At 70.4% G+C, this 55,246-nt stretch carries 57 protein-coding genes, 3 tRNA genes and 1 pseudogene (1 of these 61 cut by a window edge); 41 read left to right on the top strand and 20 right to left on the bottom strand.

The window, feature by feature from the left end:
* The 3 genes from FHR82_RS12525 to FHR82_RS12515 form a co-directional block, all read right to left on the bottom strand.
* Positions 1–975, bottom strand: partial view of a cytochrome P450 gene (locus tag FHR82_RS12525; protein WP_225944009.1) — the 5' portion only. It extends 159 nt beyond the left edge of the window; only the first 975 of its 1,134 coding nucleotides appear in the window; its start codon is at positions 973–975; its stop codon lies off the left edge, out of view.
* Positions 976–1,062: 87 nt separating this feature from the next.
* A complete protein-coding gene (locus FHR82_RS12520) occupies positions 1,063–2,202 on the bottom strand; it encodes a trans-sulfuration enzyme family protein (RefSeq protein WP_184810561.1) in 1,140 nt (379 codons plus the stop codon).
* 234 nt (positions 2,203–2,436) lie between these two features.
* The gene (locus FHR82_RS12515; RefSeq protein ID WP_184810560.1) at positions 2,437–3,021 is read right to left on the bottom strand and encodes a phosphoribosylanthranilate isomerase; all 585 of its coding nucleotides are present in this window, start codon (positions 3,019–3,021) and stop codon (positions 2,437–2,439) included.
* A 141-nt stretch (positions 3,022–3,162) separates the two neighbouring features.
* Between FHR82_RS12515 and FHR82_RS12510 the strand changes: the two genes are divergently transcribed.
* Positions 3,163–4,056, top strand: coding sequence for an erythromycin esterase family protein (locus FHR82_RS12510; protein ID WP_311771037.1), 894 nt, complete (start codon positions 3,163–3,165; stop codon positions 4,054–4,056).
* A gap of 69 nt (positions 4,057–4,125) precedes the next feature.
* Here FHR82_RS12510 and FHR82_RS12505 read toward each other — a convergent pair whose 3' ends face one another.
* The 3 genes from FHR82_RS12505 to FHR82_RS12495 are packed head-to-tail and all read right to left on the bottom strand — an operon-like array spanning position 4,126 to position 7,942.
* Positions 4,126–6,693 carry an ABC transporter permease gene (locus tag FHR82_RS12505; RefSeq protein ID WP_184810558.1) on the bottom strand — a complete coding sequence of 856 codons (2,568 nt, stop codon included), beginning with the start codon at positions 6,691–6,693 and terminating at the stop codon, positions 4,126–4,128.
* Positions 6,693–7,463 (bottom strand): ABC transporter ATP-binding protein, encoded by a 771-nt coding sequence (locus tag FHR82_RS12500; protein ID WP_184810557.1) that lies wholly within the window; start codon positions 7,461–7,463, stop codon positions 6,693–6,695. Before FHR82_RS12500 ends, FHR82_RS12505 begins: the two co-directional genes overlap by 1 nt.
* On the bottom strand, positions 7,460–7,942 hold the full coding sequence (locus tag FHR82_RS12495; protein ID WP_184810556.1) for a DUF1707 SHOCT-like domain-containing protein: 483 nt from the start codon (positions 7,940–7,942) through the stop codon (positions 7,460–7,462). Before FHR82_RS12495 ends, FHR82_RS12500 begins: the two co-directional genes overlap by 4 nt.
* A gap of 161 nt (positions 7,943–8,103) precedes the next feature.
* Between FHR82_RS12495 and FHR82_RS12490 the strand changes: the two genes are divergently transcribed.
* Both FHR82_RS12490 and FHR82_RS12485 read left to right on the top strand, forming a co-directional pair.
* Positions 8,104–9,258: a sensor histidine kinase gene (locus FHR82_RS12490; RefSeq protein WP_184810555.1), complete on the top strand. Its 1,155-nt coding sequence runs from the start codon at positions 8,104–8,106 to the stop codon at positions 9,256–9,258.
* Positions 9,255–9,923 (top strand): response regulator transcription factor, encoded by a 669-nt coding sequence (locus FHR82_RS12485; RefSeq protein ID WP_184810554.1) that lies wholly within the window; start codon positions 9,255–9,257, stop codon positions 9,921–9,923. Before FHR82_RS12490 ends, FHR82_RS12485 begins: the two co-directional genes overlap by 4 nt.
* A 159-nt stretch (positions 9,924–10,082) precedes the next feature.
* Here the strand turns inward: FHR82_RS12485 and FHR82_RS47375 are convergent, their stop codons facing one another.
* Together FHR82_RS47375 and FHR82_RS12475 are read right to left on the bottom strand one after the other, a co-directional pair.
* On the bottom strand, positions 10,083–11,387 hold the full coding sequence (locus tag FHR82_RS47375; protein WP_184810553.1) for an FAD-binding oxidoreductase: 1,305 nt from the start codon (positions 11,385–11,387) through the stop codon (positions 10,083–10,085).
* A gap of 348 nt (positions 11,388–11,735) precedes the next feature.
* Entirely contained in the window at positions 11,736–12,953 is a 1,218-nt protein-coding gene (locus tag FHR82_RS12475; protein ID WP_184810552.1) for an FAD-dependent oxidoreductase, read from the bottom strand.
* Positions 12,954–13,023: 70 nt separating this feature from the next.
* Between FHR82_RS12475 and FHR82_RS12470 the strand changes: the two genes are divergently transcribed.
* Entirely contained in the window at positions 13,024–13,626 is a 603-nt protein-coding gene (locus FHR82_RS12470; RefSeq protein ID WP_184810551.1) for a PadR family transcriptional regulator, read from the top strand.
* A 174-nt stretch (positions 13,627–13,800) separates the two neighbouring features.
* Here FHR82_RS12470 and FHR82_RS48015 read toward each other — a convergent pair.
* A pseudogene (locus FHR82_RS48015) lies at positions 13,801–14,076 on the bottom strand (DUF5134 domain-containing protein); the annotation flags it as partial.
* On the opposite strand from FHR82_RS48015, the gene FHR82_RS12465 reads away from it, so the two are divergent.
* The 4 genes from FHR82_RS12465 (at position 13,973) to FHR82_RS12450 (ending at position 19,984) form a co-directional block, all read left to right on the top strand.
* The gene (locus tag FHR82_RS12465; RefSeq protein ID WP_184811592.1) at positions 13,973–14,185 is read left to right on the top strand and encodes a hypothetical protein; all 213 of its coding nucleotides are present in this window, start codon (positions 13,973–13,975) and stop codon (positions 14,183–14,185) included. The pseudogene FHR82_RS48015 and the gene FHR82_RS12465 sit on opposite strands and share 104 nt — an antisense overlap.
* Before the next feature lie 291 nt (positions 14,186–14,476).
* Positions 14,477–15,838, top strand: a complete 1,362-nt coding sequence (locus tag FHR82_RS12460; RefSeq protein ID WP_225944008.1) for a GlnX family signal transduction membrane protein — start codon at positions 14,477–14,479, stop codon at positions 15,836–15,838.
* On the top strand, positions 15,835–16,821 hold the full coding sequence (locus FHR82_RS12455) for a glutamate ABC transporter substrate-binding protein (RefSeq protein ID WP_184810550.1): 987 nt from the start codon (positions 15,835–15,837) through the stop codon (positions 16,819–16,821). Before FHR82_RS12460 ends, FHR82_RS12455 begins: the two co-directional genes overlap by 4 nt.
* 856 nt (positions 16,822–17,677) lie before the next feature.
* Positions 17,678–19,984: a serine/threonine-protein kinase gene (locus FHR82_RS12450; protein ID WP_225944007.1), complete on the top strand. Its 2,307-nt coding sequence runs from the start codon at positions 17,678–17,680 to the stop codon at positions 19,982–19,984.
* A 23-nt stretch (positions 19,985–20,007) separates the two neighbouring features.
* Here FHR82_RS12450 and FHR82_RS12445 read toward each other — a convergent pair whose 3' ends face one another.
* Both FHR82_RS12445 and FHR82_RS12440 read right to left on the bottom strand, forming a co-directional pair.
* Positions 20,008–21,309: a metallophosphoesterase gene (locus FHR82_RS12445; RefSeq protein WP_184810548.1), complete on the bottom strand. Its 1,302-nt coding sequence runs from the start codon at positions 21,307–21,309 to the stop codon at positions 20,008–20,010.
* A gap of 9 nt (positions 21,310–21,318) precedes the next feature.
* A complete protein-coding gene (locus FHR82_RS12440) occupies positions 21,319–21,873 on the bottom strand; it encodes a PaaI family thioesterase (RefSeq protein ID WP_184810547.1) in 555 nt (184 codons plus the stop codon).
* Between the two features lie 47 nt (positions 21,874–21,920).
* On the opposite strand from FHR82_RS12440, the gene FHR82_RS12435 reads away from it, so the two are divergent.
* The 6 genes from FHR82_RS12435 to FHR82_RS12410 all read left to right on the top strand — a co-directional run bounded on the left by FHR82_RS12435 (position 21,921) and on the right by FHR82_RS12410 (position 25,443).
* On the top strand, positions 21,921–22,091 hold the full coding sequence (locus tag FHR82_RS12435) for a hypothetical protein (protein ID WP_184810546.1): 171 nt from the start codon (positions 21,921–21,923) through the stop codon (positions 22,089–22,091).
* 107 nt (positions 22,092–22,198) lie between these two features.
* Positions 22,199–22,669, top strand: a complete 471-nt coding sequence (locus FHR82_RS12430) for a hypothetical protein (protein ID WP_184810545.1) — start codon at positions 22,199–22,201, stop codon at positions 22,667–22,669.
* The gene (locus FHR82_RS12425) at positions 22,669–23,874 is read left to right on the top strand and encodes a PPE domain-containing protein (protein ID WP_184810544.1); all 1,206 of its coding nucleotides are present in this window, start codon (positions 22,669–22,671) and stop codon (positions 23,872–23,874) included. Before FHR82_RS12430 ends, FHR82_RS12425 begins: the two co-directional genes overlap by 1 nt.
* The gene (locus tag FHR82_RS12420) at positions 23,871–24,149 is read left to right on the top strand and encodes a hypothetical protein (protein WP_184810543.1); all 279 of its coding nucleotides are present in this window, start codon (positions 23,871–23,873) and stop codon (positions 24,147–24,149) included. Before FHR82_RS12425 ends, FHR82_RS12420 begins: the two co-directional genes overlap by 4 nt.
* Positions 24,143–24,883 (top strand): hypothetical protein, encoded by a 741-nt coding sequence (locus tag FHR82_RS12415; RefSeq protein ID WP_184810542.1) that lies wholly within the window; start codon positions 24,143–24,145, stop codon positions 24,881–24,883. The genes FHR82_RS12420 and FHR82_RS12415 overlap by 7 nt, the downstream gene beginning before the upstream one ends.
* The gene (locus tag FHR82_RS12410; protein ID WP_184810541.1) at positions 24,880–25,443 is read left to right on the top strand and encodes a hypothetical protein; all 564 of its coding nucleotides are present in this window, start codon (positions 24,880–24,882) and stop codon (positions 25,441–25,443) included. The genes FHR82_RS12415 and FHR82_RS12410 overlap by 4 nt, the downstream gene beginning before the upstream one ends.
* On the opposite strand, the gene FHR82_RS12405 is transcribed toward FHR82_RS12410, so the two are convergent.
* Positions 25,389–26,285, bottom strand: coding sequence for a helix-turn-helix transcriptional regulator (locus FHR82_RS12405; protein WP_184810540.1), 897 nt, complete (start codon positions 26,283–26,285; stop codon positions 25,389–25,391). The two genes, FHR82_RS12410 and FHR82_RS12405, sit on opposite strands and share 55 nt — an antisense overlap.
* A gap of 67 nt (positions 26,286–26,352) precedes the next feature.
* Complete coding sequence (locus tag FHR82_RS12400; RefSeq protein WP_184810539.1) at positions 26,353–27,558, bottom strand: L,D-transpeptidase; 1,206 nt, start codon at positions 27,556–27,558, stop codon at positions 26,353–26,355.
* A gap of 357 nt (positions 27,559–27,915) precedes the next feature.
* On the opposite strand from FHR82_RS12400, the gene FHR82_RS12395 reads away from it, so the two are divergent.
* Positions 27,916–28,119, top strand: coding sequence for a cold-shock protein (locus tag FHR82_RS12395; RefSeq protein WP_133905397.1), 204 nt, complete (start codon positions 27,916–27,918; stop codon positions 28,117–28,119).
* Between the two features lie 117 nt (positions 28,120–28,236).
* Here the strand turns inward: FHR82_RS12395 and FHR82_RS45995 are convergent, their stop codons facing one another.
* Together FHR82_RS45995 and FHR82_RS12385 are read right to left on the bottom strand one after the other, a co-directional pair.
* Positions 28,237–28,494: a hypothetical protein gene (locus tag FHR82_RS45995; protein ID WP_311771036.1), complete on the bottom strand. Its 258-nt coding sequence runs from the start codon at positions 28,492–28,494 to the stop codon at positions 28,237–28,239.
* A 487-nt stretch (positions 28,495–28,981) separates the two neighbouring features.
* Positions 28,982–29,194 (bottom strand): heavy-metal-associated domain-containing protein, encoded by a 213-nt coding sequence (locus FHR82_RS12385; RefSeq protein ID WP_184810537.1) that lies wholly within the window; start codon positions 29,192–29,194, stop codon positions 28,982–28,984.
* A gap of 381 nt (positions 29,195–29,575) precedes the next feature.
* Here FHR82_RS12385 and FHR82_RS12380 point away from each other — a divergent pair, with 381 nt between their 5' ends.
* The 20 genes from FHR82_RS12380 to FHR82_RS12285 all read left to right on the top strand — a co-directional run bounded on the left by FHR82_RS12380 (position 29,576) and on the right by FHR82_RS12285 (position 47,647).
* Entirely contained in the window at positions 29,576–29,824 is a 249-nt protein-coding gene (locus FHR82_RS12380; protein ID WP_184810536.1) for a hypothetical protein, read from the top strand.
* Positions 29,825–29,948: 124 nt separating this feature from the next.
* A tRNA-Glu gene (locus tag FHR82_RS12375) sits at positions 29,949–30,021 on the top strand.
* Between the two features lie 22 nt (positions 30,022–30,043).
* Positions 30,044–30,117: transfer RNA gene (locus tag FHR82_RS12370), tRNA-Asp, on the top strand.
* Between the two features lie 76 nt (positions 30,118–30,193).
* A tRNA-Phe gene (locus tag FHR82_RS12365) sits at positions 30,194–30,267 on the top strand.
* 99 nt (positions 30,268–30,366) lie between these two features.
* Positions 30,367–31,236, top strand: coding sequence for a hypothetical protein (locus tag FHR82_RS12360; RefSeq protein ID WP_184810535.1), 870 nt, complete (start codon positions 30,367–30,369; stop codon positions 31,234–31,236).
* 54 nt (positions 31,237–31,290) lie between these two features.
* The gene (locus FHR82_RS12355; protein ID WP_184810534.1) at positions 31,291–31,713 is read left to right on the top strand and encodes a PPOX class F420-dependent oxidoreductase; all 423 of its coding nucleotides are present in this window, start codon (positions 31,291–31,293) and stop codon (positions 31,711–31,713) included.
* Positions 31,714–31,957: 244 nt separating this feature from the next.
* Positions 31,958–33,472, top strand: a complete 1,515-nt coding sequence (locus FHR82_RS12350; RefSeq protein ID WP_184810533.1) for a sugar transferase — start codon at positions 31,958–31,960, stop codon at positions 33,470–33,472.
* 2 nt (positions 33,473–33,474) lie between these two features.
* Entirely contained in the window at positions 33,475–34,698 is a 1,224-nt protein-coding gene (locus FHR82_RS12345; protein WP_184810532.1) for a class I SAM-dependent methyltransferase, read from the top strand.
* 58 nt (positions 34,699–34,756) lie between these two features.
* A complete protein-coding gene (locus tag FHR82_RS12340; protein WP_184810531.1) occupies positions 34,757–35,539 on the top strand; it encodes a glycosyltransferase family protein in 783 nt (260 codons plus the stop codon).
* Positions 35,536–36,180, top strand: coding sequence for a PIG-L deacetylase family protein (locus tag FHR82_RS12335; RefSeq protein WP_184810530.1), 645 nt, complete (start codon positions 35,536–35,538; stop codon positions 36,178–36,180). Before FHR82_RS12340 ends, FHR82_RS12335 begins: the two co-directional genes overlap by 4 nt.
* Before the next feature lie 2 nt (positions 36,181–36,182).
* The gene (locus FHR82_RS12330) at positions 36,183–37,205 is read left to right on the top strand and encodes an NAD-dependent epimerase/dehydratase family protein (protein ID WP_184810529.1); all 1,023 of its coding nucleotides are present in this window, start codon (positions 36,183–36,185) and stop codon (positions 37,203–37,205) included.
* A gap of 85 nt (positions 37,206–37,290) precedes the next feature.
* Positions 37,291–38,544, top strand: a complete 1,254-nt coding sequence (locus FHR82_RS12325; protein ID WP_184810528.1) for a DUF4910 domain-containing protein — start codon at positions 37,291–37,293, stop codon at positions 38,542–38,544.
* Between the two features lie 58 nt (positions 38,545–38,602).
* Positions 38,603–39,805 (top strand): MATE family efflux transporter, encoded by a 1,203-nt coding sequence (locus FHR82_RS12320; RefSeq protein WP_225944901.1) that lies wholly within the window; start codon positions 38,603–38,605, stop codon positions 39,803–39,805.
* Positions 39,802–40,734, top strand: coding sequence for a glycosyltransferase family 2 protein (locus FHR82_RS12315; protein ID WP_184810526.1), 933 nt, complete (start codon positions 39,802–39,804; stop codon positions 40,732–40,734). The genes FHR82_RS12320 and FHR82_RS12315 overlap by 4 nt, the downstream gene beginning before the upstream one ends.
* On the top strand, positions 40,731–41,930 hold the full coding sequence (locus FHR82_RS12310) for a polysaccharide pyruvyl transferase family protein (RefSeq protein WP_311771035.1): 1,200 nt from the start codon (positions 40,731–40,733) through the stop codon (positions 41,928–41,930). Before FHR82_RS12315 ends, FHR82_RS12310 begins: the two co-directional genes overlap by 4 nt.
* A 59-nt stretch (positions 41,931–41,989) precedes the next feature.
* The gene (locus tag FHR82_RS12305) at positions 41,990–42,772 is read left to right on the top strand and encodes a class I SAM-dependent methyltransferase (protein ID WP_311771034.1); all 783 of its coding nucleotides are present in this window, start codon (positions 41,990–41,992) and stop codon (positions 42,770–42,772) included.
* A 1-nt stretch (position 42,773) separates the two neighbouring features.
* Complete coding sequence (locus FHR82_RS12300) at positions 42,774–43,319, top strand: dTDP-4-dehydrorhamnose 3,5-epimerase family protein (RefSeq protein ID WP_184810524.1); 546 nt, start codon at positions 42,774–42,776, stop codon at positions 43,317–43,319.
* Positions 43,320–43,325: 6 nt separating this feature from the next.
* Positions 43,326–44,621, top strand: coding sequence for a glutamate-1-semialdehyde 2,1-aminomutase (locus FHR82_RS12295; protein WP_184810523.1), 1,296 nt, complete (start codon positions 43,326–43,328; stop codon positions 44,619–44,621).
* A 150-nt stretch (positions 44,622–44,771) separates the two neighbouring features.
* Positions 44,772–47,009: a sensor histidine kinase gene (locus tag FHR82_RS12290; protein WP_184810522.1), complete on the top strand. Its 2,238-nt coding sequence runs from the start codon at positions 44,772–44,774 to the stop codon at positions 47,007–47,009.
* Positions 47,006–47,647, top strand: coding sequence for a response regulator transcription factor (locus FHR82_RS12285; protein ID WP_184810521.1), 642 nt, complete (start codon positions 47,006–47,008; stop codon positions 47,645–47,647). Before FHR82_RS12290 ends, FHR82_RS12285 begins: the two co-directional genes overlap by 4 nt.
* Positions 47,648–47,765: 118 nt before the next feature.
* On the opposite strand, the gene FHR82_RS12280 is transcribed toward FHR82_RS12285, so the two are convergent.
* Positions 47,766–48,428: a phosphatase PAP2 family protein gene (locus FHR82_RS12280; RefSeq protein WP_184810520.1), complete on the bottom strand. Its 663-nt coding sequence runs from the start codon at positions 48,426–48,428 to the stop codon at positions 47,766–47,768.
* Between the two features lie 151 nt (positions 48,429–48,579).
* Between FHR82_RS12280 and FHR82_RS12275 the strand changes: the two genes are divergently transcribed.
* Genes FHR82_RS12275 through FHR82_RS12265 form a run of 3 tightly spaced genes read left to right on the top strand, consistent with a single transcriptional unit; the run spans position 48,580 to position 50,143 of the window.
* A complete protein-coding gene (locus FHR82_RS12275) occupies positions 48,580–48,831 on the top strand; it encodes a PqqD family protein (RefSeq protein WP_184810519.1) in 252 nt (83 codons plus the stop codon).
* Positions 48,828–49,238, top strand: coding sequence for a lasso peptide biosynthesis B2 protein (locus FHR82_RS12270; RefSeq protein ID WP_225944006.1), 411 nt, complete (start codon positions 48,828–48,830; stop codon positions 49,236–49,238). The genes FHR82_RS12275 and FHR82_RS12270 overlap by 4 nt, the downstream gene beginning before the upstream one ends.
* Entirely contained in the window at positions 49,235–50,143 is a 909-nt protein-coding gene (locus FHR82_RS12265) for a hypothetical protein (protein ID WP_184810518.1), read from the top strand. Before FHR82_RS12270 ends, FHR82_RS12265 begins: the two co-directional genes overlap by 4 nt.
* Here the strand turns inward: FHR82_RS12265 and FHR82_RS12260 are convergent.
* Positions 50,105–50,260 carry a DUF397 domain-containing protein gene (locus FHR82_RS12260; RefSeq protein ID WP_184810517.1) on the bottom strand — a complete coding sequence of 52 codons (156 nt, stop codon included), beginning with the start codon at positions 50,258–50,260 and terminating at the stop codon, positions 50,105–50,107. The genes FHR82_RS12265 and FHR82_RS12260 overlap by 39 nt on opposite strands.
* Positions 50,261–50,262: 2 nt before the next feature.
* Complete coding sequence (locus FHR82_RS12255) at positions 50,263–51,087, bottom strand: helix-turn-helix domain-containing protein (RefSeq protein WP_184810516.1); 825 nt, start codon at positions 51,085–51,087, stop codon at positions 50,263–50,265.
* A gap of 59 nt (positions 51,088–51,146) precedes the next feature.
* Between FHR82_RS12255 and FHR82_RS12250 the strand changes: the two genes are divergently transcribed.
* Positions 51,147–51,362, top strand: coding sequence for a hypothetical protein (locus FHR82_RS12250; RefSeq protein ID WP_184810515.1), 216 nt, complete (start codon positions 51,147–51,149; stop codon positions 51,360–51,362).
* 141 nt (positions 51,363–51,503) lie between these two features.
* On the opposite strand, the gene FHR82_RS12245 is transcribed toward FHR82_RS12250, so the two are convergent.
* Positions 51,504–51,878, bottom strand: coding sequence for a hypothetical protein (locus FHR82_RS12245; RefSeq protein WP_184810514.1), 375 nt, complete (start codon positions 51,876–51,878; stop codon positions 51,504–51,506).
* 19 nt (positions 51,879–51,897) lie between these two features.
* Positions 51,898–53,643, bottom strand: coding sequence for an ABC transporter ATP-binding protein (locus tag FHR82_RS12240; RefSeq protein WP_225944005.1), 1,746 nt, complete (start codon positions 53,641–53,643; stop codon positions 51,898–51,900).
* Between the two features lie 110 nt (positions 53,644–53,753).
* Between FHR82_RS12240 and FHR82_RS12235 the strand changes: the two genes are divergently transcribed.
* Both FHR82_RS12235 and FHR82_RS12230 read left to right on the top strand, forming a co-directional pair.
* Complete coding sequence (locus tag FHR82_RS12235) at positions 53,754–53,894, top strand: lasso RiPP family leader peptide-containing protein (protein ID WP_184810512.1); 141 nt, start codon at positions 53,754–53,756, stop codon at positions 53,892–53,894.
* Positions 53,895–53,949: 55 nt separating this feature from the next.
* Entirely contained in the window at positions 53,950–55,068 is a 1,119-nt protein-coding gene (locus FHR82_RS12230; RefSeq protein WP_225944004.1) for an asparagine synthase-related protein, read from the top strand.
* Positions 55,069–55,246 lie beyond the last annotated feature (178 nt).

The raw sequence follows: 55,246 nt of genomic DNA, 5'->3' as shown, positions 1-55,246 counted from the left end.
CTGGTGTACGCCGTGCCCGAACGCCAGGTGGCCGGACGTGTTCCGCGTGATGTCCAGCGCCGCCGGGTCGGGGAACCGGGACGGGTCGCGGTTGGCGAGCGGGATCGAGACCAGTACCGGGTCGCCCTTCGCGATCACCTGGCCCGCGACCTCGACGTCCACCAGTGCCGCGCGGTTGACCTCGTACTGCACGATGCTGAGGTGGCGCAGCAGCTCCTCGACCGCGCCGTCGATCAGGTCGGGGTTCGCGCGCAGCAGGGCCAGCTGAGCGGGGTGCCGCAGCAGCGCGAACGTGCCCAGCCCCAGCATGTTGGCCGTCGTCTCGTGGCCCGCGAACAGCAGCATCACGCCGACGCCCATGACCTCATCGTCGGACAGTTCGAGCAGGCCGCTCAGCAGGTCGTCGCCCGGGGAGCGGCGTTTCTCCGCCACCACCTCCGCCAGCAGACCGAACAGGTCCTCGCCCGCCGCGTCGCGTTCCGGTTCCGGCAGCGCCGGGTCGACCAGCGCGTGGGACGCCCGCTCGAACCGTTCGTGCGCCGCGTACGGCACACCCAGCAGCTCGCAGATCACCAGCGACGGCAGCGGCAGCGCGAACCCGCGCACCAGGTCGGCGGGACGGGTCAGCTCGTCGAGGAGCCGTGTCGCGAGCTCGGCGATCCTCGGCTCCAGCGCACGCATCCTGCGCAGCGTGAACTGTGCGGTCAGCAGCCTGCGATAGCCGGTGTGCTCAGGCGGGTCCATGAACAGGAACGCGCCGGGGACCTGCGCGGGCTCGGTTGTGCGGATCGGCGACCGGATCAGATCCATCCGCGCGCTGAACCGGTCGTCGCTCAGCACGAACCGGGCCGTCGCGTGGTCGGTGACCAGCCAGCCCAGCGAGCCGTCCGCGAACCGCAACCTGGACAGCGGCGGTGTCGCGGACAGCTCGGCGGGCGGGTCGAACGGGTTCTCGCGCGTGGTGGGCCCTGTCATGGCATACCTCCTCATTGCGTATGCCATACACAGTGCCAGCACTAGGGCGCTCTAGTGCACCGCTCCGCCACGACCAGGCCGGTGTGCCTAGATCTTGTCCAGTGCGTTCGCGAAGTCGGCCTGCAGGTCCTCGGCGTCCTCGATGCCCACCGACAGGCGGACCAGGTCGTCCGTGATGCCCGCCGCCGCGCGGTCCGCCTGCGACATGCCCGCGTGCGAGGTCACCGCCGGGCGGGTGATCAGCGTCTCCACCCCGCCGAGGCTCGGGGCCACCGCGGGCACGGTCAGCGCCGCCAGGAAGGTCTCCGTCGCCGCGACCCCGCCTGCCAGGCGGAAGCTCAGCATCCCGCCGAAGCCCGTCAGCAGGTCACGCGCGTGTCCGTGGTCCGGGTGCGCAGGCAGGCCGGGGTAGTTCACCGCCGCGACCTTCGGTGACTGCGACAGGAACGTCGCCAGCGCCAGTGCGTTCGCGTTCTGCTGCCGCACCCGGATGCCGAGCGTCTTCAGGCTGCGGGCGAGCAGGTAGCCCGCGTGCGGGTCGAGGCTGCCGCCGTACAGGTTCTGCGTGTGGCGGACCCTCTCCACCAGCTCCGCCGAACCCGCGACCGAGCCCGCCACCAGGTCGGAGTGGCCGTTCAGGTACTTCGTGGCGCTGTTGAACACCAGGTCGAAGCCCGCGACGACCGGGCGGAAGTTCACCGGCGACGCGAACGTGTTGTCGACCACGCTGGTCAGGCCGTGCTCGCGTGCGAACTCGACGATCTCCCGCAGCCGCCCGACCCGCATCAGCGGGTTCGTGATGGTCTCGACCAGCACGGCCTTCGTGTTCTCGCGCACCTCCCACGACGACGGGTCGTGCGGGTCGATCACCGTGTACTCCCAGCCCAGCCGCTCGGCGTGACCGGTGATGAAGTCGTGGGTGCCGCCGTAGAGCACGTCGTTGATCAGCAGGTGGTCACCGGCGCCGAGCAGGGTGTGCAGGATCGTCGTGATCGCGGCCATGCCCGACGACGTGGCCACCGCCGCCTCCGCGCCTTCCAGCGCCGCCAGCTTGTCGTGCAGGTAGGTCTGCGACGGCGTCGAGTTCAGACGGTGGTACTTGATGTCGTGGTAGGACTCGCCCGGCTCGCTGGTGAACACCGTGCCCTGGAAGATGGGGAACACGACCGAGCCCTCGGGACCCGGCACCCGCTCGCCCCCGTGGACCGCGAGAGTGTCGAAACGCATGAAAGACCTCCTCCTAGGGGCTGAGCGGAGCTTGCGGAGCGAACGTCGCCATGGCCACCCAGCCACGGTCGAGCCTACGTCGAGCCCCGAGCCGTTCCCGGCTGCTGACGACCCCTTGACAGGACGGCATGACGGGCCCCACTCCCGTCGGGCGGTCCCGTGGTCGGCTGACCCGCCCGCGCACCACCCCAACGCTCGTGAACGGCCGACATCGCTGGTGCGTTGGTGGTGGGGCTAAGCCCGGGCCGCCGCGACGAAGTCCCGGATGAGGCCGTGGTCCTTGACGCCCCGGCTGGACTCGACACCGCTGGAGACGTCGACCCCCCAGGCCCCGGCCGCGGCGGTGGCGGCGGCGACCGACACCGGCGTGAGGCCCCCGGCGAGCAGCCACTGCCCGTCGAGGCCCGCGACCGACGCGTAGTCCCACGACTCGCCCGAACCGCCACGCGGCGCGTCCACGAGCAGGAACTGGTCGCCGTACGCGCCCACCCGCAGGTCAGGCGCGGAGAACGGGACCGCCCGGATCAGCTGCCAGCGCGGGTCGGCCAGGGCGGTGAAGGCGTCCTTCGGGTAGTCGCCGTGCAGCTGGACGGCCCCGATGCCGGTGGCCTCGGCGATCGCACGGACCTCCTCGACCGGCTGGCGGTGGAACACCCCGACGGTCAGCGTGGTGCCGGCCACCGCCACGAGCGAACGGGCAGTGGCCGGGTCGACCTGGCGCGGGCTCGCCGCGAACAGGAACCCGACGGCGTCGGCACCCGAGGACACCGCGACGTCGACGTCGGCCGACGTGCGGAGCCCACAGACCTTCACGAACATGCCGACCAGCCTACTCGCGAGGCATTCGCGCAGCTCCTGCGGCCAGCCGCGACGAGTTGAGGCTTTGCGGCGATATCCCCAGGTCGGCCGGAGGAGAACCCTCAAGTCGTTTCTTCAACGATACGGTTGACACACATGGACATGAGCGAACTGGTGACCCCGTCATGTGACCTGCTGGCGTACGGCGACCCGACCCACGCCGGACCGGTGATCGGCCTGGCCCGCAACGAACTGTTCGCCCAGCTCGCCGAACACGGCTTCCGCTCGATCGCCCTGGAGACCGACCGCGTGGCCGCGCTCACCGTGAACGACTTCGTCCAGGAGGGCAGCGGCACGCTCGACACGGTGATGCGCGCGGGCTTCTCGCACGGCTTCGGCGACCTCGACCACAACCGGCAGCTGGTCGCCTGGCTGCGGGAGTACAACGCGCGCAGGCCACCCGAGGAGCGGCTGTCGTTCCACGGTTTCGACGCGGCCATGGAGACGATGAGCGTCCCCAGCCCGCGCCGCTACCTCGAACACGCGCGCGACTACCTGGGACTGGATGTCGACCTCGCCTGCGACGACGAGACGTGGAGCCGCACGGAGGCGGTGCTGGACGCGACGAAGTCACCTGGCGCGACACCCGAGGCCGACCGCCTCCGCGTGCTCGGCGACGACCTGCTCGTCGCGCTCCACGCCCGCGCCCCGGAACTGATCGCGGCGACGTCCCGCGCCGACTGGTTCCGCGCGAAGACCCACCTCACCGCGGGCCTCGGGCTGCTGCGCTACCACAAGCAGTCAGCGGAACGCGTCGACGAGAGCACGCGGGTGTCCCGCCTGTCGGGCGTGCGTGACGTGCTGATGGCCGAGAACCTGCTCGACATCCGGCTGGCCGAGTCCGGCCGCGGCGCCACGTTCGTCCATGCCGCGACCGCACACCTGCACCTGGCGCGGAGCCGCTGGCAGGCCGGCGACCTGGAATGCGTCTGGTACGGCGCGGGCTCGATCGTCAGTGCGCTGGCCGGTGAGCGGTACCGGTTCACCGACGCGTGACAACCAACAGCCGGGGGCGGGATGAAGGTGCGTTCGGGATTCACCCCGAACGCACCTTTTCACCCGGTCCTACTCGTACGCGATGGCGGACAGGACGTTCACCCGGGCCGCCCTGGTCGACGGGGCCAGGGCGGCGAGCAGCCCCGCCACCACCGCCAGCCCGAGGAACACCGCGAGCGACACCCACGGGATCTCCGTCGCCGACAGGCCCAGCACCCGCACCACCGCCACCCCGGCGGCCCCGCCCGCGGCCAGCCCGAGCACAGCGCCGAACAGCGACATCACCACCGACTCGGTGACCACCATCCGCACCATGTGCGAGCGCCGCATCCCGACCGCCCGCAGCAGCCCCAGCTCCCGCGTTCGCTCCACAATGGACAGTGCCATCGTGTTGATGATCCCCAGGATCCCGATCACCACGGACAGTCCCAGCAGCACGTACAGCATGGTCTCCGCGATCGAGATCTGGCCGGCCGCGTCGTCCGCGAGCTGTGTCCGGTCCTGGACCGACACCTCCGGGTTGTCCGCCACCAGACGAGACACCGCCCGTGTCACCGTCGCGGCGTCCGCGCCGTCCGCCAGCTGCACGTACCCGATCGCGGGCGCGGCCGACACGAACAGCGAAGCCACGTCCGACGGGTTGAACACCGGGCCGCGCAGCAGGTAGTTCGCCTCGTAGCCGCCCGCGATCCGGAACTCCTGCCACCCCGCCCGCTGCGTCGCCAGCCGCACCATGTCGCCGACCTTCAGGCCGTGGTCGGACAGTGTGGCCGAGTCGAGCGCGACCGAACCTGGCGCAGGGGTGCGCGCCGACAGGTTCAGCACCGCCGACAGCTGTGACAGGTCCGCCGCCGCGGCCGGGGACGCACCCCACTCGAACCGCACCGTGTCCACGTACTGCGCCACCGCCCGCGACACCCCGGGCACGGCGCGGGCCTGGTCGACGACCGACGCGTCGAACGTCGGCATGATCCGGCCGTCCGCCGCGGTCGGTGGGCCGCCACCCTGGCCGCCGGCGCGGCCCGCGACACCGTCGCCGCTGATCACCAGGTCGGCGCCCAGGTCGCGGGTCGCGGACGCCGACAGGTCGGCCCGCATCGACTCCGCGATCACGCTCACGCCGCCCACGAGCCCCAGCGTGATCACCAGTGTGGACACGGTGATCGCCGTGCGCCGCGGGTTGCGGGCCGCGTTGCGGTTGCCCAGCTTCGACGGCATCGACCAGCCGACGACCCGCCCCAGCGCGGGCAGCAGCGACCGGCTCAGCACCGGGGTCAACAGCGCCAGCCCGAACAGGCCCAGCACGACCCCGCCCGCCAGTGCGACCCACCGCAGCGACCCGATGTCCGCCAGCGACACGACCACCGCGGCGACGCCCAGCGCCGCGGGCACCGCACCGAGCCACGTGATCCTGGTCAGCGACCGCTGTTCCGCCGCCGACGCGCGCATCGCCCGCACCGGTGGCACTCGCGACGCCCGCACGGCGGGCACGAGCGCCGCCACCAGCGTCACCACCACACCCAGCACGAACGCCAGCACCAGCTCCGGCACCGGCACGGTCAGCCCGACCGGCAGCGACGCGCCGCTGTTGGCCTCCATGACCATCGTCAGCAGCACCGACACCCCGAGACCCAGCCCGATCCCGACCACCGACGCGGCCGCGCCGACGATCGCGGCCTCGACCAGCACCGACCCGACGATCTGCTTCCGTCGCGCGCCCAGCGCGGCCATCAGCGCCAGTTCACCGGTCCGCTGCGCGACGAGGATCGAGAACGTGTTGAGGATCAGGAAGATCCCGACCAGCAGCGACAGCCCGGAGAACCCGAGCAGCACCATCCGCACGATGTCCAGGAACGCCTTGCCGTCCTCGGCGGTCGACGCGGCCAGCTCGTCGCCGGTCCGCACGGTGTACCCGTCACCGAGGGCGGCGGCGACCCGGTCCCGCAACGCCGAACGCGACACTCCCCGCTCGGCGGTCACGGTGACCGAGCTGTACACATCGGACGCGCCGAGCATCAGCTTCTGTGCTACCGGCTCGGTGAACGCCACCTGCGTGTCGCCACCCATGGAGCCGCGGCCGTTGCTGTAGCCGTAGATCCCGACGATCGTGAACGACTGCCGCGGCGCGAGTGTCAGCACGTCGATCTTCTCGCCCACCGTGAACTGCCCGCGGTCCGCGAGCCCGCCGTTGATGGCGACCTCGTCCGGCGCGGTCGGCCCGCGCCCGGACCACAGCCGCACCAGCCCGGTCTCACCGTGCCACGCCACCCCGCTGCGGGGCGGCCCCTGCACGCTGATCACCTTGCCGTCGGGCCCGACCGGCCGGGCGCCGTCGACCGACACCTCGCCCCGCACGGACTTCGCACCCGGCACGTCCTCGAGGTCGGCCACCACCGACGCGGGCACCGGCGGCGCGAACGCCCTGCCGCCCATCCCGGAGTCCACATCGGACTTCCCGGACACCGAGACGTCGGTGTTCGCGCCTGTGGACGCGAAGATCGAGTCGAACCCGCTGCCGATGGTCGTGGTCGTGATCATGGCGGCGGACACGGCCATCACGCCGAGCACCACCGCGAAGCCCGCCAGCGTGAGGCGCAGCTTGCGGGCGAGCAAGCCCTTGAGCGCCGCCTTCAGCATCAGGAATCACCCTCGGAGAGCGTCTTCATGGTGTCCAGCACCTCGTCGGCGTCCGGCTCGACGAGGTCGTGCACGAGCTTCCCGTCCTGCAGGAACACCACCCGGTCCGCGTACGCGGCGGCGGTCGCGTCGTGCGTGACCATGACGATGGTCTGGTTGAACTCGTCCACCGAGCGGCGCAGGAACCGCAGGATCTCCGCGCCGGAGCGGGAGTCCAGGTTGCCGGTCGGCTCGTCGGCGAAGATCACGTCCGGCTTCGGCAGCAGCGCTCGCGCGCACGCGACCCGCTGCTGCTGCCCGCCGGACAGTTCGCTCGGCCGGTGCGTCAGCCGGTCGGCGAGCCCGACGGCGTCGACGACCAGGTCGAACCACGCCTGGTCCGCGGTGCGCTTGGCGATCGCGAGCGGCAGCGTGATGTTCTCCTCCGCCGACAGCGTGGGCAGCAGGTTGAACTGCTGGAACACGAACCCGACGCGGTTGCGTCGCAGGTCCGCGAGGCCCTTGTCGGACAACGTGGTCAGCCGCGTCTCACCGATCCACACCTCACCGGAGTCCACTGTGTCCAGTCCGGCGAGCGCGTGCATGAGCGTGGACTTGCCGGACCCGGACGGGCCCATGATGGCGGTGAACCGGCCGCGGCGGATGTCCACGGAGATGTCGTCGAGCGCGACCACCGCGGTAGCGCCGGTGCCGTACGCCTTGGCGACGCCGACCGCGCGCGCCGCGAGACCGGTGAGCGTGTCTGTGTTCTCCACAGCGGTGGTGGTCATGAGGTCTCCTGGAGTGCCGGGGTGCGGGCGGGTGCGCGGCGCCGCCGCACGTGACCCCATGGCGGAACGCCGCCGGCACGCACGAACCGGGCGTGCAGCAGGAAACTGCCCCACAGCACGAACATCGGCCCGGCGGGCCAGAAGAACGGCACGTCCATCGCCACCCACCGGAGGACCAGCACCACCGACAGAACCACGGCGACGGCCGCGTGCACTCGCAGCCGGGCCGGGAACCGGTCGAGCCCCCGGGCGGGTCGCGGCGCCTGCGGGTGGCTCGCGGGCAGGTCGGCGACGAACTCGGCGAGCTCGTGCCGGAACCGCGTCGTGTAGATGCGTTCGAGGCGGTCATCCGCTTCCTCGATGCTGAGGCGGCCTTCCCCGGCGGCCTCGCTGACCAGCTTCGCGATGCGCTCGCGCTCGGTGTCCGAGGCCCGCACCGCCGTCTCGGCGTGGATCTGGATGTCCTGTCGCTCGTTCATGGTTACCAATCTCGCCCTTCCGGTGCGGGAAGTCGTCGGGCCCGCGACGGCACTTCGGGTACCGCACGTGGCGGCTCCGGGGCCCGGCGATCTACGCCCCGTGTAGTACGCGCGTGGGACCGGCGCCCCGTACGCTTCGGCACAGGTGAGAGGGGGTTGGCATGACCACGTACCGCACGTTCTCGTTCGGCACGCTGCACCCGCTCGCCATCGTCGTGCCCATCTCGTTCGTACAGGTCGTGTTCACGTTCGGGGCCGCGTACGGGCAGGGCGTCGCCGACCGGGTCAACGCGTTGACGATCGCGCTCGTGCTCGCGTCGGCGGTCGCGCTGACGTGGCGGCGCAGCCACCCGATCTGGGTCCTGGCCGCCGTGTACGTGCTGGAAGCGGTGTACTTCGCGCTGAAGAACCCGTTCGGGCCGATCTTCATCAGCCTCGTGGTCGCGTTGTTCAACGCGACCGCCCACGGCACCAGGGCGCCCGCGTGGACCACCGGCTACGTCGGCGCGGTCGTGTTGTTCGTCGCGATGCTCAGCCGCAACGACTGGGTGGTCAACTGGGTCGGTGCGGGCGCGGTGCTCGCCTGGATCTCGCTCGTCATGGGTATCGGCGAGCTGGCGAAGGCCCGTCGCGACCGGGCCGCGCAGGCCGAGGAGGCCCGTGCGGAGCAGGACAAGCGGCAGGCCAGCGAGGAGCGGCTGAAGATCGCCCGCGAGGTGCACGACGTGCTCGCGCACCACGTTTCGCTGATCAACGTGCAGTCCGGGGTGGCGCTGCACCTGATCGACTCGCAGCCCGAACAGGTCAAAGAGGCGCTGACGGCGATCAAGCAGTCGTCGAAGGAGGTGCTGGTCGAGCTGCGGAACATCCTGGGCGTCCTGCGGGACGTCGACGGTCGGGACAGCAAGCAGCCAAGGCACCCGGTGGCGAGCCTCGACCAGTTGGACCGGCTGGTCGAGCGCATGGACACGGCGGGCCTGCCGGTGACGGTCGAGGTCGATGGCGAGAAGCGGCCGGTGCCGAAGGGTGTGGACGCGGCCGCGCTGCGGATCGTGCAGGAGTCGCTCACCAACACCTACCGCCACGCGGGCCCGACCTCCGCCACTGTCACACTCGGCTACCGGCCTGCCGAACTGACCGTCCAGGTCGACGACGAGGGCCGGGGTTCCGCCGAGTCCAGCGTCGGCACCGGCAGCGGCCTGACGGGCATGCGGCAACGGGTCGAGGCACTGTCCGGCACGTTCGCGGCCGGCCCGAAACCCGGCGGCGGTTTCCGGGTGACGGCGAGATTTCCGACTGGTGGGGGCGAAACATGACGATCCGGGTAGGGCTGGCCGACGACCAGGCACTGGTGCGCGCGGGTTTCCGTGCGCTGCTGAACGCACAGGAGGACCTCACGGTCGTGGCGGAAGCCGCGGACGGTGACGAGGCGGTGAAACTCGCCCGCGAACACCGGCCGGACGTGATCCTGATGGACATCCGCATGCCCGGCACGGACGGCCTGGAGGCCACCCGCGCCATCTCGGCGGACGCGCGGCTTTCCGACGTCCACATCCTCATCCTCACGACGTTCGAGGAGGACGAGTACGTCTTCGAGGCGATTCGTGTCGGCGCGAGCGGTTTCCTTGTCAAGGACACCGAGCCGGCCGAGCTGGTGCACGCGGTGCGGGTGGTCGCAGCGGGAGACGCGCTGCTGTCGCCGAGCGTCACCCGCAGGTTGATCGGCGAGTTCGCGAGCAAGGCGAAGAAGGTCCAGTCCCCGGCGACCCTCGACGTGCTGACCGAACGCGAACGCGAGGTCGTCGCGCTGGTGGGCGAAGGCCTGACGAACGACGAGATCGCCGCCCGCCTGGTGGTCAGCCCCGCGACGTCGAAGACGCACGTATCCCGCGCGATGATCAAGCTCGCCGCACGCGACCGCGCCCAGCTGGTGGTGCTGGCGTACGAGTCGGGGCTGGTCCGGCCCGGCTGGGCGGAGTAGCCAGACCCGTCTGCACAGCCCAGCCGACTGACCCGGTATCCGGACAACCGGCCGAACAACTGGGTGCTCCACGCAGGCGGTTGATCCACTTCCCGTGACCGGGCCGCTCGCTCGGGGCGCGTTCAGGGCGCACGATGCCCTGAACGCGCCTTTCGCCGGTCAGGCGGGCGGGATGTTGTGGTTGATGCGGAACACGTTCCCCGGATCCCACTCACTCTTCACGGCGCGAAGCCGCTCGTAGTCCGCCGGTTCGTACGCTGACGCCACGTCCGCCAGGTCGGCGCCGCCGAGGAAGCTCACGAACGGTCCGCCGACCCGCCACGGCGACAACGCCGACATCAGCCGTGCACCCTGCGCCCGCGCGGCGGCCAACGCCTCCGGCGGCCCGGCCGTGGCCGTGAACACCGAGAACGCCGACCGGTCGCGGAAGCCCACCGGGCTCGGACGTGCCGGCGCACGGCCGAGCGCCCCACCGAGGTGGCGCAGCTCCACCACTGTCAACTCCGGCCCCGCCTCCGCGTAGAGCGCGTCCAGCGTCTCCGGCGTGAGCGCCCCCAGCAACCCCGACCGCTCCACCCCGGGCGCGGGCTCGGTCGGGTCGTTGTGAATGGTCGCGACCTCGCTGTACGGCATCTCCCGCACCGCGTCGATGATCGCGGGCGCCGCCTCCCGCAGCGGCTTCACCAGCTGTTCCCCGTCGGCGGCGCTGCCGGTGTACGCGATCCGCACGTTGACGAGGAACTTCCCCCGCAGCGGCGCCGGAATCGCGTCGATCGGCGGCAGCCGCAGCAGCGCGATCGACGACGTCATCTCCTCAGGCACCGTCGCGACCCACTCGCGGTACAGCGCCAGCAACGCCGGGTCGGCGTCGAAGAACAGCGCGCCGCCGTACAGCCGCGCCACCGGCACCAGGTCCGTGGTCAGCGCGGTGACGACCCCGAAGTTCCCCCGGCTGCCCCGCGCCGCCCAGAACAGGTCGGCGTTCTCGTCAGGCGACGCCGTGACCTGCCTGCCGTCCGCCGTCACGATCTCGAGCGACCGCACGTGGTCGACCGCGAACCCGTACTGCCTGCCCAGCGGCCCGAGTCCACCGCCGAGCGTGTACCCGACGAGTCCGACGTTCGACGACGCCCCGTTGATCGGCGCGAGGCCGTGCGCGTGAGCGGCGGCGACCACCTCCCCGGCGCGCGTCCCCGCCACGACCCGCGCGGTCCGCGCCGCCGGGTCCACCTCGACCCCGGTCAGCGAGCGGGTGTTGACGAGCAGCGCACCGTCCGCGGGCGTCGTGCTCGCGTGACCGGTGGCCTGCACGGCGACCGGCCAGCCCTTGTTAGCGGCGTACCGCACCGCGTCGGCGACCTCCTCGGCCGACCGCGGCCTGACGACGGCGGCGGGCTTCTCCTGCACGACCGTGTTGAATCTGGTGACTTCGTAGCCCGGCTCCCCAGGCGTGGCAACGTTCACGGCGCGAACCTAACGCGCGCCACCGACAAAGTCGGGCTCTCACACGACCACCCCGGTCAGATCGGCCTCGGTGCGGGATCCCGTCAGTCGTCTCTGCCCATCCTGGAGCAATCCTTGAGCGATCCACGCGACTCTCCGTGAAGCACGAAGTCAGGGGACACCGGGGAGCGTGAGCGATGGCCAGAATGCCCAACCGCCGCAAGCGAATGTGCGGCCAGTGTCTGGTACGCACGCTCGCCGGTGTCGCCTGGCCGCTGTGGGCCAGCCGTCCGGACGGCTGGCCCCAACCCGCCCGCTGCGTCCACCGCTGACCGGACGGCCCGACAGGGCAAAGTGCCGCTCAGGCAGTCAAATCGTTCGTGGACGTGCACCCCGACCTGCCGAACCAGAGCCACGGGCCACCACCGACTCCTCCCACTCGATGCGATGCCCGTACAACCACCGCGTTCCGGCGGCGCTCGGCTTGGCCAGCTTGAGCATCAACGGCAACACATGTCGCATCACAGGACCCAGCGACTTGCCGTCCCCGTTGCGCTTCCCCTGCTTCACCACGCGTTCGACACGCTCCCGGCGCAACCCCTCGTACCGCGCGAAGGCGGCAGGCAACTCGCCGATGTCCCGTAGACACTTCCCCAGCGTCACCGCGTCCTCGATCGCCATCGACGCGCCCTGCCCGGACGCAGGCGAGGTCGCATGGGCCGCGTCCCCGACGATCACCGTCCGGTCCCGGTGCCACACCGGCACTCGCGGAAAGTCGTAGGTGTTCCAGCCCGCGAAGATCTCCTCCGTCGCGTCGATCAGGTCGGTGGCCGGTCCGTCCTCCCGGCTGAACAGCCCCAGCAGCTTCTCCCGCCACGGCACCTGCGCCAACTCTTCCCGCGACAGCTCACGCGGCTGCCGCGGGTTGGCGAACCACCACACGTCGCCGGACGGATGCACCACGTACGCGTAGAAGCAGTTCCGCCCGAACGCCATGTGCATCCGGCCAGGCTCGGCGTCCAGGCCGACCCCGCGCGCGTACCCGCCCGCGTTGAGCAGCGGCACGTACCGGGGCGGCGGTGCGGACGGGTCGATGATCGCGCGCGTGGTCGACCGCAGCCCGTCCGCGCCGACCAGGAGGTCACCGTGCGCGGTGCCGCCGTCCGCGAACGTGGCCGTGACGCCGTCCGGAGTGGACGAGGCGGACGTGAGTCGTTTGCCGTACTCGATCCGCACGCCACGCCGCACGGCCTCGTCGCGTAACGCGGTGTGGATCGCCGCTCTGGTGATCGTCTGCGTGACCGTGCCGTCGGGCAGCGGTTCGCCGAAGTCGAAGCTCGCGAACGGTCTGCCGCCCAGCCCGATGGACATCGACGGGGTGTCGAAGCCGTGCTCTCGCACGAGTGTGTGCAGGTCGAGCGTGCGCAACGCGGCAAGGCCGTTGATGGCGAGCGTGAGGAACGCGCCGACGCCGTCCGCGGTCCGGTCGTACGCCTCGTACACGGTCGCCTCGATGCCAGCCTTCCGCAACGCCATGGCGGTGACCGGTCCCGCGATGCCGCCGCCCGCGATGAGTGCTACAGTCATGCCATGACTATACATAAAATGACTATGCGAGCAAGCACGGTATGGGCGGTACGGGCAGTACGGTTCACGGGTGGCGAGGAGTACTCATCGACGGTCACCGCTGGCGCTCGTGCTGCTGTCGTTGCTGGCGGAGGCCCCGATGCACCCGTACCGGATGCACGAGGTGATCAAGGAGCGCGGCAAGGACCGGGTGGCGAACGTGGCGCAGCGCAACAGCGTCTACCAGTCGATCGACCGGCTGCAGCGCGCCGGACTCATCACTGTGCTGGAGACCACGCGCGACGAGCGCAGGCCGGAGCGCACGGTCTACGCGATCACCCCCGACGGGTGGTACACCCTGCGCGACTGGACCGCCGACATGCTGGCGAGCCCGTCCCGGGACTACCCGGAGTTCCCGGCCGCGCTCGCCTCACTGATGGTCCTCAGCCCCGAGGACGCCACGACCCACCTGGAGCGGCGGTCCGCCGACCTGCGTGCGGTGCTGGCCGAGGACCGGAAGGCCATGGCTGCCGTGCCGGACCTGCCCCGGCTGTTCCTCCTGGACGAGGAGTACTCGATCACCGTGCGCGAGGCCGAGCTGCGCTGGGTCGACGGAGTGCTGGAGGCGCTGCGTTCCGGCGAGCTGACCTGGTCGGAGGAGTGGATCAAGACCGTGGCGGAGAAGTTCGCCTGACCTGTTCATGCCAACATCGCGACCAGCATGGCGCCGGTGCCCGCCGCCATGGTGGTCTGGCACGCGGTCATGGCCACGGGCGCGGTGAGCACCGTGGGCAGGCCGGCCGGGCCCGCAGGCGACCGCCACCACGGCCGACGCGAGGAAGTAGGCGGCCAGCGCCCACCCGACCACCGGCAGCGCCATGTCGGCCACCCCGTCGGCGGGCCATGGCCCGCCGGCCAGCCATGGCGCGCCCGCGTGCCCGCTGTGCGGCATCGCGGTCAGCATGTAGAGCATCGCGGCCGAGGCGAGCGCGTGGTGGAGGCCGTTGCCGTGCCAGCCGCCGTGCCACCCGTTCCCGGTCGTGCCCCTGGATCGCCACCACGAGCCGGTGAACCAGGCGGTCATCAGCAGGAACACGGTCTGCCACGCGGCCATCGGCAGCGGCCCGCCGACCGGCGACGACATGGCGGCCATCCCCACGGCCATCAGCACGTGCGCCACGTCGACCGCGCGGTGGCGGCGGGGATACGCCTCCGGGGCCCGTGCCGCGGCGACCAGCCGGGCGACGCAGTAACCCGCCACCGCGACGAACGCCGCGGTGCCGAGCCAGCTGAACGAGTCCCGGAGCCAGTCCATGACCACCTCGCTTCGAGGTTCGCAGACGTCTTCGGCGCGCGGCTAGCACACATCCGGGCGACGTTTCGTCACGCTCGGTGCCCGTTTACTTGCTGTGACCACACGACGGTCACCGACGTCATCGTTTCGGTGGCAACGCAGGTCGTCGCTGCACTAAGTTCGTCTGCGAGTCAGGGTTCGGGTAGCGCGAGGGGGGCACGGACATCATGAGTGTTCCCGTGGATCACCGATGGTGACCACCACCCCGGTCGGCGAGGGGCCGACGGCGCCGGGCGCCCGCAGGGTTCTCAGCCTGCCCGCGACGGCCGTCCGCAGCGTCCGCAAGTCCGCGGCCAGCACGCCGGGCAGGCTGTTCCTGATCGGCGTGAGCCTCGTGCTGCTGGCGGTGCTGACCGGCGCGTTCGGCGCGATCGCGATGCAGCAGAAGCAGAACACGATCGACAACCTGCTCTCCCACCGTGAACCGGTCGCCGCCGCGTCACAGCAGATCTACCGGTCCCTCTCCGACGCCGACGCGACCGCCGCCAGCGCCTTCCTCTCTGGCGGCACCATGCCCACCGAGCTGCGGGAGCGGTACGACCTGGACATCGCGACCGCGGGTGCGAACCTCGCGAAGGCGTCCGCGGACGTCAGCGGCGTGCCGGACGCGGAGGAACAGGTCAACGTCCTGTCCCAGCAGCTGCCGATCTACACCGGACTGGTCGAGACCGCGCGCGCCTACAACCGGCAGGGCTTCCCCGCCGGTGCGGCGTACCTGCGGGAGGCCTCCGGTCTCATGCGTGCCGAGCTGCTGCCCGCCGCGCAGCGCCTGTACGAGATCGACTTCGACCGGCTCTCCGCGGAACAGGACGCCGCGAGCTCGGTGCCGTGGTTCTCCCTCGCACTGGTGCTGGTGCTGCTCGGTGCGCTGCTCGCCGCGCAGCGGTACCTGACGCGGCGGACCAACCGGCTGCTCAACGTCGGCCTGGTGGTCGCGACGGGGGCGGTGGTCGTCGCGCTCATCTGGGGCACGGTCGCGCTCCTGATCGAGTCCTCGCGGGTGTCCGCTGGGCACGACCACGGCAGCGAGCAGGTCGAGGTGATCGTCCAGGCCAGGATCGTGGCGCTGAAGATGCGCGCGAACGAGACCCTGACGCTCGTCGCGCGCGGCGACGGCGGCGACTACGAGGACGAGTTCAGGAAGCTGGCCGAGGAGATCAGCGGCAACGGTGACCGCAACCTGCTGAACCAGGCCCGCGGCCTGGCCGAGGACCCGGAGACGCAGAACCTGATCGACGCGGCGCAGAAGAACGCCGACGACTGGCTCGCCGCCCACAAACGGGTCCGCGAGCTCGACGACGGCGGCTCCTACCAGGAGGCGGTGTCGCTCGCGATCAGCACGGCGGCCAAGACCAGCGCCGCCACCATGTTCAGCCAGCTCGACGACAACCTGATGAAGGCGCTGCGCAACGGCAGACAGCACTTCGCCGAGGAGACCAGCGCGGCGAGCAACGTGATGACCGGGCTCGCGCCGGGGGTCGCGGTGCTGGCCCTGGTCGCGGCAGCAGGGGTGACAATGGGGATCAGGGACCGACTGCAGGAGTACCGGTGAGGGCAGTACGAGCGAGCGTGGTCTTCGTGACGCTGCTGCTCGCCGTGAGCGCGTGCGCGGGCGGCGGGCGGCCGGTCGACCTCGCCAAGGTCACCTCGGTGAACCGGCCGACTCCGGTCGGCGCCGAGGAGAACCCGCCCGCGTCGTCCGGGGCGACCGCGCCGACCCCCAACTGCGATCCGAAGGCCAGCTTCCGCCCGGAGCCGTCGTTGCCGGCAGCGGGCCAGATGCCGGACCGCTCCACGATGAAAGCCATCCAGGACCGCGGCCAGCTGATCGCCGGTGTCGACCAGAACACCTTCCTCTTCGGTTTCCGCAACCCGACGACCAACGCGCTCGAGGGCTTCGACATCGACATCGTCCGCGAGATCGCGAAGGCGATCTTCGGCGACCCGAACAAGGTGCAGTTCAAGGTCGTCACGTCCGCGGGGCGCATCAAGGCACTGCAGAACGGCGACGTGGACGTGGTCGTCCGCACCATGACCGCCACCTGCGAACGGTGGAAGGACATCAACTTCTCCGCCATCTACTACATGGCGGGTCAGCGCCTGCTCGTCGACCGCGCGTCGAAGGTCACGACCCTCGACCAGCTCGGCGGGCAGAAGGTGTGCGCGGCCAAGGGGTCCACGTCCATCAAGACCATCGCCGCCAACCCGGCCAAACTGATCCCGGTGCAGGTCGACAACTGGTCGGACTGCCTGATCATGCTGCAGCAGGGCCAGGTCGAGGCGGTGTCCACGGACGACACGATCCTCGCGGGCATGGTCGCGCAGGACCCAAACGTGAAGATGACGGGCCCGAGGTTCACCGAGGAGCCGTACGGCATCGGCATCCCGAAGGCCAACGTGGACATGGTGAAGTTCGTCAACGGCGTGCTCGCCAAGGTCATCGCGGAAGACACGTGGGCGCGGTCCTACGACAAGTGGCTCGGTCAGACAGGCGAGCCGCGTCCGGAGCCGCCGGCACCGGTGTACCAGGACTAGGGGGTTGGTGATGGCGCTTTCGTGTCCCCGCCCCGGCTGCCCGGGCGAGGTGGTGAACGGCAACTGCCAGGTGTGCGGCATCGCGGTGGCCGAGACCCCGGAACAGGCGGCGGCCCGGTTACGCCGTGAAGCAGAGGAACGTGCGGCCCGCCTCCCACATCTGGCAGGCGAGGACGGCACAGGCTGGTTCGCGTCCCCGGACGTCCTCGACGGCGACTCCTCCCGCGGCCGCGGCGCACATCGCAAACCGGAAGACGCGTCACCGTCACCGTCACCGTTGCCCCGCAGTCCGCAGGGGCCGGGGCAGCCAGGCGATGCGCACCCGGGTCACGGAGACAGGGGGCAGGCCGTCGGTCCGCAGCAGGGGAGCACCGGCCAGCCGGGCTTCGGGCAGCCGAGTACGTCGCAACCGGGGCGACCGCATGGACCGCAACCGCCGGGCCCCTCGGCGCCCGGCCAGGCGAACTTCGGTCAACCGAGCACGTCAGCGCCAGGTCGTGGGCCGGCCCAGCCGGTCCCTGGCCAGCCCGGCTGGGGACAGCCGGGTCCGGGACGCGGGCAGGCGGGACCACAGGCGACGGGACCACAGCACACGGGGCCACAGTCGACAGGGCCACAGCCGACGGGACAGCAGCCGATCGGGCAGCAGCCGACGGGGCAGCAGCCGATCGGGCAGTCCGGCTTCGGGCAGCCGAGTAGCTCGCAGCCCGGGACCGGGCAGTCCGGCTGGGCTCAGCCGGGGCAACGACCCGGGACGCAGACGCCACCTGGTGGGTGGGCGCAGCAGTCGGTCAGCCAGGCTTCCGTCGGCTATGCGCGGCCGGGCACCGGTGCCCGGCCGTCCCCTCAGCCCGGAATGCAGTGGGCGCAGGGCGTACCGGTGCCGAACGTGGTGCCCCGCCAGCCCGGGGTGCGGCCCGCCACCGCGCTCGGGCCCGACGAGCCGTTGCCCACCAGCGTTCTCGACGAGTCGCCGGTCACGCACAGCGTCGAGCCGCCGCCCAAGCACCCCGACTCGCCGCCGCCCACGCGCGGCGACAGTCCGCTCAACACCGGGTCGCAGTCGTTCCCCAGCACGGGGCGGCGCACGTCGTCGCGCACGTCCGGGCGTGGCCGGCTCGGGGCCGGGCTGGTCGAGGTGCCGGTCGTTCCCGTCAAGGACCCGGCGTCGGCCGTGCTCACCGATCCCGCGGTGTCCGAGAACAAGCGGTTCTGCAGCAACTGCGGTGCGGAGGTCGGTCGCGCCAGGGACGGCAAGCCCGGTGAGACCGAAGGCGAGTGCGCGACCTGCGGCACCTACTTCAACTTCCGGCCGCGCCTGTTCCGCGGTGACCTCGTCGCCGGGCAGTACGAGGTCCTCGGCTGTCTTGCCTACGGTGGCCTTGGCTGGATCTACCTCGCGAAGGACCACAACGTCAGCGACCGGTGGGTCGTGCTCAAGGGCATGATCGACACCGGGGACGCGACGTCGATGGCGTCGGCGGTGGCAGAGCGGCGGTTCCTCGCCGAGGTGGAGCACCCGAACGTCGTCCGGATCTACAACTTCGTCCAGCACCCGGACCCGAAGACCGGCAACCAGGTCGGCTACATCGTGATGGAGTACGTCGGCGGGCAGTCGCTGCGGCAGCTCGCCCTCGAACACCACCGCGAGACCGGCAAGGCCGAACCGCTGCCGATCGGGCAGGTCATCGCGTACGGGCTCGAGATCCTGCCCGCGATCGGGTACCTGCACAGCATCGACATGCTGTACTGCGACCTCAAGCCGGACAACGTGATCCAGGCCGGTGAGCAGCTCAAGCTGATCGACCTCGGCGCGGTCCGCCAGACCGACGACTACGAGTCGCCGCTGTTCTTCACCCTCGGCTACTCGGCACCCGAGCTGGCGACGGAAGGCGCGTCGATCGCGAGCGACATCTACACGGTCGGCCGCACGCTCGCCGTCCTGTCGATCGAGTTCGCCGGTTACACGACCCGCCACAAGTACACGCTGCCCGGGCCCGACGAAGAGCCGCTGTTCGCGCTTTTCGGTTCGTACCACCGGGTTCTGAAGCGCGCCACGCACACCGACCCGCAGCAGCGGTTCGCGTCCGCCGAGGAGATGGCCGACCAGCTGACCGGTGTGCTGCGCGAGGTGATGGCGCTCGGCACCGGCAGGCCGCGGCCGGGTGTGTCGAACGTGTACGCGCTGGAGACGCGGACGTTCGGCTCCGGGATGGTCGTCGGCGAGCGCGGGACGCTGCCGTCGCCCGACCCGCTCGAAGTCGCGTCGATCCTGCCGCTGCCCATGGTCGACACGCACGACCACGCGGCGAGCACCCTCGCGAGCATCACGGCGACCGAGCCCGCGGAGATGGTGGCCGCGCTGCAGTCCGCGCCGCAGGACTCGATCGAGGTCCGGCTGCGGATGGTGCGGGCCCGCCTCGAACTGGGTGACCTGCGTGCCGCGCAGGGTGAGCTGGAGGCCGCACGGCGCCTGGCGACCGACCCGGCGGACTGGCGACCGGACTGGTACCAGGGCCTGATCGCGATCGCGACCCGCAGGCCGGCGGACGCGTCGGCGTCCTTCGACCGTGTCTACGACGCCGTCCCGGGCGAGGTGCCGCCGAAGCTCGCGCTGGCGGTCAGCGCCGAGTACGCGCGCAACTACTTCCTGGCCGCGCGGTACTACGAACTGGTGTGGCGCACCGACCGCGCGTGGGTGAGCGCGGCGTTCGGCCTGGCCCGCGTGTACCTCGCGCAGGGCGCCCGCGCGGGCGCGATCGAGGTGCTGGAAGCGGTTCCCGACACGTCGAGCCACCATGTGGCGGCGCAGGTGGCGGCCATCAAGATCAAGACCCGCGCGGACGACGCGTCCCGCCTGACCGAACAGGACCTGCACGACGCGGCCCGCAGGCTGGAACGCCTGTCCCTGGACGCGGAACGCGGTACCACGCTGTCCGCTGAGGTGCTGGAGGCCGCGCACGCGTGGGTGCGCGCGGGACGTCCTGGAGCGCCGGGCGAGTCGGCGAACCGTGTGGTGCTGGGCTGCAAACTGACGGAACGCGACCTGCGTTTCGGCCTGGAACGCTGCTACCGCACCCTGGCCCGCCTGACGAGCGACCCGGAGCACCGCTACGAGCTGGTGGACAAGGCGAACTCGATCCGCCCGCGGACGTTGACGTAGCTCCGCGAGCGGCTGGGCGCGTCCTAGGCCTGCAGTGAGATGACCGTGATGTCCGGGGGTGCGCCGATCCTGATCGGTGGGCCCCAGAAGCCGGCGCCCCGGGTTACGTACAGCTGCGTGTTGTCCACAGTGGACAAACCGGCGACGGCGCCCTGCTGCATGCCGACGATGTAGTGGAACGGCCACAGCTGACCGCCGTGGGTGTGGCCGGACAGCTGCAACGCGACGTCGCGGTCGGCGGCCTCCGACACCTGCACCGGCTGGTGCGCGAGCAGCACGGTCGGGCGGGACGAGTCGCGGCCCGCGAGGGCCTTGTCGAAGTCCGGGCCGTCGTCGACCATGCGGCCCGAGATGTCGTTGACACCGGCGAGGTCGAAGGCGGCCCCGCCGCGGCGGATCACCGTGTTCTCGTTGCGCAGGGAGTGGAGGCCGAGCCGGTCGAGCTCGCGCAGCCACACGAACGGCTCCTCGAAGTACTCGTGGTTGCCGGTCACGAAGAACGTGCCCTCGCGGGAGGACAGGTCCCGCAGCGGTTCGGCGGCCCGGCCCAGTTCGTCGACGGTGCCGTCGGCCAGGTCGCCGACGATCGCGACCATGTCCGGGGACGTCTCGTTGATCATCCGGACGATCCGCTCGGTGTGCGCGCGGCCGGAGATCGGGCCCAGGTGGATGTCGGACACGACCGCGATGCGGAAACCGTTGAACGCGGGATCGAGCTTCGGCAGCCGCACGGGGACGCGCAGCAGGTCGGGCGGGCCGAGCGCGTTCGCCATGCCGACGCCGACGAGGCTCACCGACGCCGCGCCCGCCACCACGGCCGCGCCGCGCGCCAGGAAGAGCCGCCTGCTGCTGACGGGAGGGGAAGAAGGAGAGGACTCGACGACGGGGGCGGGATCCGTGGAAGAGGGGCCGGACGGCGCGGGAACCGGATCGCCGGACGCGTTGACGTCAGCGGTGGCGGCGGACTCCGCGGGACGGTCCGCCGACGGCGCGGGTGGCGTCGGGGTGGTCGCCGTCGCTTCCAACGGCTTCCGTCGGACCCAGCCCCGCAGTGCCAGCCTCGGGACCTCCAGTACGAGCAGGATCAGGAACAGGTACACGATCAGCCCGAACCAGATGTAGCCCGGCCACGCGAACCACTGCGACGCGTCCACGCCGATCTGGCGCGGCAGTGTGAGCGTGGCGAAGACGAGCAGGGCCATGAGGATCGTCACGACCGTCAGCACCCGGCGGGCGCGGCCGGGTCTGAAGGTGTCCTTGACCAGCCGTTTCCAGATGTACCAGTGCATCAGCGCGACCAGCGCGCTGAGCATCACGCCGAACATGCGGATCCTCTACGGGTTGATGTCGCGGTCGGGATGCACGTCGCGTGGGTCCGCGGTGCCGTGCTCGGTGAAGTGGCTGAAGTCGACGATGACGAACAGGGCCCTGGCGCGCAGGGCGATCGGGCCGTCGGGGGCGTCGAGCCTGCCGTCGGCGCTCGCGTACACCTTGCGGCCTGCCACGCCGTCCAGTTTGCCCGCTATGTGCAGTGTCGAGCCGACCGGGACCGGGCGCAGGAAGTCCGTTTCCAGCTTACCGGTGACCGCGGGCTTCCTCAGGAGCTGGCCGACCGTCGACCCAAGAGCCTCGTCGAACGCGCAGGCCAGCAGGCCGCCGTGGGCCAGGCCGGGCGCGCCCTGGTGGGCGTCGGTGACGTGGAACTGGGCGATGATCGTCGCGTCGTGGCCGCATTCGGTCTGGAGGTGCAGGCCGCCCTCGGTCTCGTCGCCGCAGCCGAAGCAGTGGGCGTAGTGGGGGCCGAGCTTGGTGCCCTGTTCAGGGGCGTCCGGGTGCGGCGCCGGGTGCTCTACCTCGACCGGCGGCCACTTCGGGGGTACGCGACTCACTCGTTCAGCCTAGATCGGGCACCGTGTTGTCCGGATGAGTCGCCCCCGTGACCACCGGTGCAACAGTTGTCCACACGGCACCGTCGACCGGCTGCAATGGCCGGGTGGACGAAGATGACGTCACTGTGCTGGACATCGTGGGCCCCGAGCTGGAGCGATGCTCCGCGCTGGCCGACCGGCTCGCGCAGCTCCTCCTGCCGGATGGCTTGTTCAGTTGAGCGACTGTTGTGTCCAGCCGTGCACTCTGTGCTGGAATTGCTGTTCACGGCCGGTCGCGATGACCAGGCTGGTGCCCGGGACGGCAGGATCGGGGTGGAGGTAGCCCATGGCGGGCGATCGGATCGACAATCTCACCGAGGCCAAAAGGCTGCAGAAGGAGCACCGGGAGCAGGACGTCATCCAGTTCCTGCCGAGTGTGGCCTCCTTCGGGAACGTGCGGCACGGGGTCACCGGCGTCGGCCTGGACGGCATCGAGGCCGACTTCGCCACGTTGCGCCAGGCCGAGGGCGACCTCGCGCGCCTGCACGACGACCTGCTGGCCCACCTGCGGGACGCCGCGGACCTGACCGGCCCGCTCGGCGACGGGACCAGCCCGGTCACCGGTCCCATGCGCAAGGCGTTCCTCGACCGCGCGGACCTGGAGGGCGGCGTGCAGACCGCGCTGCTCGACTACATGGAGGAGCTGATCTCGGTCCGCACCGCGATCCTGCAGACACTCGCCACCTACGAGGGTGTGGAGAACGACACGGTCGACCAACTGCGGACGCACGCGGGCCAGCTGGAGGAGCTTTCCTGATGAACGTCCCCGACGACTACGACCGCGACCGCCGCCACGAGACCTGGCGGGAGGTGCACGGCTGGTCCGAGCGCGCCAAGAAGCGGCGCGACGACCTGCGCGAGAAGCGCAAGCGCAATCGGCGGCCCGGCCGCTTCGGCAAGGTCAACTGGGACGCCTACCAGCACGACCAGCTGTTCGACATGATCCACCGGGCGAACGTCGGCGACATGTCGTCCCGCGCCGCGCAGTGGAGCACGCTCGCCGGCAAGATCGAGGCGACCACCAGCGACGTGCAGCGGGTGATGGAACGCCTGATGGGCGCGTGGCACGGCCAGGCCGCGGTCAACTCGGCCGCGTCGAACTCGCGGCTCATGCAGTGGGCGGGCACCGCGAGCCAGACCGCGAGCAAGATCGCCGAGGGCATGTCGTCCTACACCGACGCGGTCGGCCGCGCGCAGTCGCACATGCCGGACCCGGCGTTCGCGACCGCCGAACGCAACTTCCGCGACGGCTACACGGTCACCAGCACGGGCGGCCCGAGCACCGCGATCCTGCTGAAGCAGCTCCTGTCCGACGGCATGGTCAGCCACGAGGAGGCCCGCGCCCGCAAGGCCGAGGCCGTGGCCGTCATGGAGGCCTACGAGGGCCAGTCGAAGGACGTCCACGACACGATGCCGCACTTCTCCGACGCGGCCGCGACGACCAACCAGGGCGTCGACACCTGGACACCGACGCCCCACCCGGCACCGGACCCGACGCCGGACGGGACACCGACACCGCCGGAGCACACCACCACGCCGCCGCCGGTCGGCGCCGGCGGGAACTCGACCACGACCGCCTCGAGCTACGTCCCATCCCTGACCGGCGGCGGGTCCACCTCCGTGGGCCCCGGCGGTGGGCCCGGGTACGGCGGTGGCTCCGGGTACGGCGGTGGGCTCGGCAGCCTCGGCTCCGGCGGCTCCGACATCGTCCGCAACTCACCCGGCTACGGCGGCCCCGGCGGACTCGCGGGTGCCGGCGGAGTGCCGGGCCGCGGCGCGGCGGGCGCGGCCGGGATGGCGAACGGCGCGCGCGGTGCCGGCGGGCCGGGTGCCTTCGGCGGCATGCCGTTCGGCCACGGCGCGCAGGGCGACGAGGACAAGGAGCACCGCAACAAGTACGACCAGGGCGTGGACTTCCTCGACGACCTGCCACCCGCCTACCCGTCGGTGTTCGGCGCGTGACCGGCTTCGCCGCCGACCTGCCCGGTATCGCCGCGGCCGAGGCGGTGCTGCGGGCCGCGGCCGACGACCTGGAGATCGACTTCACCCCCGCCGGTGACGTCGGCCCGGGCAGGCTGGGCGCGGTCGTCGGTGCGCTGCTCGCGGGCGCGGCGTCGGACGTGGCCCGCGCCCGTGCCACCGTCACCGGGCTGTCCGAGTCGGTGCGCCAGGTCGGTGACACCTACACCGAGCTGGACAGCGACGCGGCGAGCCGGTTCGATCAGGGCCCGTGGTGACCTACCGGGGACTCGGCTTCGACCCGGCGCCCGGCAGCGTCGACGCGGTCGCGCAGACGATCACGCAGCTGCGGGCGGCGGCGGACGCGCTCGCGTCGGTCGGGCCAGCCGTGCGCACCGCGGCCCGGCACACCGCGGCCTGGGAAGGGGCCGCCGCGGACGCGTTCCGCGCGCAGGTGCCGGCCGAGGATGTAAGCAGGCTGCGTGACGCGCTCCCCGTGCTGGAGCAGTGGGCGGAGACCCTCGCCGCGAACAAGCGGCGCACCGAGGACCTGGACGCGCGTGCCCTGCGTGCCCGCCGCGCGCTCGACGACGCCCGCGACGCCCTGCAGGACCGGCAGAACACCCTGGACCTCGCCGCCACCCCGGCGGCCGCGGCGAGTGCGAGCGTCGACGTCGCCGCGGCGACCGACCGGGTCGCCACCGCCGAGTCGGCGCTCCGGGAGGTGCTGGCGGAGGCACGGGACCTGGAGCGCGCGCACCAGCGAGCGGCCGACGACGTGGCCGCGGCCCTCGACACCGGTGCGGAGCCCGCGGACGACCGGCAGGCGATCCGCGCGCTGGCCGGGGTGCTGAACCGGTCGTCCCGCGTGTCCGCGTCGCTGGCCGCGCTGGTGGCCCCCGGCACGTTCGCCACCCCACCGGCCGGGGTCATGGCGGTCGCCGCCGCGCAGCCGTTGCGCGGCACGGGTGAGCTGATGGTGCTCGGCGAGACCCCGCTGAGCGAGTCGTGAAGCTGGCCGCCATCCCGGGGATCACCCCGGTGTCGATGCACTCGGTCGACGCGACGGCCACGGCGCTGACCGAGCTGCTCGTGTCCGTCCGCGGCCCGGAGTCGGCACACGACCCCGGCGTCGCGCTCGCCGCGCGCGACGCGGCGGAGCTGGCGCACGAGAACGGCGCGGGCCTGGTCGCCGTGGCGTCGCACGCGCAGGCCGACCCGGCGATCCTCGTCGGCATGGTCGTCACGGCCGACACCCCGCTCGGTCCGGACGCGGCGGCGGAGCTGGCGCACCACCTGTCCGACGGCGACGGGCAGGACATCCGCGAGGTCACGTCGTCGACCACCACCCGCGGCTACCCGGTGGTGATCGCGGAACGGATCCTGCTGTCCGCCGCGCCCACCGCGGGCGCCCAGCTACAGGCCGTGGTGATCGAGCCCGACGGCAGGCGGATGGCCGTGTTCACCCTGCATTCCACGACCGGCCGCGGCTGGCTCGAACTGGCGACCGTGCTGGGTCAGCTGGTGTCGTCGGTGGATTTCGCGGAGTCGGTCAGCAGTTTGTCCCGGTAGTCCCGGGGTGTTTCCCCGACCACTTTCCGGAATGTCCTGGAAAAGTGCGCGGCGTTCGCGAATCCGCATTGTTTGGAGATTTCCCCGATGCCGCGGTTCGCGTGTGCCGGATCGCCGAGGAGCTCTTTCGCGCGGTCGATCCGCAGTTGCCGGATGCGGCCGGAAACCCCGTCCCCGTCGTCGAACAACTGGTACAGCCGCCGCCGCGAGATGAACAGCGCCTCCGCGATCCGCTCCGCGGTCAGCGCCGGGTCGGACAGGTGCTCCTTGATGTGGGCGACGGCATCGCGGCGGCGGGTGGCGATCGCGTCCGCCCGGCTCAGCTCGGTGCGCAGCGCGCTGCGCAGCACCAGTTCCGCGAGCCCGGTCAGGTACGGCTTGATCCCGTGCGGGTCAAGGGAACCCGACACCACCAGCAGGTGCGACACGGCCGCCGCGAACAACGTCTGCAGTGACCGGTCCAGCGGGACGGGCCGGAACATCAGCGGCCGCAGCTCCGCGAAGCTGATCGACAGTTTCGCGGTCGAAACGGTCAGCATGACCGTGCCGCTGCGACCGGCAGGCCGTGCCCGCAGCGCGCATTCCGGAAAAGACAGGCTGACGCCGCGCGCCGGCACGTACTTCGGCAGCGACGCCCGCATCACCAGCTGGATCTGCGCCGGTTCACGGGCCGCGACGGTCGGCGCGTCGATCGCCATCCGTGCGGCGCTGGCGCCGGAGGCACGCACGACGAGATAGCCGACGGCCACGTCGTCACCGGCACTGTCACCGTTACCGGCCGCCGCGGCCGGCAGCGCAGACGAAAGAGCCGCGAACGCCCGTGACGTGGATGGCCCAGACATGGATGTCGCCCCAATGCTTCGTCCAGCACTGGGGCGACACCATAGATGATTGACGCGGCTTCGGTGGTCACACGGCGGACTTGGCCAGCCACTGGTCCCAGGTCAGGGCCCAGTCGTAGTAGTCGCCGTCCTCGGCGCCGAGCTGTTCGGTGCTGCCGACGATCTCGACCGGGTCACCGGTCATCGCGCTGTCGAAGTAGATCTTCGCGTTCTCCGGCGCCAGGTTCGCGCAGCCGTGCGACACGTTCTGCTTGCCCTGCGCCCAGATCGACGGCGCGTACCCGTGGATGAACTCGCCGTTGTTAGAGATCCGGACCGCCCACGGCACGACCACGTTCTCGTAGTTGTACTTCGGGTTGGTCATCGAGTACGTCTCGTGCTTCGACATCACCACGTGCGTGCCGCTGTGGGTGACGCGGCCGGGGTCGGACTCCAGCCCGTAGCTCGCCGGGAAGTCCGCCACCTGCACGCCGTCGCGGATGACCACGAGGCGGTGCGTCTGCGTGTTGGCCTGCACGATCTGCGAGCGGCCGATGGTGAAGTGCGCGGTCCGGTCCTCGGCGCCGTACTTGCCGTCGCCGAACGGGGTGCCGTACAGCTTCGCCACCAGGTTGACCTGCGTGCCCGGCGCCCAGTACGTCTTGGGCCGCCAGTGCGCGGTGCGGTCGTCCAGCCACGCCCACGCGCCCTCGGTCGGCACGGACGTCGTGACCGTCATGGCCTTCTGCACCGTGGCCTTGTCGGTGACGTCGCGCTCGAACTTCACGGCGATCGGCATCGCGACGCCGTAGGTCTTGCCGTCGCCGACGTTCAGCGACGCGTCGACCTGCCCGGCGGGGGTGACCGTGGTGAAGGACCCCGAGATCGGCGCGGTCTTGCCGTCCGTGCCCTTCGCGGTGCCCGCCCACGTGTAGGTCTTGCCGTAGCCGAGCGGCTCACCGACCGCCCAGGACGTCTTGTCCGCCGACAGCTGCCCGACGACCTGCTTGCCGGTCGGGTTGGTCAGCGTCAGCGCTTCGATGGTGCCGTCGGCGACCGTCACGTTCACCGGCGCCACTGGCGAGACGTCCACCGCGCCGGACGTCGGCGTGAGCGTGATCTTCGCGGGCGGTTTGGGCGCCGCCTGCCCCGCGGGAGTGTCCGAGGACGTCTGCTTGTCGCCGAACGGGCTCGCGGCGTCGTCGCCGGAACTGCAGGCCGTCAACCCCAGGACAGCCACGACCCCCGCTGCCAGAACTGCTCTCGGCACCCACCGAGACCACCGTCCACCCATCGATTCCCCCTGTTCACGCCACTGCGTCAAGCTCACATCTGTTTCGACGCCTTTGGGTGGATATACGTTGGCTCGTTCGTATGTGATGCAGATCACGCAGGTTCGCCCGGCCGCAGCCAGCGGCTATCGAATCGGGGGTGTAATCAGCCGTGTGCAAGTAGTAGTGCCGCGAGTGGTCGTCGCGCTACGCTCTGCCGCGCAGGCCGTTAGTAGTTTCTGTGTTCGTGCTTTACACGCTCGCGGAACGTACAAACGCGGGCGTGCCGCTTGTCCGTCGGAGTTGACGGAGGAACGCCCGAGGGGCTGCCGGGGTTGCATGGTGCAACCCCATGCTTATCCTGCGACGGAGGCAGGCGGATGGCACAGGGCACAGTGAAGTGGTTCAACTCCGAGAAGGGCTTCGGCTTCATCGCCGTTGACGAGGGCGGCGACGACGTCTTCGTGCACTACTCGGAGATCCAGGGCAAGGGTTTCCGCACCCTGGAGGAGAACCAGCGTGTCGAGTTCGAGGTTGGGCAGGGCACGAAGGGTCCCCAGGCGACGAACGTGCGCGCACTGTAGGTAGCTCAGCGCCGAAGGGCCCCGGTCGGGTGCGACCGGGGCCCTTCGTGTTGCTCGGGCTCAGCGTTGCTCGGGCTCAGCGTTGTCTTGCGTGGGTTGTCGGGGCTTGCGGTCGGTTCAGCGGCGGGGAAGCTGCTGTGCCTCCCACTCGAGGCGCTGCATCACCCACTCCTGGGCGAGCGCGAGTGGCGAGGTCTGGTTGTGTGCCGCGATCTCACGCAGCTGCTCGTTCGCCATCAGCGACATGCGCAGCTGGTAGACCTGCGACCCACCGAAGCGGCGGCCTGAGCCCGTCGTCTCGGGGTCGCCCTCGGGGGAAAGAGCGGCCAGGTACGACTCGAGTTCGTGGTCCGGCAGGGCCTCACCCTGCTCCACCTCGGTGCGATGACGCCCGGCGTCGGCACGATCTGCCGCCGCCTTGGCGCTTGGTCGACTACGTCCGGTGAAAAGCACCTGGGAAGAATAACGAACGGATTGCGGTCTCACCAGCAAAGCAACCCAAATCACGCGTAAGGGTTGCGTCACTGTGGGTATTTGTGCTGCGCAAACCGGGTGCGGACATGGAGAGGCCCCCGCGCCAGGGGGAGGAACGCGGGGGCCGGAGGGGATCTCCACAGGCGCTGACCGGGGGTGTGTCAGCGAGTCGATTGTTGCACGCGCACGCGCCCGGGGGGAGAGGGCAAAGGTGAAAAATCTAGAGAACTATTCACCTGGTGTTCGCCGCGGCGCTCAAATCTCCACCCTGCGGCCCGGTGACCAGCGGCTATGCCGGGTCTGCCGGACGGAAGTTCCACCAAGGGCCAGGTTCGGCCGGACGTGCCGGTTTCTTGTGGACCGATCCCGAAGGTGGAGTCACAACGTTTCAGTCGGCAAGCCGGTGGCCTGCCGAGGCCACGGCCGCCGCCACGCGCGGGCGGCTCAGCTCGTCGGCGCTCGTGATCGTCACCGAGCCGGTGGACAGGTTCACGTCCACGTCCGTGACGTTGGCGAGCCCTGACAGCTCCTCGGTGACCGAGTTGGCGCAGTGGTCGCAGGTCATGCCGGCGACCCGGTACACGTTGTAGATCGTGTGCATGGGCACTGGTCTCAGGTGTCCTTTCTCGTACGGCCTCCCATCTATGGCTTCGACCCGCGGCGCGCCGCGCTTGAGGGAGCAGGCGTCCCCCACATGGGTCGCCTTGCTCGAAATGCCGTCACCGCTGGTCGCAGGCGGATCGATCGGGGGTAGCTCGATCAGCCTCTCTACTCAGGCGACGTCACCATGGGGTGGTCGATGATCGACTGCGGCCATTCGGGTGATCTGAGTCAAGCGGTTCTGTAGGTCCCGACGGGTGTGACCGGGAGGCTGATCGGCCACGACTACTATCCGTGGGGGGCGGATTCACTCCTCGGGGGGCTGTGGTAATGGCCCCGAGTCTCATAGCCTTCCCCGAAACCTGATGGTCGGGGAGGCGACATGAGCGGCCCAGTCGAAGTCCGTGACTTCCTGTTGCAGCACGAGTCAAGGGACACCGCCCTCAATTTCGGCAACGGCGGTGTGCCGGCCCAGCGGAGCGGCGAGACCTCACGCGTGTCCGACGAGCAGGTGCGCCGTGCACAGCTCGCCGTGGCTCGCAGCGCACAGAGCGTCGAGGACTGCCGAGAACTGCTGGACATGCTGGGCCTCGCGCCCGGAGAGGATGGCATCCCACCGGTCCGCCGCTGACGACGTCGACCGGCCGGCACGCGGTTCCGCCGGCCGGTTGTCGCAGGTGAAAGGGTGTTCGGATACCCGCTTTGTAGGGGCCCGGGGGCATGTCATATGCTTTCGATGCTCCAAGCGGGACCGGGCTCCCATCGTCTAGCGGCCTAGGACTCCGCCCTTTCAAGGCGGCAGCGCGGGTTCGAATCCCGTTGGGAGCACGCAGTACCGTTGTACAAGCAAGGCCCTGTGGCGCAGTTGGTTAGCGCGTCGCCCTGTCACGGCGAAGGTCGCGGGTTCGAGTCCCGTCAGGGTCGCGGAAGTTCCTCACGGAACTTCTGGCCAAGCGTGGTCCATACCTCGGTTGGGGTGGTGGGCCACTTTTGGTTTTCCGGCCAGGTAGCTCAGTTGGTATGAGCGACCGCCTGAAAAGCGGTAGGTCGGCGGTTCGATCCCGCCCCTGGCCACACTCTCTCGTACGGGCTCCGGGTCTCTCCGGAGCCCGTATTGCTGTGCGGCTCCTTCGGTCAGCGACTTGGCCGGGTGAGAGCCGCTAGGGTGCGCGCGTGCGCACCACCTTCGGCACCATCCTCGTCCTGCTCGGGTGTCTGCTCGCCGCGCCCGCGGTGGCGGCCTACGCGCTCGTCGGGGAGGTGACCGACCAGCAGCGGTACCTCGACGCCGTCGAACCGCTCGCCGACGACCCCGCCATCCAGCAGTCCGTGGCGTCGCAGATCGACGCGGCCCTCGGGGACAAGGTGCCGGCGTCGGCGAAGCCGCTGGTCGACCAGAGCGTGGACACGTTCGTCAAGAGTGCCGAGTTCCGGCAGCTGTGGCTCTCCGTGAACAAGGAGGCCCACCCGGAGGTGCTCGCCATGCTGCGCGGCGAGGAGAGCGGCAGCCTGAGCGTCCAGGGTGACGCGATCGTCCTGGACCTCGGGGACGTCACCACCCAGCTCCGCGACCGCATGACCACCGAGGGGGTGCCGTTCGCGGCGCAGATTCCCCAGATCAACGCGAACGTGGAGCTGATCTCCCGCCCCGCGGTGCGGCAGCTGGTGCCCGCGTTCGACCTGCTCGAGACGCTCAGCGTCATCCTGCCGATCGTGGCGCTGGCCCTGCTGCTCGGCGGCGTGCTGATCGCCGCGCGGAAGGGGCGGGTGCTGATCGTCGGCGGGATCGGGCTCGTGGTCATGATGTTGCTGCTCGTGTTGGCCGCGTTCCTCGCGCGCAGCCAGGTGACCGCCCGGAGTCCGCGGCCGGAGCTGGCCGGGTCCTTCTACGACGCGCTCACGAGCCAGGTCTTGACGATCGCGTGGATCGTGTGCGCGGTCGGTGGCGTGGCGGTGATCGTGGGCGGCATCGCGGCGGCCGCCTCCTCGAAGCGGCAGGCCCCGCCTCCCCCGCCGCGGCGGCGGGCACATTTCTCGCACTGATCGGTCGATCTCGCCGGGCTCGGTTCGTGTACGTGTCGACGAGAGGAGACACCCATGTTCAGCCCCGACGAACTCGCCTACCTGCGTAGCCAGCCCCTCGCCCGCCTCGCCACCCTCAACCCCCACGCCCAGCCCGACGTGGTCCCCGTCGCCTTCGAGGCAGACGAGACCGGGTTCTGGGTCGGCGGTGGGGCCACCGTCGTCACCACCCGCAAGATCCGCAACATCGCCGCGGGCCGCAGCAAGGTCGCGCTGGTGGTCGACGACCTCATCTCACTCGACCCCTTCGTCGCGCGCGGCATTCGGGTGTACGGGACCGCCGGCGCCCCGCAGGAGCGGACCGGGCTCGTCGGCCCGGGTACCTACGTGCGGATCACGGCGACCACGTCGTGGAGCTGGAACCTGCACGGGCAGCCCGCGGCGGACGAGTGGTACGCCACGTCACGAACGGACCATTCAGGCCACCGTCAATTGTGAAACTGGGCTGGTCACGCGGGTTACCTGACCGTTGACCACCTGTAAGCACCGTTCCTCGTGGTGGAACGACTCACTGTCCGTGTAACGGCTCCCGTGTCCCGAGCGAATCAGTGAACGCGGCCACGGGACGGCAGGGGCAAACCGAATCGTTGGATCGCAACGACATTAGTCCATTCATGGGCAAGCGGGGACGCCCAATCAACCCGCCATGCGCGCATGCGCGCACAAGGCTGGGGGGACCACGATGCGTGAGCAACAACTCGGCGCCCCACGGCGGAGACCGGTGATCCTGCGGGGCCTGTCTGCCAACCGCCGACTCCCGCAGGAGCCCAGCCGTCCGCCCGTCGGAGGCTGGGAACCCCGGTACCGCCGTTACGTAATCACCAGTGACGTCCTGGTCACGATATCGGCAGCGCTGGCCGTCGGCGGGCTGCTGAGCGTCGGTGGGGCCGCGCTGTTCAAGGACCTCACCCTCGGCTTCCTGTCGGTGATCTCCGTCATCTGTTCGCTCGCCATGAACCGGGCCTGGCACCCGACCGTCCTCGGGCAGGGCGCCGACGAGTACGTCCGCCTCGGGCGTGGCATGTTCGCCGGGGCCGTCGCGCTCGGGCTCGCCGGGCTCGCGACCGGGGTCGTGTCGACCCGGCCCTGGGTGTTCATCGTCATACCGGCCACCGCCATGTTCGCGTTGCTGGCCCGCTACCTGCTGCGACAGGTCCTGCACCGGGCCCGGTACGAAGGCGAGTGCCTGCTGCCGGTGATGGCCGCGGGTGGCATCGACACCGTGCGCGACCTCATCACCCGCACCAAGGCCGCACCGCACGTCGGGTGGCGCGTCGACGCGGTCTGCACCGTCGATGGCGCGGGCGACAGCGGCGCGGGAGGCCACAGCGGCATGGAGATCGACGGTGTGTCCGTCATCGGCACGCTCGACGAGCTGGCCGACCACGTCCGCCGCGGCGGGTACCGCATCGTCGCGATCACCGCCGACCCGTACTGGACGCCCCGCAGGCTGCAGCAGCTCGCCTGGAAGCTCGAGGGCAGCGGCGCGGAGATGGTGGTGGCGCCGACGCTGATGGAGGTCGCCGGGCCGCGGCTGCACGTGTCCGGTGTCCTCGGCATGCCGTTGCTGCGGGTCAGCGCGCCCGCGTTCAACGGTGTCCGCCGCGTCGTGAAGGGCGTGGTCGACCGGATCGGCGCGTTCCTGCTGCTGACGGTGGGCGTGCCGATCATGGTGGGCGCGGGCGTCGCGATCCTCGCCACCAGCCGGGGCGGTGTGTTCTACAAGCAGCGCAGGGTCGGCAAGGACGGCAAGGAGTTCACGATCCTGAAGTTCCGCACGATGGTGCGTGACGCCGACCGGCTGAAGGAGCACCTCACCGACGCCAACGAGGGCGCCGGTGTCCTGTTCAAGATGCGCCGCGACCCCAGGGTGACCAGGGTCGGCGCGTTCCTGCGGCGCTACTCGATCGACGAGCTGCCGCAGCTGTTCAACGTCCTGACCGGCGCCATGTCGCTGGTGGGGCCACGGCCACCGCTGCCGGAGGAGAGCGCCCGCTACGAGGCGGACGTGCGGCGGCGGCTGCTCGTGAAGCCGGGGTTGACCGGGTTGTGGCAGGTCAGCGGGCGTAGCGACCTGCCGTGGGAAGAAGCGGTCCGGTTGGACCTGCGGTACGTGGAGGACTGGTCCCTCGCGCTCGACGCGATGATCCTGTGGAAGACCTTCCGGGCTGTGCTCGGTGGTCAGGGAGCTTACTGACGATGAACTGCCGACTCTGTGGCTCGACGAACCTCGCCAGCGTTGTCGACCTCGGCGCCACTCCACCCTGCGAGCTGTTCCTGTCGGCCGAGGCGGTCGACGAACCCGAGATGACGTACCCGCTGCACCTGAAGCTGTGCACGGAGTGCCTGCTGGCGCAGCTGCCGCCGCTGATCACGCCGGAGGAGACGTTCACCGAGTACGCGTACTTCTCGTCGTACTCCGACTCCTGGGTGCGGCACGCGAAGGACTTCGTCGACGCGCAGGTCGCGCGGATCGACCCGAAGTTCGTCGTCGAGGTCGCGTCCAACGACGGTTACCTCCTGCAGCACGTGGTCGCCGGGGGCATCCGCTGCCTGGGCATCGAGCCGTCGGTGAACGTGGGGGAAGCGGCGCGCGACAAGGGCGTGCCGACGCTGACCGCGTTCCTGTCGCCGGAGACGGGCCAGGCGGTCCGCGACGAGCACGGCCCGGCCGACTTGGTGGTCGCCAACAACGTGTACGCCCACATCCCGGACGTGGTCGGGTTCACCCAGGGGCTGCGCGCGCTGGTCGCCGACGACGGCTGGGTGTCGATCGAGGTGCAGCACCTGCTGACGCTGATCGAGCTGAACCAGTACGACACGATCTACCACGAGCACTTCCAGTACTACACGGTCGCGTCCGCGCAGCGCGCGCTCGCGAGCGGCGGCCTGTCCCTTGTGGACGTCGAGCTGGTGCCGACGCACGGCGGGTCGATCCGCCTGCTGGCCCAGCCGGCGGAGAGTGCTCCCGAACCGACGCGGCGTGTCCTGGACGTGCTGAGCCGCGAGAAGGCCGCGGGCCTGCACGAGCTGACCGGGTACGCCGAGTTCGCCCAGCGGGTGGCGAAGGTGCGCCGCGACCTGCTGCGCTTCCTCGTCGACACGGTCGACGAGGGCAGGACCGTCGTCGGGTACGGCGCGCCAGGCAAGGGCAACACGCTGCTCAACCACTGCGGCATCCGCCCCGACCTCCTGCAGTACACGGTGGACCGCAACCCGTACAAGCACGGCCGGTACACGCCCGGCACGCGGATCCCGATCCTGCCGCCCGAGCAGATCGCGGTGGACAAGCCGGACTACGTGCTCGTGCTGCCCTGGAACCTGCGCACCGAGCTGACCGCCCAACTGTCCTATGTGGGCGAATGGGGCGGAAAGCTCGTCTTCCCCATCCCGCACCTGGAGATCGTCGAGGTCAAGCCATGAGCGAGCTTGCGAGCGGATCAAGGTCGCCGAGATGCCTCGGAGCCTGCGAGGAGGCATCGTGAAGGTCGTGCTGTTCTGCGGCGGCTACGGCATGCGCATGCGCAACGGTGCCGCCGACGACGTGCCCAAGCCGATGGCCATGGTGGGCCCTCGGCCGCTGATCTGGCACGTGATGCGCTACTACGCCCACTTCGGGCACACCGAGTTCATCCTGTGCCTCGGCTACGGCGCCCACCACATCAAGCGGTTCTTCCTCGAGTACGAGGAGACCGCCTCCAACGACTTCGTCCTGCGGGACGGCAAGCCGGAGCTGCTCTCCACCGACATCGCCGACTGGACGATCACGTTCGTGCAGACCGGCATCGAGTCGGCCATCGGCGAGCGGCTGCGCCGGGTGCGCGAGTACCTGGACGGTGACGAGATGTTCCTCGCCAACTACGCGGACGTGCTCACCGACGCCCCGCTGCCGGACATGATCGACCGGTTCGAGAAGTCCGGCGCGGGCGCGCAGATGATGGTCGTGCCGCCGCAGTCGTCGTTCCACTGCGTGGAGATGGGCACCGACGGCATGGTCGGTGCGATCACGGCGGTCAGCGAGATGCCGCTGTGGGAGAACGGCGGCTACTTCGTGCTGCGCCAGGAGGTCTTCGACCACATCCCGGAGGGCGGCGACCTCGTCGCCGACGGCTGCGGTGAGCTGGCGAAGCGCGGCAGGCTCGGCGCGTACCCGTACCGCGGCTTCTGGCAGCCGACGGACACCGTCAAGGAACGCACCATGCTCGACGACGGCTACGCGCACGGTGTCAAGCCGTGGGCGCTGTGGGACCAGGTGCCGGCGTGATCGGTCTGGGGGCGCGCGTCACGAAGGTGGTCGCGCTGGGAGCGCACTGCGACGACATCGCGATCGGCGCGGGCGGCACGCTGCTCACGCTGTGCCGGGCCAACCCGGGCCTGCGGGTCGACGCGCTCGTGCTGTCCGGCGGCGGCACGGAACGCGAGGAGGAGGAACGGGAGGCGCTGCGGGCGTTCTGCCCGGGTGCCGCGCTGGACGTGACCGTGCACAAGCTCCCCGACGGCCGGCTGCCCGCGCACTGGGACGAGGCCAAGTCCGCGCTGGAGGAGCTGCGCCGCCACACGGACCCGGACCTGATCCTCGCGCCCCGCACCGAGGACGCGCACCAGGACCACCGCGGCCTGGCCCAGCTCGTCCCGACGGTCTACCGCGACCACCTGGCGCTGGGCTACGAGATCGTCAAGTGGGACGCCGACCTCGGCAGGCCCACCGCCTACCAGCCGCTTTCGGTGGAAACCGCCGAGAAAAAAGTCGAACTGCTGCAACAGCACTACGCCTCGCAGCGACACCGTCCTTGGTACGACCGGGAGACCTTCCTCGGGCTCGCGCGCATCCGCGGCATCGAATGCCAGGCGCGCTACGCGGAGGCGTTCTCGGTGAACAAGCTGACACTCGATTGGGAGGGCTAGCCATGCGAGTGCTGCTCACCGGACACAAGGGTTACCTCGGCACGGTCATGGCGCCGGTGCTCAAGGCGGCGGGGCACGAGGTGCACGGCCTCGACTCGGGGCTGTTCGCGCCGTGCCTGCTCGGGCCCGCGCCGCTCGACCCGCCCGGCCACACCGTCGACCTGCGGGACGTGCAGCTGTCGCACGTGGAGGGGTTCGACGCGGTGATCCACCTGGCCGCGCTGTCGAACGACCCGCTCGGCGCGCTCGCGCCGGACCTCACCTACGACATCAACCACCGCGCGTCGACCCGCCTCGCGCGGCTGGCCCGCGACGCCGGGGTCCGCCGGTTCCTGTACGCGTCGACGTGCTCGGTGTACGGCGCGTCCGGCGGCGACGGCCTGGTCGGCGAGGACGCGCCGCTGCGGCCGGTGACCCCGTACGCGGAGTCGAAGGTGCGGGTGGAGGACGACCTGCACGACCTGGCCGACGACGACTTCACCCCGGTGTACCTGCGCAACGCCACCGCGTTCGGCTACTCGCCGCGCCTGCGTGCCGACATCGTGCTGAACAACCTGGTCGGCCACGCGTTCCTGTCGGGTGAGGTGCTGGTGCTGTCCGACGGCACGCCGTGGCGGCCACTCGTGCACGCCGCCGACATCGCGCGTGCGTTCGCCGCCGCGCTGACCGCGCCGCGCGACGCCGTGCACGACAAGGCGTTCAACATCGGCACCGAGCGCAACAACGTGACGGTCGCGGAGATCGCGAACGAGGTCGTCGAGGCAGTGCCGGGTTCGACGCTGCGGATCACGGGTGAGGCGGGCGCCGACCCGCGTTCGTACCGCGTCGACTTCTCCCGCTTCCGCGCGGCGATCCCGGGGTTCGACTGCGAGTGGTCGGTCAAGGCGGGTGCGGTCGAGCTGATCGAGGCGTACCAGAAGCACGGCCTGACCAAGGAGGCCTTCGAGCGCCGGTTCACGCGGCTGGCGTGGCTGAACGACCGCTCCGCGGCGGGCGCGGTGGACGGAACACTCAGGCATGTCTGAGCGCAGCTTGCGGAGCGAACATCATGTCTGAGCGCAGCTTGCGGAGCGAACATCATGTCTGAGCGCAGCTTGCGGAGCGAACATCATGGCTGAGGGTGACCGGATGCACGCTCTGGTGCGGCGGTTGTACCCGCTGTGCCGGAGCATCACCGGCGACGGCCTGCGCGAGACACTGGCCGTCGTCGGCGAGCACCTGGACCTGACGGTGCACGAGGTGCCGACGGGGACGCAGGTGCTGGACTGGACCGTGCCGCAGGAGTGGAACATCCGCGACGCGCACATCTCCCGCGACGGCCGCCGGATCGTGGACTTCCAGGCGCTGAGCCTGCACGTCGTCGGCTACAGCGTGCCCGTCGACCGGACCATGCCGCTGTCGGAGCTGCGCAGCCACCTGCACACGCTGCCAGAACAGCCGTGGCTCGTCCCGTACCGCACCTCCTACTACGCGCCGACGTGGGGTTTCTGCCTCGCACAGTCCACGTTGGACGCGATGCCGGACGGCGACTACGAGGTCGTCATCGACTCGACGCTCGAGGACGGGTCGCTCACCTACGCCGAGCACGTGGTGCCCGGGCAGGTCGAGGACGAGGTCATCGTGTCCTGCCACGTGTGCCACCCGTCGCTCGCCAACGACAACCTCGCCGGCGTGGCGGTCGCGGTGGAGCTGGCGAAGTCGCTGCGGAACCCGTACCACACCTATCGTTTCATCTTCGCGCCCGGCACGATCGGCGCGATCACGTGGCTCGCCCGCAACGACGCCGACAAGGTCAAGCACGGCATCGTGCTGGCCTGCGCCGGTGACCGCGGCTCACTGACCTACAAGCAGTCCCGCCGTGGTGACGCCGAGATCGACCGCGTCCTCGCCCACGTGCTGCGCGACCGTCCACACGAGATCCGCGAGTTCTCCCCGTACGGCTACGACGAGCGCCAGTACTGCTCACCCGGCTACAACCTCGGCGTCGGCTCGCTCACCCGCACCCCGTACGCGGGCTACCCGGAGTACCACACCTCCGGCGACAACCCGGACTTCGTGACGCCCGAGTCCATGGTGGACACGCTCACGGTGTGCCGGGAGGCGGTCGACGTCCTCGACCGGAACCGGCGCTATGTCAACCTGAGCCCGTACGGGGAGCCGCAGCTCGGCAAGCGTGGCCTGTACGAGTCGCTCGGTGGCCGCAGCGACGCGAAGGACGCACAGCTCGCGATGCTGTGGGTGCTGAACCTGTCCGACGGTGACCACGACCTGCTCGCGATCGCCGACCGGGCCCGGCTCCCGTTCCCCTCGGTGGCCGCGGCGGCGGACGCACTGCACGCGGCCGGTCTCCTGAAAGAGGCGTGACTTGGGTGGCATCGCACGGCGTCTGACGTGGGGGCTCGGCGACCAGGCCGTGTCGAGCATGACGAACTTCGTGGTCGGCGTGTTCGTCGCCCGCGAACTCGGCGTCGCCGCGTTCGGCATCTTCAGCCTCGCCTGGGTCACCTACGGCGTCGTCCTCAACGTCTCCCGCGGTCTCGCCACCGACCCGCTGGTCGTGCGGTTCAGCGGGGTGTCCACAGCGGACTGGCGGCACGCGACGTCACGGGCCGCCGGTACCGCGATCGCCGTGGGCGCCGCGTTCGGCGTGGTCTCCGCGCTCGCCGGGTTCGCCATGGGCGGCACGCTGGGGGACGCGTTCGTCGCGCTGGCGGTCGTCGCACCCGGCATGCTGCTGCAGGACAGCTGGCGGTTCGCGTTCTTCGCGGCCGGTGCGGGGCACAAGGCGTTCGTCAACGACGTCGTGTGGGCCGTCACCATGATCCCGTTGCTGCTGCTGGCTTCCCTGCACGGCACCGTGTGGGGTTTCGTGCTCGCCTGGGGTGGCGCGTCGCTGCTCGCCGCCGGGTGCGGCTGGCTGCAGAGCGGGATCACGCCGCACTTCAGCGGCATCCGTGACTGGCTGCACGCGCACCGCGACCTCGGCTCCCGCTACCTCGTCGAGAACGTCAGCAACTCCGGCGCGTCCCAGCTGCGGATGTACGGTCTCGGCGCGATCGCCGGTCTCGCGGACGTCGGCGCGATCCGCGGCGCGGAGCTGCTGCTCGGCCCGTTCCTCGCGCTGCTCATGGGGTTGAACCTGGTCGCGGTGCCGGAAGCGGCTCGCGTCCTGCGCAGAGCCCCAGGAAGACTCGCCCGTTTCTGCCTCACCCTCGGTGGCGTGCAGGCCGTCGCGGCCGCGACCTGGGGCGTGATCCTGCTGTTCCTCGTGCCGGACGCGCTCGGCAGGCTCGTGCTCGACGACGTCTGGACGCACGCACAGCCGCTGATCCTGCCGGTGTCCCTGTCGGTCACCGGCGCCGGTGTCGTCGCGGGCGCGGCGGCCGGGCTCCGCGCACTCGGTGCGGCACGCAGAAGCCTGCGGGCACAGCTGGTCGCGTCCTCGGGCTACCTCGGCTTCGGCCTGGCAGGCGCGTGGCTGGGTGGCGCGGTCGGCATGAGCTGGGGCTCCACCACCGCCATGTGGCTCGGCGCGGGCCTGTGGTGGCTGCAACTGCGCGCGGCGCTGCGCGAGCACACTCCCGAACCCGAACTCCCGAACCTTGCCGAATCGAGGACCTCATGACCCCGAGACTCACCATCGGCCTGCCGGTCTACAACGGCGAGGAGTACCTCGCGGAGTCGCTCGACGCGTTGCTCGGCCAGTCCTTCGAGGACTACGAGCTGATCATCACCGACAACGCGTCCACCGACGGCACCGCGGGCATCTGCAAGCGGTACCTGAAGGCCGACTCCCGCATCAGCTACCACCGCCTGCCGAGGAACATCGGTGCCGCGGGCAACCACAACCACGTGTTCACCCTCGCCAGCGGCGAGCTGTTCAAGTGGGCATCGCACGACGACCTCTACGGCCGCACGCTGCTCGAACGCTGCGTCGAGTTCCTCGACGACAACCCGGACTTCGTCCTCGCGCACTCCTACAACGCGACGATCGACAGCCACGGCAAGATCATCGAGCCGTACGACTACCGCATCCCCACCGACTCGCCGTCCGCGGCGGAACGGTTCCGCGGCCTGCTGCACGCACCCGGCGGCGACGACTTCTACGGCGTCATCCGCACGGCGGACCTGCGCCGCGTCAAGCCGCACGACAGCTACCACCACGCCGACCGCACGTTCGTGATGGACATGGCCATGCAGGGCCGTTTCCACCAGGTGGCGGAGCTGCTGTACTTCCGCCGCGACCACGAGAACCGCGCGGAGCGCGCCAACCCGAGCATCCGCAGCCGCTGCGCGAACCTCGACCCCAAGCGCGCCACGGGTTTCAACCCGGCCCCCCGGCTGCTCGCCGAGTACGCGCTCGGGTACGTCGGCCTGATCCGCCGCGCGCCGATCAGCGCCGCCGAGAAGCGGACGTGCTACCGGCACCTGGCCGAGTACCTGAGCAGCAGGGTGACGCGCAAGGTCGTGAGCGCCGACAGCAGGCCCGCGGTCGCGCCGAAGAACCAGGTCCTGTCGATCGACGGCATCGTGCCGAGGGGAGCGCACCGGTGAAGGTCGGTCTGTTCGGGTTGCTCGGCGCCGGGAACATGGGCAACGACGGCTCACTGGAGGTCGTGCTCGCCTACCTGCGCGAGCACCACCCGTCGGCCGAGCTGAGCGCCCTGGCCTCCGGTCCGGACGTCGTCGAGGCGCGCTACGGCGTCCCGGCCGTCCCGCTCTACTCGTACTACACCCGGGACCGCGACTCCGGCCTGCCCGCGCGGGTCGTGCTGAAGTCGGTCGCCAAGTTCCGCGACGCGGCACAGGTGTGGCGCTGGGTGCGGCGCAACGACGTGGTGATCGTGCCGGGCGCCGGCGTGCTGGAGAACACGCTTCCGTTGCGGGCGTGGGGTTTTCCGCTGTCGCTGTTCCTGCTCAGCTTCTTCGGCAGGCTCACCGGCACGAAGGTCGCGTTCGTCAACGTCGGCTCCAACGTGATCAGGCAGCGGGCGATGCGGTTCTTCATCCGCTGGGCCACCCGCCTCGCGCACTACCGATCCTTCCGCGACAGCCTGTCCCGCGACGCGCTCGCCACCATGGGGGTGGACACCGCCCGCGACGAGATCTTCCCGGACCTCGTGTTCGCCCTGCCTGCCCCGGAGGTCACCGTGGAGCGCGGCACGGTCGCGGTGGGTCTGATGGACTTCCACGGCAGCAACGACGATCGCGCCAGCGCCGAGGCCATCCACCGGACCTATGTGGACGGAATGCGGCGGTTCGTCCGCTGGCTGGTCGACGGCGGCCACCGCGTGCGGCTGCTCATCGGCGACGAGGTGGACGAGGCGATCGTCGAGCAGGTGCTGGCCGACTCGAAGGACCGCCCCGGCGCGGTGACGTACGAGACCATCAGGACCCTCGGCGACGTGATGGCACAGATCGCGAAGTCCGAGGTGGTGGTCGGCACCCGCTACCACAACGTGTTGTGCGGGTTGAAGCTCGCGAAGCCGACCATCTCGGTCAGCTACTCGGCGAAGAACGACCGGATCATGGCGGACATGGGCCTTGCGGAGTACACGCAGGACGCCAGGACCGTCGACGTGGACCGGCTGGTCGAACAGTTCACCGCGGTCGAGGCGGCCGCGGACCGGATCGGGCCCATGCTTGGCGAGCATGCGGCACGCAAGTCCGCGCGTCTCGCGCGGCAGTTCGAAGTGTTGTCGGCATCACTGGGAATGCCGGCGGAGGTGACACAGGAGGTGGGTTCTTGAACTTCAGGGCTGGACGACGGCGGCACGGGTCGGTTCGTCCCCCGAGTGTTGTGGCATGTGTGCGGCAGGCGGGCAGCCGGGCCGAGGACCTCGTACAGCGGGTCCTCACGCGGGTCGGGCTGTCCCAGTCCGAGTCCCGGATCGCCGCGGACGCCCAGGACTACTGGGCGTCGACGGGAAGCGCGTCGTGGAAGGCGAACTCGCACTGGCGGGGCGCACACGTCTTCGACGACGGCGACCTGTGGCACGAGATCGGCAAGCGGCACCTGGAGATGTTCGACCGCGGGGCACGCGGGGTCGGGTTCGATCGCCCGCTGGGGCGCGTGGTGGAGTGGGGCTGCGGCGGCGGCGCCAACGCTGTCCACTTCGCACCGAGGGCGGCCGAGTTCGTCGGCGTCGACGTGGTGCCGGAAACACTGGAGGAGTGCGCACGGCAGGTGACCGCGCACTGCGACACCCCGTTCACACCGGTGCTCGCGGAGGTCACGCGTCCCGAGCGGGTCGTCGAGGAGATCGGCACCTGCGACCTGTTCCTCTGCTTCTACCTGTTCGAACTGATCCCCACCCCCGAGTACGGCGAACGCCTGCTGCGGATCGCGTCCCGCGTGCTCGCGCCGGGCGGACTGGCGCTGATCCAGGTGAAGTACCACGAAGGTGACTTCTGGACGCGCCCACGCCGCCGCGGCTACCGCACCAGCGTGGCGGGCATGACCACCTACTCCGTCCCCGAGTTCTGGCAGTTGGTCGCCAAGTGCGGCCTGCGGCCGGAGAACGTCGTTCTCGTCCCGGAGAACGAGCTGGACCGCCGCTACGCCTATTTCCTTGCGTCCAAGGGAGAATGACGTGAAAGCCATCCCCGTGCCCGAGATCGCCGGTGCGTACGTGTTCGAGCCGTCGCCGCACGCCGACGAGCGCGGCTTCTTCTGCCGCACGTTCGACGCGGAGGTCGTGCGGTCCGCCGGCATCGACCCGGACGGTTTCGCGCAGGACAGCGTGTCGCGCTCGGCACGCGGTGTCCTGCGCGGGATGCACCTGCGGTCCGGGCGCGGGGAGGCGAAGCTGGTCCGCTGTTCGTACGGCCGCGTGTTCGACGTCATCGTCGACCTGCGACCGGACTCGCCCACCTTCCGGAACCAGAAACATCTGGAGCTTTCCGGCGATACACAGGTGACGCTGTACGTGCCCGCCGGTTGCGCGCACGGGTTCCAGGCGCTCACCGACCCCGCCGACGTGTCCTATCGCATCGATCGGCCGCACGACCCGGCGGAGGACGTGGCGATCGCCTTCGACGACCCCGAGCTGGCGATCCCGTGGCCGTTGCCGCCCGCGCTGTTGTCGCAGCGGGACCGGCAGGCGCCGACACTGGCGGCGGCACTCGGAAGGACGTAAGGACCGATGGACTTCACCCGTTCCCGCGAGGCGAACAAGAACCTCCACGACATGGTGCCCGGCGGTAGCCACACCTACGCCAAGGGTGAGGACCAGTACCCGGAGGGCATGGCCCCGGTGTTCGTCCGCGGTCAGGGCGCGCACGTGTGGGACGTCGACGGGAACGAGTTCATCGAGTACGGCTCCGGACTGCGTGCGGTGAGCCTCGGGCACGCACACCCTCGCGTTGTCTCGGCTGTGCGCGCGCAGTTGGCACTGGGCGGCAACTTCGTGCGGCCGGCCGCGCTGGAGGTCGAGGCGGCCGCGAAGTTCCTCGCGACCGTGCCTACCGCGGAGATGGTCAAGTTCGCCAAGAACGGCTCGGACGTCACGACCGCGGCGGTCCGCCTCGCGCGTGCCGCGACCGGGCGCACCACGATCGCGCTGTGCGCGGACCAGCCGTTCTTCTCCACGGACGACTGGTTCATCGGCACCACCGCGATGTCCGCCGGCATCCCGGCACAGGACGTCGTCTCGTTCCCATACGGCGATCTCGCCGCAGTCGAGCAGCTGTTCACCTCGCACGAGGTCGCGTGCCTGGTGCTCGAGGCCGCCACGCAGACCGACCCGCCACCCGGATACCTGCGGGGCCTGCGCGATCTGTGCACCCGTCACGGTGTCGTGCTGGTCTTCGACGAGATGATCACCGGCTTCCGCTGGTCGGAGGCGGGCGCGCAGGGTCTGTACGGCGTGACCCCGGACCTGTCGACGTTCGGCAAGGCGCTCGGCAACGGGTTCGCTGTGTCGGCGCTGGCAGGCAGGCGCGACCTGATGGAACTGGGCGGCCTGCGCGACTCCCGCGAACGCGTCTTCCTCCTGTCCACCACCCACGGCGGCGAGACCCACTCGCTCGCCGCCGCGATGGCCGTCATGGACACCTATGTGGAGGAGGGCATCGCGGACCGCCTCCACGCCATCGGTGCCCGCCTCGCCGCCGGGGTGCGCGAGGTGGCGGCGGCGGCCGGGGTCGGCGAGCACGTGGTGGTCCGCGGCCGCGACTGCAACCTGGTCTTCGCGACCCTCGACGTTGACGGCAGGCCGTCTCAGGAGTACCGGACGCTGTTCCTGCGCAGGCTGATCCTGGGTGGTGTGGTCGGCCCGTCGTTCGTGGTCAGCAGCGCCCTCACGGACGCCGACCTGGACCGCACGGTCGAGGTCGTGGCCGACGCCTGCGCGGTGTACCGCCAGGCGCTGGACGCGGGTGACCCGTCGCCGTGGCTCGGTGGCCGTCCCGTGAAGCCGGTGTTCCGCCCGTTCGCCTGATCGCACCCGGTGTTACGAAGGACCCCTTCCTTATGCTCAGCGTGACGGAGGGGTCCTTCATCGCGCTGAGCATCACCCGGATGCGCGGCTGGAAGATCACCGCGCTGGGTAACATGCCGGTGACGCATCCCTCCGGCAAGGCGGTGGCGCGTGGGCGGGGAGTTGGGCAGCACCGAGCGGGAACTGCTGCGCGCCGGTGCCCGGTACGCGGTCGGGCTGCGGGCGCTCATGTCCGCGGTCGCCGGCATGGTGTCCATCGCGCTCGAGACGACCGCGGCGCCCGTCCTCACGGTCTTCGTCGTGATCGGCCTGGTCGCCTGGACCGTCTACTACGCCCACCAATTCCCGCGCCGCGGCCGCCTGCTCGTGCCGTTGGACGTGACCATCGTCTGCGCGGTCTGCCTGACTCAGCTGTGGACGGTGCCGACCGGTTCGGCCCACGGCATCACCTGGGTCATCGCGGTCATCGGCATCACCGTCATCGCCTACGCGTGGCAGCTGTCGCTCGTCGCGCACGCGGCCGCGACCCTGACCGTCATGGCCGCCTTCCTCGTCGGCGCGATGATCGCCGACTCGCCGGGCTGGCTCGACGTGCTGCCGCTGCAACTGTGGACGGTCGTCGAGGGCGGGCTGTCGCGGGCGCTGTACCTGCTCGTCCGCCGGGGTGCCCGGGACGCCGACCGGGCCGTCGCCCGCAGTGAGCAGGCCCGCCGGGACGCCGCCGTCGCCGAGGCCCGCCGCGCCGACGAACGCGAGTACCTCGCCGCCCTCCACGACACCGCGTCCGCGACGCTGCTCATGGTCGGCTCCGGCGTCACGGGCAGGCGCACCGAGTGGCTGTCCGCACAGGCCGCCCGCGACCTCGACGCCATCAGCGGCGACCACGCCTCCCCGGCCGGTGAGGTGGACCTGGTCGCACACCTCCGGGACGTGGCCCGCCACCTCCCGCTCACCGTCCACTGGGACGCCCCCGGCTTCGTGACCGTCCCGGCCGCCGACGCCGTCGCGCTCGCGGGCGGCGTCCGCGAAGCGCTGACGAACGTCGTGCGGCACGCGGGAGTCGGCGAGGCCAGGGTCCACGTGCGGCGCGATGACGACAGCGTCGTCGTGGAGGTCGCCGACGAGGGCACCGGCTTCGACCCGGCCCGCGTCAACGGTCACCGCTACGGCGTGACCCGCTCCATCGTCGAACGCCTCACCCGCGCGGGTGGTTCCGCCGAGGTGATCAGCCGCCCCGGCAACGGCACCCGCGTCCGCCTGACCCGCCCGTTCGCGATCTCGACCGACACCGCGGGCGACGTCGAGACGATCAAGTCCGGCGTCGACACCGCGCTGCGCTGGTCGGTCGTCGTGATGAACCTGATCATCCTGTTCGGCCTCGACCTGCCCCGCCTCGTCGCCAACCAGGAGCACTACAGCTCACTGGCCACACAGGTCCTGACCCTCGTGGTGCTCACCGCCGTGACGCTCGTGGTCGCGTGGCACCTGTGGCGCAAACGCCCGCTCGGTCTCCTGCGCTGGCCGCTGGTGGCCGTCGTGTTCGTGATCTCGGCGCTGTGCACCGAGGCCGTGCCGCCCGGCCTGCGTCTCGGCCTGGCCCACTGGTCGGAGGGCGACGCGGCCTGGACGCTCCTGCTGCTGGTCCTGGACTACCGCGTCGCGGTGATGGCCGTGCTCCTCGCCGCCCACTACGCCATGACGTTCACGCAGACCGCCCTCGGCGGCGACGCGGCCATCACCGTCGCCGAAGCGGTCAACGCCACGGTCGTCGTGTTCAGCTACCAGCTGGCGGTTGGCGTGGTCACCGTCGTGCTGCGGCCGGTCGCGATCACCGCCGCCGCCGTCACGTACCGGGAGGAACGCCTGCGCACCGAACGCGCGGTGGCCGAACAGGTCCACCGCGACCGCACCGAGCGCTACGCCGCCCTGGCCGACTCGACCGCCCCGCTGCTCGCCGCGCTGGCGTCCGGCGAGGCGGACCCGGGCGACCCGGTGTTCCGGCGGGCGTGCGCGGTGGAGGCGGGACGGGTGCGGCGGCTCCTCGCGGAGGACACGAGCGTGCCAGACCAGCTGTCACACGAGCTGCGGGCGTGCGTGGAACTGGCCGAGCGCAACGGGATCACTGTCCACTTCGCCGAGCGCGGCGAACGGCCGCAGGTCCCGAAGTCCGTGCGCCGCGCCCTGACCGACCCGGCCGTGGCCGCGCTGGCGACGGCGGCCAGCACCGCCAGGGTGACGGTCGTCGGCGCCGCCGACGAGGTCACGGTGTCGGTGGTCGCGGACGCGCCCGCGGAGCTGGTGCCGATGAACAGTGACCCGGCCATCAAGGTGACCGCCGCGGACAACGGGGGCAAGCTGTGGATCAAGACGACCTGGCGGCGAACATGATCAACGTAGTGGTGGTGGACGACCACCCGGTGGTGGTCGCGGGTGTGCGGGCGTGGTGCGCGGACGCCGACCCGCCGATCCAGGTGGTGGCGTCGGGCCCGACGGTCGCGACCGCGTGGGTCGGCCCGGGCGCCGAGGCGGACGTGGTCGTGCTGGACCTGCAGCTCGACATGACCGGTCCGGCCTACGGCGAGCTGAAACGCCTCGTCGACGCCGGCCGCACGGTCGTGGTCAGCACCATGCGCGACGACCAGGAGACCGCGCTGACCTGTCTCGACATCGGCGCGTTCACCTACCTCACCAAGGCCGAGGGCGAGTCGCACCTGGTCGCCGCGATCCACGCGGCCGCCCGCCACGAGCCTTACACGCCGCCCGCCCTGGCCGGCGCGCTCGGCACCGACACGAACCCGAACCGCCCGCGGCTCTCCGAGCAGGAGGTCAACGTCCTGCGCGAGTGGTTCCACTGTGAGTCCAAGAAGTCGGTCGCGGACGCGCTGAACATCACGGTCAACACCGTGAACACCTATCTGACCAGGGTGCGGGCCAAGTACGCGAGCGCGGGCCGCGCCGCCCCGACGAAGGCCGCGCTGGTCGCGCGGGCCCTCCAGGACGGTCTGGTGACGATCGACGAGCTATGAGGTACGAACGTGTCTCATTCACGAGGCACGATTCGCCCTACCGTGGACACAGCGGGAAACAAGCGTGGCACCGAGGGTCAGCACCCAGCTCCACAGGCAACGGCGAGACCGCCCATGGTCAGTCGTGGGTAGCACTCGGTGACGGCGGCACGGCTGGTGCGCCGCCGCGCGCAGGGAGAGGGTTCCCGTCAGGACGGTCGTCCGCCGCAGCAGGGGCAGCGCGGCTGGCGACCGTCCAAATCCTGTCCAGGGCGAGCACCACGACGGGCACCACGGCGAGCGTGACGCAGAACCCGCCGAGCGTGTCGGTCGGGTAGTGCGCGTTGAGCAGCACCTGCGCCCACGCCATCGCCAGCCCGGCAGCCAGGGTCACCACCATGACCACCACGAGCCGCCGCGCCACGGACAGTGTCACGACCAGCGCGACAGCGGCCAGGAAAGCCGTGTGCCCGCTGGGGAACGCCAGGAACCCGTCGTTGATCGTCCGTCCTGTCAACGGTTTCATGCCGGTGGTCACCACGACGACCGCGGCGGGCGCGACCACCACCAGCACCGCGGCGAACCGGTTGCGCGCACGCAGGAACAAGAGCACGCACGTGCCGAGCACGACGACGGCGCCCACCGGTTCGGCGAGCCAGTCGACGGCCAGCGCGAGCTGCCGCCACGTCGACCCGAGCTGCCGCAACTCCTCCCGCACGCCGATGTCGACGGCCGCCCCCGCGGACTGACCGGCGAACACGAAACCCATGACCACCAAGGCAATCGCCGCGAGCACGGACATCACGCCGAGTGACGGACCGACTCGCGCACGCGCCCCTGATTCGACCCGCACGCAAGGGAAATCGTCGAAGCGGTCACGATTGTTTCGCACCAGGTAACGACCCGCCACGCCGGTCCGAATCCACAGTGGAGCGCGGAAGGGGAAAACCGCTATGCGACTGCGCACCACAGACATCTCCGCACGCACCATCGGCGGCGAGACGATCGTCCTCGACCTGCCCAACTCCCAGTATTTCGCCATCACGGGCGTCGGCAGCCGGGTGTTCGAGCTGCTGGGCGAGGACCGCACCCTCGACGACCTGGTCACGACAGTCGTCGCCGAGTACGAGGTCGACGAGACCACCGCCCGCCGCGACGTGCTGGCGTTCGTCGACCGGCTGCACCAGGCGCGGCTGCTGGCATGAGGCGACGGGCACGGTTCGCACTGGAGCTGCTGAGAGCGTTGTTCTGGCTGACCCGCATCGAACGGGGTCTGCGCCGCAGCGACCTCCCGGCGGTCTGCCGCCTGCTCGGCATCGCCTGCGACGTCCGCAGCGCCGCCCCACCGGCGACCGAGCGCGCGGTACTGCCCCGCACCACCAGAACCCCGGTGTACGCCTGCCAGTACGCGGTCGCCCACTGGCCGCCGGGGAACACGTGCCTGCGCCGCTGCCTGGTCCTGGGCCGGCGCCTGCGCCACCTGGGCCCGGTGCTGCGCATCGGCGTCCGCCGGGACGAGAGCGGCGAGTTCGTGGCCCACTCCTGGCTGGAGATCGACGGCCGGACCCTCGACCCCGAGTCGGCCCGCTACGCGACCCTGGGGACGGCATGAACTACCACGCCTACGGCCTCCACATCGCCAGCGACATCCCCCTGCCGCTCCCACCCGGCGGCGGCGTCCCGACCCTGGTCCTGCGCCGAGGCGAGGACCGGGAGGTCCCGCACGAGCGTCCCCAAGGCGAGCGGCTGGCAGAGGTCTCCCGCCCGGACCGCACGATCTTCTACACCCTCGCGAGAGGCCCCCGGACGATCCTCCGCTACCCGGGCCTCTGCGACTTCGAGGGCGACCCGAAGCTCGAACACGTCACGGTGCACCTGCACCCGGGCGCCGACGAAGGCCTGCTCCCGGTCCTGATCTCCGGTGCCGTGCTGGCCGTGCACCTGATGCTCCACCACGCACTGGTCCTGCACGCCAGCGCGGTGGACATCGGCGGCTCGGCGGTGGCGTTCGTCGGCTCGTCGGGCATGGGCAAGTCGACCCTCGCCGCCGCCCTGTGCGGCCTGGGCTGCAGCCTGGTCTCCGACGACCTCCTGCGCGTGGACGGCGGAATGGTCCACCCGGGCGCCACCGAGAACCGCCTCCGCGAGAACGCCCGCGAACTCGCCAGCGGCGACACGTACGAGACAGCCGACGGCCGCCTGGCCCTACGCCCGACAGCGCTGGTCGACGCCCCGCTCCCGCTGGCAGCGTGCGTAGTCCCAAGGCCAAGCCGAGACGTCACGGAGGTGGCGTTGAGGCGCCTGGGCACGGCGGAAGCGTTGCTGCGCCTGAGCCGCTACCCGAGGGTGCTGGGCTGGAGCGACGCGGCGTCGATGGCCACGACGTTCCAGGGACTGGGGGACCTGGTGGAGCGGGTGCCGGTCTTCGAAGCGGCGATCCCGTGGGGCCCGCCCTTCGCGGACGGCGTGCTGGCGGACCTACTGGCCGCTCTTCAACCGCTTGATCAGAGCGCCTAACTCCGGCGTGACCAGCGCAGGCCCGCCGGGCTGCTTGCTGTCCCGCAACGCCCCAAGATCCGACCGAACCTCAACACACTGGCCACCCGAGTCGCTCTTGCTCGACTTACGCCACATGCTCACAACTCCTTCATCAGACCACTGATCAGCATACGGCTGTCGTCCCGCGACAGGGCCACCCTTCGCAGCCGATCCAACATCTGCGTGTAGCGCGCCGCATCATCGTCGTGGAGGAAGAACGCCCCCGAGGCCAGCTCGACGTGAACTACCGGCTTCGTGTTCGGGAACGCCATCCACATCCACGAATGCAGAAGCAGGACCTTCGTCTGGTGCGCGGGGATCACCCGCACCCCCATCCCCCTGTCCTGTGCGACAAGAAGTTGCTCCAACTGGTCCCGCGACGCCTTCGGACCGCCGAATGGCGTCCGCAACGTCGACTCGGTGATGTAGGCCGAATATTCGACTGTGCCGAGAATCTGCTGCCTCCGCAGGCGAACCATCCAGCGCGTCTCCATATCCTCCTCCGGAACACCGTCGGCGCGCATTGCCGCGATCGCCGTCTCATAGGTTTGCAACAGACCCGGAGTAACCGCGACGGCAACGTTCACCAACTCAATCGCGTCGGCCTCGTAACTCGCCAACGCCCCCGTGTAGCTCGGAACGCCCGGCAGCGAGCGATCCCACCACCCCGATCCGGATCCGGCCTGAACGTCTGCCAGCATCCCCTCCCTTTCTCTGACAGGAATCCGCCATGCGGTAAGGAGAGTCGCCACCTCCTCGATAGTCACCTGCCGCAGTCCGCGCTCGGTCCGGCTGAGCCGGCTGGGCGCCCAGCCGGCCATCTCGGCAGCACGTTCGAGTGAAATATCCGCCCGGTCCGTGCGAATGGCCCGCAGTTTTGCTCCGATGATGCGGTCACGCGCACGCGGGTCGTTCCTACTCATTCCTGTCACCCCTGGCAATTCGATCTGTTGGGTCCCGAAGAAGCGTAGCGTCTGATCGCATGACAGGCCTGAGCGTGAATTCCTACGTCACCATTCGAGACCACTGCCCCATGCGCTACCACGTCGTGGACAGCGACACCGTCGAGTTCTCCTTCGGCGGCCTGCGCGACCCGTTCGAGTTCGTCTTCGACGCCACCGCGCTCCGCGAGTTCCTGCGCTTCGGCGCGACCGCCCTGGGGGAGATGGACGAGCGTGGGCAGGCATCGGCGGAGTGAGTCCGGCGTCCTGGAAGCGACCGCCCAGTACGAACTCCTCGTCCACACCCTCCGCGAACACCGCCCGGGCGAACGCTCGGGCCTGTGCCTCGCGTGCGGCGTGGGCTGGCCGTGCCTGGAGGTCTGGCTACCGATCGAACGTCAGCGATAGGAGGTCGGTGGCGTGTCCGGGCATCCCGTTACATGGTGGCCGACGTCGCCGTTTCGCAGTCGGAACCGATAGCAGGCGTCCGAAGTCGGTCCGGGCTCTGCGGCGGGAACCCGGACGAGCACGACCGTTTCGTCAGCCTTGCGGTGGAGCTCGACGATCGACCCTTCCAGCTTGGCCGCCTCATCGGTGATCTCCTGGTCGGTCATGGCGAAGTCGAGTCGTCCTGCCAGCGTTCGCGCCGTGTACGGCGCGGATGGGGCCGGCTCGCCCATCGGCTGTTTGATCCAGAACACCACGGCGGCATACACCAGGTAGCCGATCACACAAAGGATGAGGCCCCCCGCGATCCCCATCGTCACGCGCATCAGTGCCCCCACATGGCGATCAGCGGTAGGCCGCCGACTGCAGCCGGTACAGCTCAGCATACTGCCCGGCGGCGGCCATCAGCTCGTCGTGCGTGCCGCACTCCACGACCCGCCCCGCGTCCATGACGTAGATCCGGTCGGCCATCCGCGTGCTCGAGAACCGGTGCGAGATCAACAAAGCGGCTCGCCCGCCCAGCGTGGCCCGCACGTTGGTGAACAGCTCGTGCTCGGCACGCGGGTCCAGCGCGGCAGCGGGCTCGTCCAGCACGATCAGCGGCGTGTCCCGGTGCAGCGCCCTGGCGAGCGCGACCCGCTGCCACTGCCCACCGGACAGGTCGACGCCCTCGTCGAGATCGCGGCCGAGCATGGTGTCCATGCCGTCCGGCAACCCGCGCACGGTCGGCAGCAGCCCGGCGGACCGCGCGGCGGCCTCGGGGTCGACACCGTCGCCGCTGATGACGATGTTGTCGCGCACGGTCATCTGGTACCGCACGAAGTCCTGGAAGATCACGGTGACGGAGGCACGCACGTCGGGCGCTGGCATGGCGGTCCCGTCCCAGCGGCGCACGCCGTCGTCGGGCTCGTACAGTCCCGCGACGATCTTGGCGAGGGTCGTCTTGCCGGACCCGTTCTCGCCGACGAGCGCGACGACCTCACCGGCGCGGATCTCCAGGTCGACACCGTCGACCGCGGGCCGCTCCAGTCCCGGGTAGCTGAACCGCGCACCCCGCAACGACACCCGGTCGACGAGGTCGTGCTTGTGTCCGCGAGGCCCGGCCTCGGGTCCACTCGCGACGAACCGTTCCAGGTCCGCGAGGAACGGCGCCGACTCGAGGAGTCCGCCGATGGCTCCGAACAACGTGCCAAGCTGCCCGCTGAGCAGGCGCACGGCGATCGCGGCGGCCCCGGCCTCGGCGAGGTCGATGCGCCCGGTCTGTACCAGTTGGACAATCGCCAGCAGGGCGCCGGTCAGGGCGGTCGCCACCCCCAACGTCGTGAGCGCGGCGATCAGTTGCCTGCGCCGGACCTGCTTGCTCAGGGCCGCGTTCACGTCGGCGTTGAGCGCGTCGTGCCTGGCCCGCAGCGGGCCCGTCGCGTCGAAGGCGCGCACCTCGGCCGCGTAGGGCCGCTGGGTGAGCAGCTCCTGGAGGTAGTGCCGCCGCCGGAACAAGGCGGTGAGCCGATGGGCGAACGCGAACTCGGTACGACTGGCCCACCGTGCGAGCAGGACAGCGGGAATCCCCGCGGCGAGCAGCAGCGGCAGGAGTAGCGGCTCAACTGCCAGTAGCACGACGGACATGGCCGTCACCCCGAGAAGGCTCCCGGTGAGCCCCAGCAACGCGGCGGTGACGGCGAAGGGTCGCGTGAGTGCGTGCTGTCGTACCCGTTCGAGTGCCGTGGCGAAACCGGTCGACTCGTAGGTGACGAGATCGGCACGCGCGGTGGTGTCGAGCAACCGGTCCCACACGCGCTGTGACACCCGCTCGCCGAGGATGCGGTGCTGCTGTGTCTGGAGTGGACCGACGGACCCGGAGACGGCGGTGGCGAGCGCCAGCAGCAACAGAGCCGGGGTGAGACCGACCGCCGCGTGATCGGGCGTGAGCAGAGCGTCGAAGGTCAACTTCCCTGCCGCCACAACACCAAGCGCCGCAACGGCTCCCAGCAGCTGGTAGAAGGTCGCGAGCAGGGTGCCACCCCTGTCGGCCCGCCGCACCTCCCGTGCGGCGGCGGCGATCAGTCGTGGGGTCTTCACCAACCGGCGCATGTTCATTAGGTCCGATTACGTACAGCTTTCGTTACCGACCAGACCGTCCCGGTAGGTAATGAATCGCAGAGATCGACGACGTACCAGTCACACCATGAGGAGGTGAAAGCATGCGCCAGCCTTACGAAGCGCCGGAGATCACCGCACTGGGGACGTTGTCGGACCTGACCCAGGCAAACCTGTTCGGACAGTCCAGCGACAACCTGACGTGGATCCTCCCGATCCTCGGCGACAACGACGACTACTCGTGAGCCGGTTGGTGACGGGTCCTGCGCCGGACCCGTCACCACTCGAAGGAGCAGCTCGATGTACACAATGGACCCGCTGGAGGTGGCGGCAGGCTGGGTGAACGGCTACGAGCCGTTACCCATGCCCGAGCCAGGCACCCCGAGGACGGTCCTGGCCGAGCTGCTGCGACCTCACCTGCGGAAGTCCCCGTGCCTGGTGGCGTTCTCGGGCGGCCGTGACTCGTCGGTACTGCTGGCAGCCGCGGTGGCACTGGCCCGCAGGGAAGGCCTCCCGCTGCCCACCCCGATCACACTGTCCTACCCGGACGCCGCCGACACCGACGAGTCGGAGTGGCAACAGGCGGTACTGACCCACCTCGGCCTGACCCACCGCGTGGTCCTGACAGTCCACGACGAGCACGACCCACTGGGCCCGGTGGCCACCCCCATACTGAGACGCCACGGCCTGATCTGGCCCCCGAACATCGCCCCGACCCTCCGCATGCTGTCGATGGCACGGGGTGGCACCCTCCTCACGGGCGAAGGCGGCGACGAGGCGTTCGGCCTGAAACGCGTGACCCCACTGACAAAGATCCTGAAGTCAAGGGGACGAGCCTCCCCGCGGGTCTACGCGGACGTGCCGAAAGCACTGGCCCCCGCGGCACTGCGCAGACGATCGGCGCTGCGGGACCGCTACCGGAGACCGTGGCTGCACCCGGACGTGGAAGCCGACCTGGCCCGCAAGGACGCGGCAGACCTGACGGCGTTCTCCCTGCACGCGGGCCGCAACACGTGGCAGTTCGCCACTCGCCGCAGCGCGCGGATCGGCTACGAGACGGTGCGGGCCCTGGCTGCGGAACTGGACGTGACGTACGTACAGGCCTTCGCGGAACCCGCCATGGTGGCTGCGGTGGCCGCGGCAGGCGGATTCCTGGGCTGGACCGGCAGAGCGGCGACCATGCGCTCCCTGTTCGGCGACCTCCTCCCCCGCGAAGTACTGGAACGCCGCTCGAAGGCCCTGTTCGCGAACGCGGTCTTCACCCGCCACACCCGGGACTTCGCCCGCAGGTGGAACGGCACCGGCGTCGACACCGACCTGGTGAACCCGGAAGCGTTACGCGACAACTGGTTGTCACCCACACCGCACGCGCCGTCGATGTCGCTACTGCAACAGGCCTGGCTGGCCCAGCGCCGCTAGCGCTGTGTCCACCAACGTTTGCCGGGTCCTGCGGCGGGTCCGGCCAGCCGACGGTGATCGCCCGTGCCGGGACGGGGCTGGTGTGCCGTGAAAGACATCCCAGGTGCTGGTGTGTCAAGCCGCAATGTTGTTGGTGTGGTGTGACCAGGCGGTGGTTTCGTTGTAGTGGGTGCCGGTT

The organism is Actinophytocola algeriensis (genome assembly GCF_014203735.1).
Classification (GTDB): domain Bacteria; phylum Actinomycetota; class Actinomycetes; order Mycobacteriales; family Pseudonocardiaceae; genus Actinophytocola; species Actinophytocola algeriensis.
This window is presented reverse-complemented; position numbering and strand designations above follow the sequence as displayed.

What these genes read in the sequence shown, in the direction of transcription:
- FHR82_RS12270 (WP_225944006.1), top strand. Translation starts at nt 48,828, where the DNA reads ATGAGGCGACGGGCACGGTTCGCACTGGAGCTGCTGAGAGCGTTGTTC.
- FHR82_RS12250 (WP_184810515.1), top strand. Translation starts at nt 51,147, where the DNA reads ATGACAGGCCTGAGCGTGAATTCCTACGTCACCATTCGAGACCACTGC.
- FHR82_RS12275 (WP_184810519.1), top strand. Translation starts at nt 48,580, where the DNA reads ATGCGACTGCGCACCACAGACATCTCCGCACGCACCATCGGCGGCGAG.
- FHR82_RS12425 (WP_184810544.1), top strand. Translation starts at nt 22,669, where the DNA reads ATGAACGTCCCCGACGACTACGACCGCGACCGCCGCCACGAGACCTGG.
- FHR82_RS12325 (WP_184810528.1), top strand. Translation starts at nt 37,291, where the DNA reads ATGGCTGAGGGTGACCGGATGCACGCTCTGGTGCGGCGGTTGTACCCG.
- FHR82_RS12265 (WP_184810518.1), top strand. Translation starts at nt 49,235, where the DNA reads ATGAACTACCACGCCTACGGCCTCCACATCGCCAGCGACATCCCCCTG.
- FHR82_RS12235 (WP_184810512.1), top strand. Translation starts at nt 53,754, where the DNA reads ATGCGCCAGCCTTACGAAGCGCCGGAGATCACCGCACTGGGGACGTTG.
- FHR82_RS12495 (WP_184810556.1), bottom strand. Translation starts at nt 7,942, where the DNA reads ATGAACGAGCGACAGGACATCCAGATCCACGCCGAGACGGCGGTGCGG.
- FHR82_RS12520 (WP_184810561.1), bottom strand. Translation starts at nt 2,202, where the DNA reads ATGCGTTTCGACACTCTCGCGGTCCACGGGGGCGAGCGGGTGCCGGGT.
- FHR82_RS12315 (WP_184810526.1), top strand. Translation starts at nt 39,802, where the DNA reads ATGACCCCGAGACTCACCATCGGCCTGCCGGTCTACAACGGCGAGGAG.
- FHR82_RS12350 (WP_184810533.1), top strand. Translation starts at nt 31,958, where the DNA reads ATGCGTGAGCAACAACTCGGCGCCCCACGGCGGAGACCGGTGATCCTG.
- FHR82_RS12280 (WP_184810520.1), bottom strand. Translation starts at nt 48,428, where the DNA reads ATGTCCGTGCTCGCGGCGATTGCCTTGGTGGTCATGGGTTTCGTGTTC.
- FHR82_RS12255 (WP_184810516.1), bottom strand. Translation starts at nt 51,087, where the DNA reads ATGAGTAGGAACGACCCGCGTGCGCGTGACCGCATCATCGGAGCAAAA.
- FHR82_RS12285 (WP_184810521.1), top strand. Translation starts at nt 47,006, where the DNA reads ATGATCAACGTAGTGGTGGTGGACGACCACCCGGTGGTGGTCGCGGGT.
- FHR82_RS12485 (WP_184810554.1), top strand. Translation starts at nt 9,255, where the DNA reads ATGACGATCCGGGTAGGGCTGGCCGACGACCAGGCACTGGTGCGCGCG.
- FHR82_RS12355 (WP_184810534.1), top strand. Translation starts at nt 31,291, where the DNA reads ATGTTCAGCCCCGACGAACTCGCCTACCTGCGTAGCCAGCCCCTCGCC.
- FHR82_RS12240 (WP_225944005.1), bottom strand. Translation starts at nt 53,643, where the DNA reads ATGCGCCGGTTGGTGAAGACCCCACGACTGATCGCCGCCGCCGCACGG.
- FHR82_RS12490 (WP_184810555.1), top strand. Translation starts at nt 8,104, where the DNA reads ATGACCACGTACCGCACGTTCTCGTTCGGCACGCTGCACCCGCTCGCC.
- FHR82_RS12430 (WP_184810545.1), top strand. Translation starts at nt 22,199, where the DNA reads ATGGCGGGCGATCGGATCGACAATCTCACCGAGGCCAAAAGGCTGCAG.
- FHR82_RS12400 (WP_184810539.1), bottom strand. Translation starts at nt 27,558, where the DNA reads ATGGGTGGACGGTGGTCTCGGTGGGTGCCGAGAGCAGTTCTGGCAGCG.
- FHR82_RS12475 (WP_184810552.1), bottom strand. Translation starts at nt 12,953, where the DNA reads ATGACTGTAGCACTCATCGCGGGCGGCGGCATCGCGGGACCGGTCACC.
- FHR82_RS12515 (WP_184810560.1), bottom strand. Translation starts at nt 3,021, where the DNA reads ATGTTCGTGAAGGTCTGTGGGCTCCGCACGTCGGCCGACGTCGACGTC.
- FHR82_RS12380 (WP_184810536.1), top strand. Translation starts at nt 29,576, where the DNA reads ATGAGCGGCCCAGTCGAAGTCCGTGACTTCCTGTTGCAGCACGAGTCA.
- FHR82_RS12385 (WP_184810537.1), bottom strand. Translation starts at nt 29,194, where the DNA reads ATGCACACGATCTACAACGTGTACCGGGTCGCCGGCATGACCTGCGAC.
- FHR82_RS12445 (WP_184810548.1), bottom strand. Translation starts at nt 21,309, where the DNA reads ATGTTCGGCGTGATGCTCAGCGCGCTGGTCGCGCTGATGCACTGGTAC.
- FHR82_RS12295 (WP_184810523.1), top strand. Translation starts at nt 43,326, where the DNA reads ATGGACTTCACCCGTTCCCGCGAGGCGAACAAGAACCTCCACGACATG.
- FHR82_RS12320 (WP_225944901.1), top strand. Translation starts at nt 38,603, where the DNA reads ATGACGAACTTCGTGGTCGGCGTGTTCGTCGCCCGCGAACTCGGCGTC.
- FHR82_RS12450 (WP_225944007.1), top strand. Translation starts at nt 17,678, where the DNA reads ATGCAGTGGGCGCAGGGCGTACCGGTGCCGAACGTGGTGCCCCGCCAG.
- FHR82_RS12395 (WP_133905397.1), top strand. Translation starts at nt 27,916, where the DNA reads ATGGCACAGGGCACAGTGAAGTGGTTCAACTCCGAGAAGGGCTTCGGC.
- FHR82_RS12505 (WP_184810558.1), bottom strand. Translation starts at nt 6,693, where the DNA reads ATGCTGAAGGCGGCGCTCAAGGGCTTGCTCGCCCGCAAGCTGCGCCTC.
- FHR82_RS12510 (WP_311771037.1), top strand. Translation starts at nt 3,163, where the DNA reads ATGAGCGAACTGGTGACCCCGTCATGTGACCTGCTGGCGTACGGCGAC.
- FHR82_RS12330 (WP_184810529.1), top strand. Translation starts at nt 36,183, where the DNA reads ATGCGAGTGCTGCTCACCGGACACAAGGGTTACCTCGGCACGGTCATG.
- FHR82_RS12230 (WP_225944004.1), top strand. Translation starts at nt 53,950, where the DNA reads ATGTACACAATGGACCCGCTGGAGGTGGCGGCAGGCTGGGTGAACGGC.
- FHR82_RS12245 (WP_184810514.1), bottom strand. Translation starts at nt 51,878, where the DNA reads ATGCGCGTGACGATGGGGATCGCGGGGGGCCTCATCCTTTGTGTGATC.
- FHR82_RS12500 (WP_184810557.1), bottom strand. Translation starts at nt 7,463, where the DNA reads ATGACCACCACCGCTGTGGAGAACACAGACACGCTCACCGGTCTCGCG.
- FHR82_RS12260 (WP_184810517.1), bottom strand. Translation starts at nt 50,260, where the DNA reads ATGTGGCGTAAGTCGAGCAAGAGCGACTCGGGTGGCCAGTGTGTTGAG.
- FHR82_RS12460 (WP_225944008.1), top strand. Translation starts at nt 14,477, where the DNA reads ATGGTGACCACCACCCCGGTCGGCGAGGGGCCGACGGCGCCGGGCGCC.
- FHR82_RS12345 (WP_184810532.1), top strand. Translation starts at nt 33,475, where the DNA reads ATGAACTGCCGACTCTGTGGCTCGACGAACCTCGCCAGCGTTGTCGAC.
- FHR82_RS12405 (WP_184810540.1), bottom strand. Translation starts at nt 26,285, where the DNA reads ATGTCTGGGCCATCCACGTCACGGGCGTTCGCGGCTCTTTCGTCTGCG.